At 69.3% G+C, this 54481-nt stretch carries 62 protein-coding genes (2 of these 62 cut by a window edge); 38 read left to right on the top strand and 24 right to left on the bottom strand.

What is annotated here, in order from left to right; all coding sequences use genetic code 11:
- The 4 genes in view from BOSE46_RS09950 to BOSE46_RS09965 are tightly spaced (at most 41 nt apart) and all read left to right on the top strand, a layout consistent with a single transcriptional unit that may run on beyond the window.
- Positions 1 to 390: the final stretch of an aldo/keto reductase gene (locus tag BOSE46_RS09950; protein ID WP_159540088.1), read on the top strand. Its footprint begins 591 nt before the window's first position; only the last 390 of its 981 coding nucleotides appear in the window; the start codon falls outside the window, past its left edge; the stop codon is at positions 388 to 390.
- A 41-nt stretch (positions 391 to 431) separates the two neighbouring features.
- Positions 432 to 1208 carry an SGNH/GDSL hydrolase family protein gene (locus tag BOSE46_RS09955; protein ID WP_159540089.1) on the top strand — a complete coding sequence of 259 codons (777 nt, stop codon included), beginning with the start codon at positions 432 to 434 and terminating at the stop codon, positions 1206 to 1208.
- A 22-nt stretch (positions 1209 to 1230) separates the two neighbouring features.
- Entirely contained in the window at positions 1231 to 1551 is a 321-nt protein-coding gene (locus BOSE46_RS09960) for a hypothetical protein (protein WP_159540090.1), read from the top strand.
- Positions 1548 to 2009, top strand: a complete 462-nt coding sequence (locus tag BOSE46_RS09965; protein ID WP_159540091.1) for a GNAT family N-acetyltransferase — start codon at positions 1548 to 1550, stop codon at positions 2007 to 2009. The genes BOSE46_RS09960 and BOSE46_RS09965 overlap by 4 nt, the downstream gene beginning before the upstream one ends.
- A 4-nt stretch (positions 2010 to 2013) precedes the next feature.
- Here BOSE46_RS09965 and BOSE46_RS09970 read toward each other — a convergent pair whose 3' ends face one another.
- Both BOSE46_RS09970 and trmB read right to left on the bottom strand, forming a co-directional pair.
- Positions 2014 to 2400, bottom strand: a complete 387-nt coding sequence (locus BOSE46_RS09970; protein ID WP_159540092.1) for a hypothetical protein — start codon at positions 2398 to 2400, stop codon at positions 2014 to 2016.
- Between the two features lie 9 nt (positions 2401 to 2409).
- A complete protein-coding gene (gene trmB / locus BOSE46_RS09975; RefSeq protein ID WP_236551710.1) occupies positions 2410 to 3120 on the bottom strand; it encodes a tRNA (guanosine(46)-N7)-methyltransferase TrmB in 711 nt (236 codons plus the stop codon).
- Positions 3121 to 3138: 18 nt separating this feature from the next.
- Between trmB and BOSE46_RS09980 the strand changes: the two genes are divergently transcribed.
- The 7 genes from BOSE46_RS09980 to BOSE46_RS10010 all read left to right on the top strand — a co-directional run bounded on the left by BOSE46_RS09980 (position 3139) and on the right by BOSE46_RS10010 (position 7642).
- A complete protein-coding gene (locus BOSE46_RS09980) occupies positions 3139 to 3657 on the top strand; it encodes a DinB family protein (protein WP_159540094.1) in 519 nt (172 codons plus the stop codon).
- Between the two features lies 1 nt (position 3658).
- Positions 3659 to 4234 (top strand): molybdenum cofactor guanylyltransferase, encoded by a 576-nt coding sequence (locus tag BOSE46_RS09985; protein ID WP_159540095.1) that lies wholly within the window; start codon positions 3659 to 3661, stop codon positions 4232 to 4234.
- Positions 4224 to 4481 (top strand): DUF6457 domain-containing protein, encoded by a 258-nt coding sequence (locus BOSE46_RS09990; protein WP_201299596.1) that lies wholly within the window; start codon positions 4224 to 4226, stop codon positions 4479 to 4481. The genes BOSE46_RS09985 and BOSE46_RS09990 overlap by 11 nt, the downstream gene beginning before the upstream one ends.
- A complete protein-coding gene (gene fdhD / locus BOSE46_RS09995) occupies positions 4482 to 5321 on the top strand; it encodes a formate dehydrogenase accessory sulfurtransferase FdhD (RefSeq protein ID WP_159540096.1) in 840 nt (279 codons plus the stop codon).
- Between the two features lie 72 nt (positions 5322 to 5393).
- Positions 5394 to 5735: a PadR family transcriptional regulator gene (locus tag BOSE46_RS10000; RefSeq protein ID WP_159540097.1), complete on the top strand. Its 342-nt coding sequence runs from the start codon at positions 5394 to 5396 to the stop codon at positions 5733 to 5735.
- Complete coding sequence (locus tag BOSE46_RS10005; protein ID WP_159540098.1) at positions 5732 to 6733, top strand: hypothetical protein; 1002 nt, start codon at positions 5732 to 5734, stop codon at positions 6731 to 6733. The genes BOSE46_RS10000 and BOSE46_RS10005 overlap by 4 nt, the downstream gene beginning before the upstream one ends.
- 84 nt (positions 6734 to 6817) lie before the next feature.
- Entirely contained in the window at positions 6818 to 7642 is an 825-nt protein-coding gene (locus tag BOSE46_RS10010; protein WP_159540099.1) for a Bax inhibitor-1/YccA family protein, read from the top strand.
- 173 nt (positions 7643 to 7815) lie between these two features.
- On the opposite strand, the gene BOSE46_RS10015 is transcribed toward BOSE46_RS10010, so the two are convergent.
- Entirely contained in the window at positions 7816 to 8742 is a 927-nt protein-coding gene (locus tag BOSE46_RS10015) for an SGNH/GDSL hydrolase family protein (RefSeq protein ID WP_159540100.1), read from the bottom strand.
- Positions 8743 to 8828: 86 nt separating this feature from the next.
- Here BOSE46_RS10015 and BOSE46_RS10020 point away from each other — a divergent pair, with 86 nt between their 5' ends.
- The 4 genes from BOSE46_RS10020 to BOSE46_RS10035 all read left to right on the top strand — a co-directional run bounded on the left by BOSE46_RS10020 (position 8829) and on the right by BOSE46_RS10035 (position 13279).
- On the top strand, positions 8829 to 9515 hold the full coding sequence (locus BOSE46_RS10020) for a tyrosine-protein phosphatase (protein ID WP_159540101.1): 687 nt from the start codon (positions 8829 to 8831) through the stop codon (positions 9513 to 9515).
- Positions 9512 to 10414 (top strand): pirin family protein, encoded by a 903-nt coding sequence (locus BOSE46_RS10025; protein ID WP_159540102.1) that lies wholly within the window; start codon positions 9512 to 9514, stop codon positions 10412 to 10414. The genes BOSE46_RS10020 and BOSE46_RS10025 overlap by 4 nt, the downstream gene beginning before the upstream one ends.
- 99 nt (positions 10415 to 10513) lie before the next feature.
- Positions 10514 to 12400, top strand: coding sequence for an ABC transporter ATP-binding protein (locus BOSE46_RS10030; RefSeq protein ID WP_159540103.1), 1887 nt, complete (start codon positions 10514 to 10516; stop codon positions 12398 to 12400).
- A 60-nt stretch (positions 12401 to 12460) separates the two neighbouring features.
- On the top strand, positions 12461 to 13279 hold the full coding sequence (locus BOSE46_RS10035; RefSeq protein WP_159540104.1) for an SDR family oxidoreductase: 819 nt from the start codon (positions 12461 to 12463) through the stop codon (positions 13277 to 13279).
- Positions 13280 to 13286: 7 nt separating this feature from the next.
- Here the strand turns inward: BOSE46_RS10035 and BOSE46_RS10040 are convergent, their stop codons facing one another.
- Both BOSE46_RS10040 and BOSE46_RS10045 read right to left on the bottom strand, forming a co-directional pair.
- Positions 13287 to 13745: a hypothetical protein gene (locus BOSE46_RS10040; RefSeq protein ID WP_159540105.1), complete on the bottom strand. Its 459-nt coding sequence runs from the start codon at positions 13743 to 13745 to the stop codon at positions 13287 to 13289.
- 89 nt (positions 13746 to 13834) lie between these two features.
- Positions 13835 to 14452 carry a TetR/AcrR family transcriptional regulator gene (locus tag BOSE46_RS10045; protein ID WP_159540106.1) on the bottom strand — a complete coding sequence of 206 codons (618 nt, stop codon included), beginning with the start codon at positions 14450 to 14452 and terminating at the stop codon, positions 13835 to 13837.
- Positions 14453 to 14529: 77 nt separating this feature from the next.
- Here BOSE46_RS10045 and BOSE46_RS10050 point away from each other — a divergent pair, with 77 nt between their 5' ends.
- On the top strand, positions 14530 to 16047 hold the full coding sequence (locus BOSE46_RS10050) for a cytochrome P450 (protein WP_159540107.1): 1518 nt from the start codon (positions 14530 to 14532) through the stop codon (positions 16045 to 16047).
- On the opposite strand, the gene BOSE46_RS10055 is transcribed toward BOSE46_RS10050, so the two are convergent.
- Both BOSE46_RS10055 and BOSE46_RS10060 read right to left on the bottom strand, forming a co-directional pair.
- Positions 15951 to 16379, bottom strand: coding sequence for a VOC family protein (locus BOSE46_RS10055; RefSeq protein ID WP_159540108.1), 429 nt, complete (start codon positions 16377 to 16379; stop codon positions 15951 to 15953). The genes BOSE46_RS10050 and BOSE46_RS10055 overlap by 97 nt on opposite strands.
- A gap of 49 nt (positions 16380 to 16428) precedes the next feature.
- Positions 16429 to 17280 (bottom strand): SDR family oxidoreductase, encoded by an 852-nt coding sequence (locus BOSE46_RS10060; RefSeq protein ID WP_159540109.1) that lies wholly within the window; start codon positions 17278 to 17280, stop codon positions 16429 to 16431.
- A 113-nt stretch (positions 17281 to 17393) separates the two neighbouring features.
- Between BOSE46_RS10060 and BOSE46_RS10065 the strand changes: the two genes are divergently transcribed.
- Entirely contained in the window at positions 17394 to 17759 is a 366-nt protein-coding gene (locus tag BOSE46_RS10065) for a helix-turn-helix domain-containing protein (RefSeq protein WP_159540110.1), read from the top strand.
- A 7-nt stretch (positions 17760 to 17766) separates the two neighbouring features.
- Here BOSE46_RS10065 and BOSE46_RS10070 read toward each other — a convergent pair whose 3' ends face one another.
- Both BOSE46_RS10070 and BOSE46_RS10075 read right to left on the bottom strand, forming a co-directional pair.
- Entirely contained in the window at positions 17767 to 18330 is a 564-nt protein-coding gene (locus BOSE46_RS10070; RefSeq protein WP_159540111.1) for a mismatch-specific DNA-glycosylase, read from the bottom strand.
- 436 nt (positions 18331 to 18766) lie between these two features.
- Entirely contained in the window at positions 18767 to 19627 is an 861-nt protein-coding gene (locus BOSE46_RS10075) for a LysR family transcriptional regulator (RefSeq protein ID WP_159540112.1), read from the bottom strand.
- A 74-nt stretch (positions 19628 to 19701) separates the two neighbouring features.
- On the opposite strand from BOSE46_RS10075, the gene BOSE46_RS10080 reads away from it, so the two are divergent.
- The 4 genes from BOSE46_RS10080 to BOSE46_RS10095 all read left to right on the top strand — a co-directional run bounded on the left by BOSE46_RS10080 (position 19702) and on the right by BOSE46_RS10095 (position 24180).
- On the top strand, positions 19702 to 20325 hold the full coding sequence (locus tag BOSE46_RS10080) for a cysteine dioxygenase family protein (protein WP_159540113.1): 624 nt from the start codon (positions 19702 to 19704) through the stop codon (positions 20323 to 20325).
- Positions 20322 to 21011: a response regulator transcription factor gene (locus BOSE46_RS10085; RefSeq protein ID WP_159540114.1), complete on the top strand. Its 690-nt coding sequence runs from the start codon at positions 20322 to 20324 to the stop codon at positions 21009 to 21011. The genes BOSE46_RS10080 and BOSE46_RS10085 overlap by 4 nt, the downstream gene beginning before the upstream one ends.
- Positions 21008 to 23557, top strand: a complete 2550-nt coding sequence (locus BOSE46_RS10090) for a DUF4153 domain-containing protein (RefSeq protein ID WP_159540115.1) — start codon at positions 21008 to 21010, stop codon at positions 23555 to 23557. The genes BOSE46_RS10085 and BOSE46_RS10090 overlap by 4 nt, the downstream gene beginning before the upstream one ends.
- Before the next feature lie 143 nt (positions 23558 to 23700).
- Entirely contained in the window at positions 23701 to 24180 is a 480-nt protein-coding gene (locus tag BOSE46_RS10095) for a hypothetical protein (protein ID WP_159540116.1), read from the top strand.
- Positions 24181 to 24229: 49 nt separating this feature from the next.
- Here BOSE46_RS10095 and BOSE46_RS10100 read toward each other — a convergent pair whose 3' ends face one another.
- The 3 genes from BOSE46_RS10100 to BOSE46_RS10110 form a co-directional block, all read right to left on the bottom strand.
- A complete protein-coding gene (locus tag BOSE46_RS10100) occupies positions 24230 to 24415 on the bottom strand; it encodes a hypothetical protein (RefSeq protein ID WP_159540117.1) in 186 nt (61 codons plus the stop codon).
- A 121-nt stretch (positions 24416 to 24536) separates the two neighbouring features.
- Complete coding sequence (gene msrA, locus BOSE46_RS10105) at positions 24537 to 25172, bottom strand: peptide-methionine (S)-S-oxide reductase MsrA (RefSeq protein WP_159540118.1); 636 nt, start codon at positions 25170 to 25172, stop codon at positions 24537 to 24539.
- Between the two features lie 32 nt (positions 25173 to 25204).
- On the bottom strand, positions 25205 to 25957 hold the full coding sequence (locus BOSE46_RS10110) for an ankyrin repeat domain-containing protein (protein WP_201299597.1): 753 nt from the start codon (positions 25955 to 25957) through the stop codon (positions 25205 to 25207).
- Between the two features lie 78 nt (positions 25958 to 26035).
- On the opposite strand from BOSE46_RS10110, the gene BOSE46_RS10115 reads away from it, so the two are divergent.
- Entirely contained in the window at positions 26036 to 27139 is a 1104-nt protein-coding gene (locus tag BOSE46_RS10115) for an AI-2E family transporter (protein WP_159540119.1), read from the top strand.
- Positions 27136 to 27468, top strand: coding sequence for an MmcQ/YjbR family DNA-binding protein (locus tag BOSE46_RS10120; RefSeq protein ID WP_159540120.1), 333 nt, complete (start codon positions 27136 to 27138; stop codon positions 27466 to 27468). The genes BOSE46_RS10115 and BOSE46_RS10120 overlap by 4 nt, the downstream gene beginning before the upstream one ends.
- 126 nt (positions 27469 to 27594) lie before the next feature.
- On the opposite strand, the gene BOSE46_RS10125 is transcribed toward BOSE46_RS10120, so the two are convergent.
- From BOSE46_RS10125 to BOSE46_RS10135, 3 genes are read right to left on the bottom strand one after another with little or no spacing between them, the layout of a single operon-like run.
- Positions 27595 to 29127, bottom strand: a complete 1533-nt coding sequence (locus BOSE46_RS10125) for an MDR family MFS transporter (RefSeq protein WP_159540121.1) — start codon at positions 29125 to 29127, stop codon at positions 27595 to 27597.
- Positions 29124 to 29567, bottom strand: a complete 444-nt coding sequence (locus tag BOSE46_RS10130) for a MarR family winged helix-turn-helix transcriptional regulator (RefSeq protein ID WP_159540122.1) — start codon at positions 29565 to 29567, stop codon at positions 29124 to 29126. The genes BOSE46_RS10125 and BOSE46_RS10130 overlap by 4 nt, the downstream gene beginning before the upstream one ends.
- A gap of 44 nt (positions 29568 to 29611) precedes the next feature.
- Positions 29612 to 30094 (bottom strand): nucleoside deaminase, encoded by a 483-nt coding sequence (locus tag BOSE46_RS10135; protein ID WP_159540123.1) that lies wholly within the window; start codon positions 30092 to 30094, stop codon positions 29612 to 29614.
- 46 nt (positions 30095 to 30140) lie between these two features.
- On the opposite strand from BOSE46_RS10135, the gene ilvA reads away from it, so the two are divergent.
- A complete protein-coding gene (gene ilvA, locus BOSE46_RS10140; protein ID WP_236551712.1) occupies positions 30141 to 31331 on the top strand; it encodes a threonine ammonia-lyase in 1191 nt (396 codons plus the stop codon).
- Between the two features lie 43 nt (positions 31332 to 31374).
- Positions 31375 to 31989 carry an HD domain-containing protein gene (locus BOSE46_RS10145; RefSeq protein WP_159540125.1) on the top strand — a complete coding sequence of 205 codons (615 nt, stop codon included), beginning with the start codon at positions 31375 to 31377 and terminating at the stop codon, positions 31987 to 31989.
- A gap of 118 nt (positions 31990 to 32107) precedes the next feature.
- Here the strand turns inward: BOSE46_RS10145 and greA are convergent, their stop codons facing one another.
- The 3 genes from greA to BOSE46_RS10160 all read right to left on the bottom strand — a co-directional run bounded on the left by greA (position 32108) and on the right by BOSE46_RS10160 (position 33912).
- Positions 32108 to 32611, bottom strand: a complete 504-nt coding sequence (greA, locus tag BOSE46_RS10150) for a transcription elongation factor GreA (protein WP_159540126.1) — start codon at positions 32609 to 32611, stop codon at positions 32108 to 32110.
- A 64-nt stretch (positions 32612 to 32675) separates the two neighbouring features.
- Entirely contained in the window at positions 32676 to 33053 is a 378-nt protein-coding gene (locus BOSE46_RS10155) for a DUF4307 domain-containing protein (protein ID WP_159540127.1), read from the bottom strand.
- 13 nt (positions 33054 to 33066) lie between these two features.
- Positions 33067 to 33912: an SDR family NAD(P)-dependent oxidoreductase gene (locus BOSE46_RS10160; RefSeq protein ID WP_159540128.1), complete on the bottom strand. Its 846-nt coding sequence runs from the start codon at positions 33910 to 33912 to the stop codon at positions 33067 to 33069.
- Between the two features lie 88 nt (positions 33913 to 34000).
- On the opposite strand from BOSE46_RS10160, the gene mca reads away from it, so the two are divergent.
- Both mca and BOSE46_RS10170 read left to right on the top strand, forming a co-directional pair.
- The gene (gene mca / locus BOSE46_RS10165; RefSeq protein ID WP_159540129.1) at positions 34001 to 34894 is read left to right on the top strand and encodes a mycothiol conjugate amidase Mca; all 894 of its coding nucleotides are present in this window, start codon (positions 34001 to 34003) and stop codon (positions 34892 to 34894) included.
- Positions 34895 to 34898: 4 nt separating this feature from the next.
- Positions 34899 to 35825 carry a cation diffusion facilitator family transporter gene (locus BOSE46_RS10170; RefSeq protein ID WP_159540130.1) on the top strand — a complete coding sequence of 309 codons (927 nt, stop codon included), beginning with the start codon at positions 34899 to 34901 and terminating at the stop codon, positions 35823 to 35825.
- Here the strand turns inward: BOSE46_RS10170 and BOSE46_RS10175 are convergent.
- The gene (locus BOSE46_RS10175) at positions 35822 to 36259 is read right to left on the bottom strand and encodes a DUF3224 domain-containing protein (protein WP_159540131.1); all 438 of its coding nucleotides are present in this window, start codon (positions 36257 to 36259) and stop codon (positions 35822 to 35824) included. The two genes, BOSE46_RS10170 and BOSE46_RS10175, sit on opposite strands and share 4 nt — an antisense overlap.
- Positions 36260 to 36296: 37 nt before the next feature.
- The gene (locus BOSE46_RS10180; RefSeq protein ID WP_159540132.1) at positions 36297 to 36734 is read right to left on the bottom strand and encodes a DUF3224 domain-containing protein; all 438 of its coding nucleotides are present in this window, start codon (positions 36732 to 36734) and stop codon (positions 36297 to 36299) included.
- Positions 36735 to 36792: 58 nt separating this feature from the next.
- On the opposite strand from BOSE46_RS10180, the gene BOSE46_RS10185 reads away from it, so the two are divergent.
- A complete protein-coding gene (locus BOSE46_RS10185) occupies positions 36793 to 37605 on the top strand; it encodes a helix-turn-helix domain-containing protein (protein WP_159540133.1) in 813 nt (270 codons plus the stop codon).
- A gap of 34 nt (positions 37606 to 37639) precedes the next feature.
- Positions 37640 to 37825, top strand: a complete 186-nt coding sequence (locus tag BOSE46_RS10190; protein ID WP_159540134.1) for a hypothetical protein — start codon at positions 37640 to 37642, stop codon at positions 37823 to 37825.
- An 8-nt stretch (positions 37826 to 37833) separates the two neighbouring features.
- Here the strand turns inward: BOSE46_RS10190 and BOSE46_RS10195 are convergent, their stop codons facing one another.
- Positions 37834 to 40329: a polynucleotide kinase-phosphatase gene (locus BOSE46_RS10195; RefSeq protein ID WP_159540135.1), complete on the bottom strand. Its 2496-nt coding sequence runs from the start codon at positions 40327 to 40329 to the stop codon at positions 37834 to 37836.
- Complete coding sequence (locus tag BOSE46_RS10200) at positions 40326 to 41720, bottom strand: 3' terminal RNA ribose 2'-O-methyltransferase Hen1 (protein WP_159540136.1); 1395 nt, start codon at positions 41718 to 41720, stop codon at positions 40326 to 40328. Before BOSE46_RS10200 ends, BOSE46_RS10195 begins: the two co-directional genes overlap by 4 nt.
- Positions 41721 to 41795: 75 nt before the next feature.
- On the opposite strand from BOSE46_RS10200, the gene BOSE46_RS10205 reads away from it, so the two are divergent.
- Positions 41796 to 43790, top strand: coding sequence for a thioredoxin domain-containing protein (locus BOSE46_RS10205; RefSeq protein ID WP_159540137.1), 1995 nt, complete (start codon positions 41796 to 41798; stop codon positions 43788 to 43790).
- Here the strand turns inward: BOSE46_RS10205 and BOSE46_RS10210 are convergent.
- On the bottom strand, positions 43762 to 44463 hold the full coding sequence (locus BOSE46_RS10210; protein WP_159540138.1) for a hemolysin III family protein: 702 nt from the start codon (positions 44461 to 44463) through the stop codon (positions 43762 to 43764). The genes BOSE46_RS10205 and BOSE46_RS10210 overlap by 29 nt on opposite strands.
- A 41-nt stretch (positions 44464 to 44504) precedes the next feature.
- Here BOSE46_RS10210 and BOSE46_RS10215 point away from each other — a divergent pair, with 41 nt between their 5' ends.
- Positions 44505 to 45266 carry an isoprenyl transferase gene (locus tag BOSE46_RS10215; protein WP_159540139.1) on the top strand — a complete coding sequence of 254 codons (762 nt, stop codon included), beginning with the start codon at positions 44505 to 44507 and terminating at the stop codon, positions 45264 to 45266.
- A gap of 27 nt (positions 45267 to 45293) precedes the next feature.
- Here the strand turns inward: BOSE46_RS10215 and BOSE46_RS10220 are convergent, their stop codons facing one another.
- A complete protein-coding gene (locus BOSE46_RS10220; RefSeq protein ID WP_159540140.1) occupies positions 45294 to 46550 on the bottom strand; it encodes an HNH endonuclease in 1257 nt (418 codons plus the stop codon).
- A 348-nt stretch (positions 46551 to 46898) separates the two neighbouring features.
- Between BOSE46_RS10220 and BOSE46_RS10225 the strand changes: the two genes are divergently transcribed.
- The 7 genes from BOSE46_RS10225 to BOSE46_RS10255 form a co-directional block, all read left to right on the top strand.
- Complete coding sequence (locus BOSE46_RS10225; RefSeq protein ID WP_159540141.1) at positions 46899 to 48227, top strand: PhoH family protein; 1329 nt, start codon at positions 46899 to 46901, stop codon at positions 48225 to 48227.
- Between the two features lie 125 nt (positions 48228 to 48352).
- Positions 48353 to 49630 (top strand): MFS transporter, encoded by a 1278-nt coding sequence (locus tag BOSE46_RS10230; RefSeq protein WP_201299598.1) that lies wholly within the window; start codon positions 48353 to 48355, stop codon positions 49628 to 49630.
- 122 nt (positions 49631 to 49752) lie between these two features.
- Entirely contained in the window at positions 49753 to 50949 is a 1197-nt protein-coding gene (locus BOSE46_RS10235; RefSeq protein WP_159540142.1) for an extracellular solute-binding protein, read from the top strand.
- Entirely contained in the window at positions 50946 to 51767 is an 822-nt protein-coding gene (locus tag BOSE46_RS10240; protein ID WP_159540143.1) for a carbohydrate ABC transporter permease, read from the top strand. Before BOSE46_RS10235 ends, BOSE46_RS10240 begins: the two co-directional genes overlap by 4 nt.
- On the top strand, positions 51764 to 52744 hold the full coding sequence (locus BOSE46_RS10245; RefSeq protein ID WP_159540144.1) for a carbohydrate ABC transporter permease: 981 nt from the start codon (positions 51764 to 51766) through the stop codon (positions 52742 to 52744). Before BOSE46_RS10240 ends, BOSE46_RS10245 begins: the two co-directional genes overlap by 4 nt.
- A complete protein-coding gene (locus BOSE46_RS10250) occupies positions 52741 to 53907 on the top strand; it encodes an ABC transporter ATP-binding protein (protein ID WP_159540145.1) in 1167 nt (388 codons plus the stop codon). The genes BOSE46_RS10245 and BOSE46_RS10250 overlap by 4 nt, the downstream gene beginning before the upstream one ends.
- Positions 53904 to 54481 carry the 5' end (the start) of a DUF2079 domain-containing protein gene (locus BOSE46_RS10255; RefSeq protein ID WP_159540146.1) on the top strand. Its footprint extends 754 nt past the window's final position, so only the first 578 of its 1332 coding nucleotides appear in the window; its start codon is at positions 53904 to 53906; the stop codon falls past the right edge of the window. Before BOSE46_RS10250 ends, BOSE46_RS10255 begins: the two co-directional genes overlap by 4 nt.

The following is a 54481-nucleotide window of genomic DNA, read 5'->3' on the forward strand; positions in this document are numbered from 1 at the left end:
ATCGCGCGGGTCCCGCTCGCGTCCGGGCTGCTGTCGGGTCGCTACACGACCAGCACGACGTTCGCGCCCGACGACCACCGGACGTACAACCGCTCGGGCGAGGCCTTCGACGTCGGCGAGACGTTTTCTGGGGTCGATTTCGAGACCGGCGTGCGGGCGGCTCAGGAGTTCTCGGCCGCGGTCCCCGAAGGAGTGCACCCGGCCCAGGCGGCAATCGCCTGGATCCTGGCGCAGGACGGCGTCACGGCGGCGATCCCCGGCGCCCGCAACGTCAACCAGTCGCGCTCCAACGCAGCGGCCGCAGACGTGACACTGCCCGCCGGCTTCGACGAGACCGTGCACGACATCTACGACCGCAACCTGCGCGACGCGATCCACCCCCGCTGGTAACCACCAGTCCACGGCAACCGAGATCCCAAGGAGTCCGGCACGTGTTCAGCAGGTACGTCGCGATCGGCGACAGTCTCACCGAAGGCCTCGGCGACACACCGTGGCCCGGAGACGTGCCGCGCGGGTGGGCCGACCGTCTCGCACAGCACCTCTCGGTGGAGGCCGGTCAGCCGGTCCACTACGCGAATCTTGCGGTGCGGGGGCAGAAGGCTGCGCAGGTGCGGGCGTCCCAGCTGCCCGCGGCACTCGCCGCTGGTCCTGATCTCGTCACCGTCACGGCGGGGATGAACGACCTGATGCGGCCCAAGGTCGACCTCGATGCGGTACGCGGCGAGCTCGACCACATGGCTGAGCGCCTGGTCGGCGACGGCATCGTGACGGTCATGGTTCCGCTGCCCGACATGACCGGCCTGCTGCCGATCGGCGCCAGGATCAAGGGTCGGGTCGATGCCTTCAACGGCATGCTGACGGACGTCGCGCGTGATCGCGGAGCCCTGCTCGCGCCACTCCCTCCGCGGTCGGTGTTCGGCCTTCCCGAGGCGTGGAGTGACGACCGCCTTCACCTCTCGCCGCTGGGTCACCAGCGGTTCGCGCTGGGGATCATGCACACCCTCGGGCTGCCGACCCCGTCGGTCTGGGACGAGCCGTTGGTCCCGGGCCCGACCCCCGGCTCAGCCCGGCGCATGGTCGGCGAGCTGCGCTGGTGGGCCGGGTTCGCCGGTCCGTGGATCGGGCGACGCCTGACGGGCCGTTCGTCCGGCGACGGCCGGACCGGCAAACGCCTGGAGCTCGAACCATGGACCGGTGCGACGGACTAGGCTGACGCGCAGCGAGGTGAGGATGGACGCGGAGGCTCGGTTCGACGAGATCGTCGATGATCTGGCGCCTCGCGGCGTCCTGCCCGGAGCACTGTTCGGAGCCCGCTCCCTGACCCTCGACGGCACCGCATTCGCGTGCCTCAAGGGCGGACAGCTGGCGGTCAAGCTCGGCGCTGGGAGCGATGCCCACGCGGCGGCACTCGGCCTCGACGGCGCCTCGCTGTTCGATCCGTCCGGCAAGGGCCGACCGTTCAAGGACTGGGTCGCCGTACCGGCTGCCGACTCGGCCGAGTGGGAGCGGCTCGCCGAGGCCGGGCTCCAAGCGCTGGGCGGACCCGCATGATCTTCTCGTCGCCCGATCCGGCCTGCGACCCCTACTTCGCGGTGGCGCTGCTGCGACTGCAGAAGACCTCGTACGCCTTGGAGGCCGACCTGATCGGCGACGACCGCATCCCACCGCTGCAGGAGGACGAGGTCGACCTGACGGCCTGGCGTGGTCGGTGGCTGATGGCGTGGGACGGCGTCGACCTGGCCGGCGCGATCGCGTGGTGGGAGGCCGGTGACCGTGTCGAGATCGAGAAGGTGATGGTCAACCCCGGACTGCTGCGTCGAGGCATCGCCAGTGCCCTGCTCGGTGAGGTGCTCGACCGGGCCTCGGGCCGCGAGGTCGTGGTGGCCACGGGGCGCGCCAACGCCCCGGCGGTCTCGCTGTATGCCAAGCACGGGTTCAGCGTCGATCGCGACGAAGAGGTCCCACCCGGCATCTGGATCACCAGGCTGCGTTACCCGTCCGGCGGGTGAGCGCTCAGCTCTGGAGGATGCGCATGGCGGCCCAGGTCTCGTCGAGCGCGATGCTCTCGACAGCGCTCCAGCCGTAGTCGCCGACGAGGTCCTGCAGCGTGCCTTCGTCGAGGTCGGAGTGACCGTTGCCCGGGTAGGTGATCCACACGATCGGGATCGAGCCGAGCTGCGGCAGCACCTCGTCGAAGTCGTCCGCGAGGGCCGTGCGGTTGTCGGTCACCAGGATCGCCGCGTCGACGTTCTCGGGCTCGTCCTCGTCGCGCTCCTCGATCGTCTCGGCCCCCTCGGGCATGGGGTCGAGCAAGGAGGTCTCCTCGACGCTGGCGCCGATGATCCAGACGACGAACCCGTCGCCGATGCGCAGCTTCTCGGCGTTGGTCGTCTCCGTCATGACCTCATCCTATGGGTGGCGTCGTACGGCCGTGACGTCGCGGATCGTGCGGCCGACCCCGAGACCCTTGCCCTCGAACCTCGTCTGCGGGCGCCCCTCGAACCGGTCGCCCCACTCGCCGCCGTCGAAGTCCGGCGAGTCGGTGATGACGGCGCGGATCTGCTCGGCGTAGTCCTCCCAGTCGGTCGCGAGGCGCCACACGCCGCCGGGCTCGAGCACGCGGGCCGCGAGCTGGGCGAACTCCGGCGTGACGAGCCGGCGCTTGTGGTGCCGCTTCTTGTGCCACGGATCGGGGAACCACACGCGGAGCTCATGGACCGACGCAGGGGCCAGCATCGTGGTCAGTGCCTCGGCGGCGTTGACGACCATCAGGCGTACGTTCGTGACGCCGACATGGCGCACCGTCACGAGGGTCTGCGCGACTCCGGGGACGTAGACCTCCAGACCGAGGAAGTCGAGCTCCGGATGGTCCGCTGCGGCTTGCACGATCGCCTCGCCTCGCCCGCTGCCGATCTCGACAACCAGGGGAGCGGACCGCCCGAAGGCTGCACGGGGATCGAGCACGTACGACGGGTCTACCGAGGTGCTCGGACCGTGCCGCGGGACCTCCAGCACGTACGTCTCGGAGAGCTCGTCCCAGGCGCTCTGCTGGCGCTCGGTCAGGCGTCCGCCGCGTCGGGTGAACGAGACCGGCTCGGTTCGGTACGGCGTGGGCTCCACTCGCGCTAGCGTAGACGCGTGGACATCGAACCTGACACCAAGGACTGGACCTGGGTGCTCGACAAGGCGTGCCCCGAGTGCGGTCTGGTCGCCGGAGACGTGGCGCCGACCGAGGTCGCGCATCGTGTGCAGGCCGACCTGCCGCGTTGGTCCGCCATCCTGGAGCGCCCCGATGCCCGCGAGCGCCCGGCTCCGTCGACGTGGTCGCCGACCGAGTACGCCTGCCACGTGCGCGATGTGCACGTCCTGTTCGCCGAGCGCATCCGGTTGATGCTCGACCAGGACGCGCCGCGATTCGCCAACTGGAACCAGGACGAGACCGCGCTCGCCGACGACTACGCGTCGCAGGACCCGGCGATCGTCGCGCCGCAGCTCGTCGACGCCGGCGAGGGGATGGTCGAGCTCCTCGAGTCGATCCTCGACGACGCCTGGGACCGCACCGGCTATCGCAGCGACGGCTCGGAGTTCACGGTCGCCACGCTCACGCAGTACTACCTGCACGACATCGTCCACCACCTCCACGACGTACGAGGCTGAGATGCCGCCGACCGCCGACTGGGACGCGATCGTGCTGGCCGGTGGCCGAGGTTCACGGCTGGGTGGTGTCGACAAGGCGGCACTCGAGTTCGACGGTGAGACGCTGCTCGCCCGTACGCTCCGCGCTGTCGACGAGGCGGAGCGGATCATCGTCGTCGGCGAGCCAGGGTCGGTGCCCGACGGCACGATCGTCGTGCAGGAGCAACCCCGGTTCGCGGGTCCCGCGGCAGCGATCGGGGCAGCGATGGCGGAGGTCCGTGAGGCGTACGTGTTCCTCGCAAGCTGCGACCACCCGTTCCTGGCCGACGCGGTCGACCTGCTCCTCGACTCGGCATCCGGTGACGGGGTCATCGCGGTCGACGGTGACGGTCGCCGGCAATACCTCATGAGCGTCCTCGACGCGGCGGCGCTGAGGGCCTCGATCGCCACCCAGCCGACGCTGGTCGACCTCTCCGTACGCGCATTGCTGGCTCCGCTGGAGCTGATGGAGATCGAGATCCCTCCGCGAGCGGCGCTCGACATCGACACGTGGCACGATCAGGAGATAGCGCTGTCAGAAGGGAGCCATGATGGCTGACATCACGCTCGACGACTGGGTGGTCACGGTTGCCGCCGAGCTCGGCATCAAGGAGCTGGACCTCGACACCGAGTCGGTGCTCGACCTGGCTGCAGTCGCGGCGCACGCCGTCGTACGTCCGGCCGCTCCGCTCACGACGTTCCTCGCCGGCCTCGCCGCCGGGATGGCGGGCGGGTCCGAGACCAACCTGCGTGACGCGATCGAGACGGCGACGGCGCTCTGCGAACGGGTCGAGGAAGAGGGATAGATGGCCGGCCGGCTGACACGACGCACCAAGGTCACCCGGTTCGCGCCGGACGGCTCGTCGACGGTCCGTGAGGATGCCCTGGCGGTCGAGGAACCGCTCGAGATCCGCGTCGGCGGCACGTCGTTCTCGGTCACGATGCGGTCGCCGGGCGACGACTTCGACCTCGTCGCCGGCTTCCTGGTGTCCGAAGGGGTCATCTGGTCGGCCGACCAGCTCGTGTCGATGCGGTTCTGCGCCGGCACCGACGAGAACGGTCTGCAGACATTCAACGTCATCGACGCTGAGCTGAGCGCCGACACTCCGCCGCTCGATCTCTCGCTGGAGCGCCACGTCTACACGTCGAGCTCGTGCGGCATCTGCGGCACGGCATCGATCGACGCGGTGCACAAGGCAGCGCACTTCGGCCGGCTCGACGACGCGACGTCGTGGTCGCACGAGCTGCTCGGGGCGCTGCCCGACCGGCTGCGGGAGGGACAGAAGGTGTTCGACCGCACCGGGGGAGTGCACGCCGCCGGACTGTTCGACGCAGACGGCGAGCTGCTGTGCCTGCGCGAGGATGTCGGCCGGCACAACGCGGTCGACAAGGTGGTCGGCTGGGCCTTGCGCGAGGGCCGCCTGCCGCTGAGCGGCACGGTGCTCCAGGTCTCGGGCCGGGCCTCCTTCGAGCTGGTGCAGAAGGCGCACATGGCCGGCATCCCGGTGCTCGCCGCTGTGTCGGCGCCCTCGTCGCTGGCCGTCGAGCATGCCGAGTCGGCCGGGCTGACGCTGCTGGGCTTCAGTCGCGACGGCGGCTTCAACGCGTACGCCGGTGCGCACCGCGTCTCCGCCTCCACTTCCTGAGCTTTGTCGGGACACGCCGGGCCCGTCGTGCATCACGCGCGGTAGTGCGTATTGCGTGGTACTGTCCCATCCATGGATGCCACCCAGCTGCTCAAGGGCGTGCTCGACGTCGCGGTCCTCGCGGTCGTCGAGGACGAGGACGGATACGGCTACGACGTCGTGCGCAGGCTGCGCGCCGCCGGCCTCGAGGAAGTCGGAGATGCCTCCGTCTACGGAACGCTGCGCCGGCTCTACACCGCGGGCGCCCTCACGTCGTACGTCGTGCCGTCCGAGGAGGGCCCGCACCGCAAGTACTACGGCATCAACGCCCAGGGGAGGGCCATGCTCGATCTCCAGCGCAAGGTCTGGACCGAGTTCTCCACCACCATGAACAACCTGCTCACGAGTTCGACCCAGCCAGGGGAGGCAGCATGACCACGTCCACCGTCACGCCCGAGATCGTCGCGTTCGCCCAAGGCGTCCGCGCCGCGCTGGCCGACCTGCCGGCCGAGGAGGTCGACGACCTGACCGAGGGGCTCGAGGCCGATCTCGCCGAGGCGTACGCCGAGGACCTGCAGCGCGAGCTGCCCGACCCTGCGGCATACGCGACCGAGCTGCGGGCCGCGGCCGGACTGCCTGTGCGTACGAAGCCCAAGAGTGGAGTGCTCTCGAGCCTGACGCAGGGCTGGCACGACACGCGCGCCGACCTCAAGGTCGCGATCCGTCGCAACCCGGCTCTCGCGAGCGTCGTCGACTTCCTCGGCGAGCTCCGCCCGGCGTGGTGGATCGTCCGAGCCTGGCTGGCGGCGTGGCTCGTGGCGTCGTTCTTCGGCAATGAGCGCGGCTACGGCATGGCCGGCACGTGGTGGTTCGTGTTCGTCGCGTTCGCGGTCATCAGCGTGCAGTGGGGGCGCGGCCGTTGGCACGGTCCGGCCGTCCCGGCGCTCATCGCGGTCGGCAACGTCATCGCGGTGGTGGCGTTCCTCCCGGTCATGGCGGCAGCGGACGATCCTCGTAGCAGTGCTGGTGACTTCGACCGTGGCTTTGCCTCAGGCGTCGACGCGACGGTGAGTGACACCCCGGCGGAAGGTCTGTCCTTCAACGGGCACCTGGTCGAGAACATCTACGCATACGACGCGCAGGGCAAGCCGCTCAAGAACGTCCAGCTGTTCGACGTGAACGGCAAGCCGCTGGTCACGAATCGCGGCGGAGACGCCTCACCGCTGACCCCCTCGGCGGCCAGGCTCGAGACCGGATCCGATGCCTACAACGTCTATCCGCTCAAGGTCACGGAGATGATGTGGGACGAGAACGGCAACTACGTGCCTGATCCCTCGCCAGATCCGCGCAAGACCAGGGCGTTGGAGAACGGTCCGTTTCTCAAGGTTCCAGCCGTCGACGTCCCCAAGAAGGTTGCCAAGTCCAACGAGTGACTCGGGATCAAACGGGGTGTCTGCGACGTTGGATAGGGTGAAGGACAACGACTCCACTTTCGGAGCCATCCCACGGAGGGAATCATGAAGAGCAGCAACCCCGTCTTCGCCCGCAGCGCCGAGTTCAACGGCCGCGGCGGCGCAGTCGCCACCGACCCGTCCCAGTGGCAGGTCGACCTCAACGGATCGCCCACGCACACCGAGCGTGGCGCCGGTCGCATGACGATCGACACGACTGTCGAGAAGACCGCGATCACGCTGGGCGTGCTCATCGCGGCCGCAGCTGTCACCTGGATCGCATCCGGTGACCTCGGAGCCGACGGCTCAGCCGCCAGCAAGGCCTACGGCCTGGCGATGGGCGGAGCGATCATCGGTCTGGTCCTGTCGCTGGTCAACTCGTTCAAGAAGATCGTCAGCCCTCCGCTCGTCATCGCGTACGCGGTGTTCGAGGGCGTGTTCGTCGGTGCCTTCTCCAAGATCATCGCCGCGTGGGTGGGCGACCCCAGCATCGTGTTCCAGGCTGTGGTCGGCACCATGGTGGCCTTCGGTGGCACGCTGGCTGCCTACAAGTTCTTCAACATCCAGGTCACCGCCAAGTTCCGCAAGATCGTCACGATCTCGATCTTCGCGTTCGTCGGAGCGACCCTCATCAACCTGGTGCTCAGCATGACCGGCGTCGTCGACGACGGTGGCATCCGTGGCTACAACACGCTCGGCCTGGTGGTTTCGGCTGCTGCGGTCGTGCTCGCGGTGTTCATGCTGATCATGGACTTCGACTACATCGAGCAGGGGGTCGCGGCCGGTCTCCCCGAGCGGGAGTCCTGGCGGGCAGCGTTCGGTCTCACGGTCACCCTCGTGTGGCTCTACATCGAGATCCTGCGCATCCTCGCGATCCTGCGTGGCGACTGACCTCCAGCGCTAGACACACGAACGGCCGGCTCCCTCTCGGAGCCGGCCGTTCGTCGTTGGTGGGACCGTCCTTCGCTCGCTCGTTCCTCGCTCGCTCCCGGTCGGCCGCGGGCGGCCGCCCCCTACTCGCAGAGCTCGTGGGGGGACCCCCACCTAGGAACCGGCGGTGAGCGTTACGAGGCGCGGCGGCGACGCAGGACTGAGGCGAACCGGCCGCCGGGTCCGGCATCGGGCGCGACCTGGGTGCCGGGGTGGTCGACCGACACGGCCGCAGCGTCGGCGACCGAGACGAGGTCGTGGGTCCGGCCCGCGTAGGCGTACGAGGTCTGCTTCTGTCGCAGCGACGCCGTGATGGCCGGGATCAGCACCGACACCATGTTGGCGTAGCCGGTCTCGGACGGATGGAAGTGATCGGCCCCGAACATGACGTCGCGCTTCTCGGTGAACAGCGTGCCGAGCAGGTCGCCGAGTGACACGGCCCGGCCGCCGGACTCGACGACCGCGATGGTCTGCTTGCGGGCAAGGGCCCGGCTCAGGCGCCGGGCGACGGCGCGCAACGGCTGCAGGATCGGCTGCACCGTGCCGAGGTCGGGGCACGTGCCGACGACGACGTCGCAGTCCTCCGCGACGAGCCGCTTGACGACCTTGCTGATCAGTCGCGCGGAGGTGCGAGGGGTGACGCTGTGCGTCACGTCGTTGGTGCCGACGACGATCACCGCGACGTCCGGATGCCAATCGGGGTCGAGGTCGATCTGGCCCATGAGGTCGGCCGTCTGGGCGCCGACCACGGCGCGGCACTGCACCTCGACCGGTGCGTCCATGACGTGGGCGAGGCCGACGCCGATCATCGCCGACGGGGTGGCGTCGGCGCGGGTCACGCCGTAGCCGACGGCTGCCGAGTCGCCGAGCACGAGGACGCGAATCGTGTGGCCCGGCAGGTCGTCACCGTAAAGACCGTCGGGGGAGGGCGGCCGCTCGTCGGTCGTGCCGATCGCGCGGCGCGCGAGCATGGCCTCGCCGACCAGGAACCCGTAGAAGCTCGAGAGTGTGGCACCGCCGCCGATCAGGGTGGCGGCGGCAATACGACGGGGACGAGGCACTGTGTCATTTTACGTCGCGAGAATGACGGAAACACCCGAAAACAGCCGGTCAGGCATGTGTCCTTCGTTGCGCCTAGGGTGGCCACGTGCGCGAATTCGTCCCCAACCTCCGAGATGTGGGCGGCGTCGAGGCGGCGGACGGTCGCATGGTCCAGCAGGATCGCATCCTGCGCAGCGCGATGCCGTCGCGCAAGGACCGCGCACCTGATGACATCGCGTGGCCGCCCGCGCTGGTGATCGACCTGCGATCGGCCAACGAGTCCGAGGGCATCCACCCGCTGGCCACGTCCGGCGCCCGCATCGTCAACCTCCCGCTCCTGAGTGCCCTGCAGCCCGGCACGGCACCGGCCGAGAGCCTTGCCGGCCTCTACCTGCTGCTGCTCGACCATGCGTCGATGTACCTCGTGGAGCTCGTACGCGAGGTGGGCACGGCTCGCGGGGCGACGCTGATCCATTGCGCGGCGGGCAAGGATCGCACCGGAGTGTCGGTCGCGCTCCTGCTGCGACTCGTCGGCGTCTCGCGCGAAGGCGTCATCGCCGACTTCCTCGAGAGCAGGCATGCCGAGCAGGCCATCTCGTCCCGCCTCCGCAAGATCCCCGGCCGCCATCACCGGGCGACGTTGCCGCCGGAGTTCCTTGCGGTCCCGGTCGAGGCGATCGAGGGCGTGCTCGACCAGTGGGACGCGCACGAGGGCGGCGTGGTGGGCTGGTTCCTCGAGATCGGCGGCACCGCAGACATGGTCGAGCAGCTCCGACGTACGCTTCTGGCATGACCTCGCTCGACCTGTCGCTGGATGCCCGGGAGGTCCCGCTCGGTGGGGTCCGTGGCATCACCGTCCACCGCACGCTTCCCCATCGAGGGCTGCCGACCGTCGGGCCCTGGTGCTTCGTCGACCATTTCGGGCCGACCACCGAGCACATGAACGTGCTGCCGCACCCGCACACCGGACTGCAGACCGTGACCTGGCCGATGGCCGGCGAGATCCGGCACCGCGACAACCTCGGCAGCGACGTGGTCCTCAAGCCCGGCGAGCTCAACCTCATGACGTCAGGCGACGGCGTTGCCCACTCGGAGTTCTCGGTCGGCGACCCGGACGCTCCCATGCACGGCCTCCAGCTCTGGGTCGCCCTGCCCAACCTGCGACGCACGGGTGTCGCAGGCTTTGAGCACCACCCCGACCTGCCGGTTGCCGAGGGCAGGGGGTGGACGGCCAAGGTCTTGATGGGCGAGCTCGCCGACGCAGCGTCTCCGGCCACGACGTACTCACCGATGGTGGGGGCCGAGCTCACGATCCGTCCCGGTGGTGCGGTGATCCCGTTGCGAGCCGAGTTCGAGCACGCGGTCCTCGCGGTCGACGGCGAGGCCCTGGTGGCGGGCACCGAGATCGTGCACCGCCAGATGCGCTACCTCGCGCCCGGTCGTGACGAGCTCGCGTTGTTCGTGCCGGCCGAGACGACGCTCCTGCTGATCGGCGGCATGCCGTTCCAGGAAGAGCTCGTGATGTGGTGGAACTTCATCGGCCGTTCGCACGAGGACATCGTGCAGGCGCGCACCGAGTGGGAAGAGGCATCGGAGCGGTTCGGCGAGGTCGCCGGGCACAACGGCCAGCGCATCCCGGCGCCGCCGATGCCCGAGCTGCGTCTCAAGCCGCGCCGCCGCACGATCGCCTGATCCACCTCGGCGGTTTGACCTCAACTCGGATTGAGGTCCTAGGTTTGTCGTGCCTTGGGTGGACACTGAGCAGGGCGTACGCCGATCCAGGAGGACGACATGAGCATGGACGCCGCGGCATGGAACTCGCTGCACCGTGTGATGAACACGCAGGACGGTCCTCAACGACTGACCAAGGAGACCCTCAAGCGCATCGGAGGCTTCGCCGCGCCGCACAAGCGCCGGCTGATCCACTTCCTGCTGCTGAGCGTCGTCTCGGCGTGCCTCGCGGTCGCCACGCCGGTCCTCGCCGGCAAGGTCGTCAACGCGATCGTCGACGGCGACTCGCGCAGCAAGGTCTTCGGCATCGCCGGCCTGATCGCCCTGATCGCGATTGCGGATGCCGCCCTGGCCATCTGGACGCGCTGGCTCTCCGCGACGATCGGCGAGGGCCTGATCCTCGACCTCCGCACGACAGTGTTCGACCACGTCCAGCGCATGCCGATCGCGTTCTTCACCCGCACCCGCACCGGTGCACTCGTGAGCCGGCTCAACAGTGATGTGCTCGGCGCCCAGCGGGCCTTCAGCGGCACGCTGTCGGGCGTCGTCAGCAACCTCGTGACCCTGACCCTGACGCTGGTCGTGATGCTCAGCATCTCGTGGCAGATCACCGTCGTGGCCCTCGTCCTGCTGCCGGTCTTCGTCGTGCCGGCCCGCCGGATGGGCAGCCGACTGGCCGCGTTGTCCCGCGAGGCGGCCAACCACAACGCGGTCATGAGCACCCGGATGACCGAACGCTTCTCGGCGCCGGGCGCGACCCTCGTCAAGCTCTACGGGCGGCCCGACGAGGAGTCCGTCGAGTTCGCGGCCAGGGCAAGCCGGGTGCGCGACATCGGGGTGAAGTCGGCGATGTTGCAGTCGGTCTTCGTCACGGCGCTGACGACGGTGTCGGCCCTGGCGCTGGCTGTCGTCTACGGCCTGGGGGGCTTCTACGCGCTCAAGGGCTCCCTCGACCCGGGTGCGGTCGTGGCCCTCGCTCTGCTGCTGACCAGGCTGTACGCGCCGTTGACCGCGCTGGCGAGTGCCCGCGTCGAGATCATGAGCGCGGTCGTCAGCTTCGAGCGGGTCTTCGAGGTGCTCGACCTGCAGCCGTTGATCCGCGAGAAGGCCGATGCGGTGGCCGTTCCCGATGGCCCCGTCTCGGTGGAGTTCTCACACGTGACGTTCGCCTACCCGTCGGCCGACAAGGTCTCGCTCGCGTCGCTCGAGGAGGTCGCGATGCTCGACAACCGCGGCGGCGTCGACGTGCTGCACGACGTGTCGTTCCGCGTCGAGCCGGGGCAGATGGTCGCGCTCGTCGGCACGTCGGGTGCCGGCAAGTCGACGATCGCCAGCCTCATCCCGCGCCTCTACGACGTCGACCGTGGTGCCGTACGCCTGGGTGGTGTCGACGTCAAGGATCTCTCGATGGCGTCACTGCGCGAGACCTTGGGCATGGCGACGCAGGACGGCCACCTGTTCCACGAGTCCGTGCGCGACAACCTCAAGCTGGCGCGGCCCGAGGCGACCGATGCCGAGCTGTGGTCGGCACTGCACGACGCCAGACTGGACGACCTCGTCGCCTCGCTGTCCGACGGACTCGACACGATCGTGGGGGAGCGCGGCTACCGGCTCTCCGGCGGCGAGCGGCAACGGCTCACGATCGCCCGGCTGCTGCTCGCGCACCCGCGGGTCGTCATCCTCGACGAGGCGACGGCGCATCTCGACTCGACGTCCGAGTCGGCCGTGCAGGAGGCCTTGGCGGTCGCGCTGGCCGGGCGTACGTCCGTCGTCATCGCGCACCGGTTGTCGACCGTACGAGCGGCGGACCGCATCCTCGTGATCGAGGACGGCCGGGTCGTGGAGCAGGGCACCCACCACGAGCTGCTGGCTCAGGGCGGGCGCTACGAGGAGCTGCACCGCACCCAGTTCGACGCCGGTCCGCTCGACCAGAGCCTACCGGGCTAACGTCATTATCTGATAGCCTCGGTTCCAGATACCGCCAGTATCTGGAATCGAGAGGCTCTCATGTCCCACTTCACCGACAAGGTCGCCGTCGTGACCGGCGCCGGATCCGGCATCGGCCGCGCCCTGTCCGTCGAGCTCGCCCGCCGAGGAGCACGGCTCGCGATCAGTGATGTTGATCCGCACGGTCTCGCCGAGACGGAGGCGCTGGTCAAGCAGGCCGGTGCCGAGGTCAAGGCCGATCACCTCGATGTCGCGCAGCGTGAGCTGGTCCTCGCGTACGCCGATGAGGTCGTCGCGCACTTCGGCACGGTCAATCTCGTGTTCAACAACGCCGGCATCGCCTTCACCGGTTCGGTCGAGGAGATGTCGTTCAAGGACATCGACCGGGTCATGGACGTCGACTTCTGGGGTGTCGTCAACGGCACCAAGGCGTTCCTGCCGCACCTCGTCGAGTCCGGCGACGGTCACGTCATCAACATCTCGAGCATCTTCGGGCTCTTCTCCGTGCCGTCCCAGAGCGCCTACAACGCGGCGAAGTTCGCCGTGCGTGGGTTCACCGAGTCGCTGCGCCAGGAGATGGCCCTCGGCGACCGGCCGGTCAAGGTGACGTGCGTGCACCCCGGTGGCATCAAGACCAACATCGCCCGTAACAGCGAACAGGTCGAAAGCCGTGACCACGACAAGCTCGCGAGCTCGTTCGACAAGATGGCCCGGACGTCGCCCGAGAAGGCCGCCGAAGTGATCCTCAAGGGCGTCGAGAAGGACAAGGCGCGGGTGCTGATCGGTGCCGACGCGTGGGTGCTCGACAAGTTCGTACGTCTGACCGGTGCCGGCTACCAGCGGGCGATCTCGGCCGTCAGCAGGCGAAGCGGACTCTGAAGCGAGGTCAGCTCGACGTGGGCTGGACGCCCAGCCGGTCGAGCAGCTCCTTGGCCTTCTTGACGTAGAGCTTGGGCAGGCCGAACTCCCATGACGTACCGTCCGACAGCTGGAGCGAGAACGGCGACTGCAGCCCGCCCTCGTCGAGGGTGTACCCCGTCACCGCGGACCGGGGGATGCGGGCGATCTCGCCGTCGAGCTTGGGCCGGATGAGTCCCTGCTTGACGCGGACGAGGACGAGGACCTCTGGAGTGAGTGCGAGATAGGCCGCGAGCCACGAGCCGGAGGCCTCCGGCAGTGCGTCAGCAGACTTGCGGGCGACGTCGCCGTCGGCGGCGACGCCGATCATGCCGGAGCCGAGGTTGCGAGCGGCGGCACCACGGGCGATCGAGCCCGCGCTGCCTGGCGGATTGACGACGCAGCCGGCCTCGATCGGCGCGCCGACGAGCTCCTCGACGCCCTTCATCGAGCAGTTCCGGACGTCGCCTCAGGATTCGTCATGCACGGAGGTTATCGGCGTTTGGGCGACGTGTCGGCGAAACGGCTGAAGTTGCTTCAGTCGGTCACGCCCGCCAGCGCCGGGGGTCGCGAGCCCTCCGGCAGGGCGAGCAGGGTGCTGAGCAATGCCTGGGCACACAGGTCGCGTACCTCGTCGCGGGTCGTGTCAGTGGAGTCGAGCCACTGGTGGCAGGCGTTGCGCATGAAGTGCAGCCAGCTGCGGACCGCGATCTGCATCAGCTCGGACGGCTGGCCGGCCGGTTCGACCCCCGCCGTGATGCGCTCCTGCTGGCGTTGCATGTCGTCCTCGATGATCGCCTGGATCTCGGGATCGGCGGACGCGGCGCCGTGGAAGATCGCCTTGACGCCCATCTTGTGGTCCTGGCAGTAGTCGAGATAGGCCTCGATGCCCTGACGCAGTCGGTCGAGGATCGGCAGCGACTCGTCCGGGGCGGTGATCTCCATCATCTGGCTCGACTCGCGCCTCACCATCGCCGCGAAGAACGCTCGCTTGGTGGGGAAGTAGTGATACAGCAGGCCGCGGGAGACGCCGGCGACCTCGGAGAGCTCCTCGATGTGGACGTCCTCGTAGGACCGGTCGGCGAACAGCTCTGCCCCGAGCTGGAGCAGCTGGTCCTGACGGGCCTCTCGGCTCATGCGGGTGCGGGTGGCCATGCGGCACAGACTACTTGACACCGGTTCAACAGGGGCTAGAGTAGCACTACTGAATTGTTGTCCAATAAGGAGTCGCCGTGCGCAACGACTGGTCGGGTCAGACCTTCCCTCATCCGTCGGGTCGCAAGCCGGTCGTCGGTGATGCACTCGGCACCGACGTCCGGGCGCCGCTGCAGAGCACGATGCGCCGGGCCGAGGGGCTCGGGCCGATCTTCGAGATGCAGGTGTTCGACCAGAAGTTCGTGTTCGTGACCGGGGCCGAGCTTGCGGCCGAGCTCGCCGACGAGTCGCGATTCGAGAAGGCTCTCTCGCCCGCGCTGGTCGCGCTGCGCGAGTTCGCGGGGCAGGGGCTCTTCACGGCGTACAACGACGAGACCAACTGGACGCTGGCGCACGACCTGCTGCGGCCGGCCTTCACCAAGGCGGCGATGCAGCGCTACCACCCGGTGATGCTCGCGGCAGCGCAGGAGCTGTTCGACAGCTGGGACAGCCGGGAGGGTCCCGTCGACGTCTCGGCGGACATGACGAAGCTGACGATGGAGACCATCAGCCGTACGGCGTTCAGCACCGACTTCGGCTCGTTCAGCCGGGCCGAGCCGCACCCGTTCATCCCGGCGATGATCGCGGCTCTGCAGGCGGGGCAGCGCAAGGGCTCGCTCAACGCGATGCCGGGCGCCGGGCTGATGGCCAGGCGGATCGACCGCAAGAACGCCCACCACCAGGCGTACGTCGACTCGCTGCTCGACGGCATCATCGCCGAGCGGCGGACAGGTGAGGCCGACGACTGTGACCTGCTCGGCATCATGCTGCACACCCCGCACCCGGAGACCGGCGAACGGCTCGACGACCTCAACATCCGGCACCAGATCCTGACGTTCCTGGTCGCCGGTCACGAGACGACCTCGGGTGCGCTGTCCTTCGCGCTCTACTACCTCTCCCGTGATCCCGCCGTACTGGCCAAGGCGCAGGCCGAGGTCGACGAGGTCCTGGGTCCCAATCGTGACACCGAGCCCACGTTCGAGCAGGTGGCGAAGTTCCGCTACCTGCGACGGGTGCTCGACGAGGGCCTACGCCTGTGGCCGACGGCGCCGGCGTTCACCCGCAGTCCGCGCGAGACGACGGTGCTGAGCACGGGGCACACGATGCGGCCCGAGGACTGGGCCATCGTGGTGCTGCCGATGATGCACCGCGATCCTGAGGTCTGGGGCGAGGATGCTGGGGAGTTCGACCCCGACCGGTTCCTGCCGGAGAACGCGCGGGGCCGGCTGCCCCACTCGTACAAGCCGTTCGGCACGGGCGAGCGGTCGTGCATCGGCCGGCAGTTCGCCCTGCACGAGGCGATCCTGGTGCTGGCGCGCCTGCTGCACCGCTACGACATCGCGGGCGATCCGGACTACGAGCTGGAGATCGCGGAGCGGCTCACCCTGATGCCGCGGGGCTTCGAGCTGACGATCACCCCGCGTACGCCTGCACGCGTCGCGGCCGCGGCGGAGGCCGGTCAGGCCGAGCCGAGCGAGGTGTGCCCGGTCTCGTCGATCGACCAGCCGGGGTTCCAGGCGACTTCCCACGGGTGCCCGTCGGGATCGGCGAAGTAGCCGGAGTAGCCACCCCACGGCTGCTCCTCGCCGGGCTTGAGGATCCTGCCGCCGGCGGCCTCGGCCTGCGCGAGGATCTCGTCGACCTCGTCGTGTGACCGCGTGTTGAAGGCGATGCTGATGCCGCTGAACGAGGCGCCGGTGTCGGTGACGCGGGCGTCCTGGGCCAGGTCGGGGCGCGTCCAGAGGGCGAGGACCAGGCCGTTGAGCTGGTAGAACGCGACCTCGTCCTCGGGGTTGCCCTTGGTCCAGCCGAGCCCGTCCTCGTAGAAGCGGCGGGCCCGGTCGAGATCTTCGACGCCGAGCGTGATCAGGCTGAGTCGTTGCTCCATGCCTCGACGTTAACGCCGGGCCCGGACTGTTCCGGACCCGGCGTACGCGTCAGGCGAGGCTGCGGAGCGTCTCGACGATCGGGGTCGTGGGACGGCCGATCAGCGAGCTCAGCTCGCCGGTGGCGAGCTCGAGGTCGCCCTGCTTGATCCCGGCGTCGACTCCCGTGATGAAGCCGATGAGGCCGGCATCGAGGCCTACCGAGGTGAGGATCGCGGACTGCTCGTCGGCGGACACGTTGGCGACCGAGACCGGCTTGCCGACGACCTCGGAGAGCGCAGCGGCGAGATCGTCGTGCGTCCAGGCGACGTCGCCGGCCAGCTCATAGACACGCTTGACCGGTCCGTCGGTGGTCAGGATGACGGCAGCGGCCTCGGCGAAGTCCTGGCGTGCAGCGCTGGCCACGCGACCGTCGCCGGCGCTGGTCAGGACCGAGCCGGTGGCGGCAGCGGTCTCGACGGCCGATGCGTAGTTCTCGTGGTACCAGTTGTTGCGCAGCACGACGTGATCCACGGCGGTCGAGGCGAGGTACTGCTCGGTCTCGAGGTGTTCGGGTGCGACAGGAAGCGTCGACGTGTCGACCTGGGGCGCGCTGGTGTAGACCACGCGTGAGACGTCGTTGGCGATCACAGCGTCGATCACGTTGCGGTGCTGCTGCGTGCGCTTGCCGAACTCGTTGCCCGAGATCAGCAGCACCCGGTCGATGCCGGCGAGAGCGGCTTCGAGGGCGGCGGTGTCGTCGTAGCCCGCGATGCGTACGTCGACGCCCTTGGCGGCGAGCGGCTCGGCCTTGGCGGCGTCGCGCACGATCGCGACGATCTGGTCGGGAGTCGTACGTGCGAGCAGCGCGTCGACGACGAGCGTGCCCAGCTGTCCAGTGGCAGCGGTGACGGCGATGGTCATGGGTGGTTCCTCTCGGTGGGTGTCGCTCTCGAACGTACACTAACGATCAGAAAGCACAAACTTTGAGTAAGCACTAACGAAGTGCTAGTCTGCGGTCAACAGGAGGACGCATCATGGCTGAGGATCCGAGACGACCGTTCGACGTGTTCAACGGCGCATGCCCGTCGCGTGAGGTGCTCGAGCACGTCACGAGCCGATGGGGTTCCCTCACGCTCGCGGCACTCAGTCCCGAGCCGGCGCGCTTCGGCGAGCTGCGGCGCTGCGTCGACGGCGTCAGCGACAAGATGCTGTCGCAGACGCTCAAGTCCCTGGAGGCCGACGGTCTGGTCGAGCGTCACGTGCAGTCGACGATGCCGCCCAACGTCGACTATCGCCTCACGCCTGACGGCGAGACGGTCGCCGAGGCGGTCAAGGCGCTGATCCTCGCGCTCTACGGCGTGATGCCTCACGTCATGAAGGCCAAGGCGAAGTCGGCCTGACCACCGCTCAGTCGGCGGGCTGGACCACGCCGGCCGCGACGGCCGCCTCGCGATAGGCGGCAGCCAGCGAGTCGACCGTCTCGTGGGCGTTCAGCCCGCTGGGATTGGGCACGACCCACAGCTGCGCGTCGCCGATCGGCTCCTCCTGGCGGCCCGCGTGTGCGGCCTTGCGACCGAAGGCCGTGCGGTACGACGTGATGCCGGCGATCGCGACGATGCGGGGCCGATGCTCCTCGACGAATGCCTCGAGGCGAGCGCGGCCCTCCACCAGCTCGCTCGCGCTCAGCTCGTCGGCGCGAGCAGAGGCACGGGCGACGATGTTGGTGATGCCGACGCCGCGGCTCAGCAGAGCAGGCCTGGCGTCCTCCGGCGTCATGACGTCCGCGGGCAGGATGCCGGCAAGGCGCAGTGCGGGATAGAACCGGTTGCCCGCTCGGGCGAAGTGCAGTCCCGTCGCGGCGCTCACGAGGCCGGGGTTGATGCCGACGAACAGCAGCCGCAGGTCGTCACCGACCAGGTCGGGGATCGTGTGCCCGGCGTACGACAGCAGCTCGGCGCGGGTGAAGCCCATCGGCCGAAACTAGCAGCGTCGGTCGGGGCCGGCCGTCATCCCTCGTCGAGGTCGGGCACGACGCGGTCCCCGTCGGGTACGAGGTCCTGGGCGTCATCGTCCGGCCACGCGCTCTCCGACTGTGCTGCCAGGTCGCCTTCGGCCACGTCGTCAGGGACCTAAGGCACGTCGTCTGGTTCGGGAGTGGGTGGCACGGTCATGGCTTCCTCCTCAGTCGCTGATGTCAGGTCACGTACCCGCCGACGCGTGCAGGTAACGCCCGCCCGCGATTGCCCGCCGGTCGTCAGGGGTAGTCGCGCAACGTACGCGACGAGAGACGCTCGTCCGGAGTGGAGGACAACATGTCGGGCACACGCTGGCTGGCCCTCGCGTTCTTTCTCGCGTTCCTCACGATCGGGACGATCATCGTCGTGATCGCCGCGGAGACGTCGTAGCGTCAGGCGAGCGACACCAGGACGTCCAGCAGTGCGGCCGTCGGTGGCGGGTCGGGCGGTTCCCCGTACGTCGCCGCGTAGACGTGCCTCGGCGCCCCGGGGATCTCGTACGCTTTGATGTCGGGGTTGCGGTGTCCACGCAGAGCCAGGCCGGGGATCGTCGCCACCCCCATGCCGGCGGCGACCAGGGCCTGGATGCCGACCATGTCGTCGGTGGTGAAGGCGACCTCGGGCTCAAACCCCTCGCGACCGCACAGCTCGACGAGGTGTGCCCGGCAGCGGACGCATCCGGCGACCCAGCGGCTGTCGCGGTGCTGGGCGATCGTGCTGCGGTCGTCGGGCGTCAGGAGATAGGTCGGGTCGTCCTGCACGTGCGTCAACCGGATGCCGGGGGGATCTGGCTCGGTCTCGTCGTAGCGGAACACGACGGCCAGGTCGACCTCGCCGGCGCGCAGCATCGAGATGGCCTCGGGGGGATGTGTGTCGACGAGGTCCAGCTGCAGGCCGGGGTGCCGGTCCGCGAGCTGGGCCGAGACCTCGGGCATGAGGGCGACCAGCGCGGAGCCGAACACGGCGACCCGGACCCGGCCGGCGCTGAGCCCGACATGCGCGTCGAGCTCGGCCGAGGCCGACTCGACCCGGCCGAGGATCTCCGTCGCCCGCTCCGCCAGGACCAGCCCGGCCTCGGTGAGCCGGATGCCGCGGCCGACCCGTTGGAACAGCTGCGCACCCGTCTCGGCCTCGAGCCGGGCGAGGTGGTGACTGACCGACGGCTGGGAGTAGTGGAGCTCCTGCGCGGCGGCGGTCACCGATCCATGGCGGGCGACAGCGGCGAGGACGCGAAGGCGGTTGAGATCGAGCATTCATCAACTCTATCGATGATTTGCTTCCCGAATTGGCATTGGACGTGATGAATCGGCGGATCCATCCTGAAGTCATGAACTCCACGACATACCCGACACAGCCGGCCCGGGTGGGCCTGCCCGAGCTCCTGGACGGCATCCGGGACCAGACCGCGCGGGGTCTCGATCACCGCCGTACGGCGTTGGCGGTGGCCGACGTCCTGCGGGAACAGACGCCCGGCGTCGACCTGCTGACCGAGCAGGAACGCCTCGGCGACCCGGACGAGCTGATCAGCCACGTGCTGCACACCGAGGCGGCATTCTCGGTCAAGGCCGTCGTGTGGCAGCCGGGGCAGCTCACCGCGATCCACGACCACATCGCCTGGTGTGCGTTCGTCGTGCTGCAGGGCGTCGAGTACGAGACGCTCTACCGCGACCACGTCGACCACCTCACGGAGATCGGGAGGGCGGAGAACCGGGTCGGCGAGGCCAGTGGCTTCGCCCCTCCCGGCGACATCCACCGCGTGCACAACACCGGCGACGTCACCGCGATCTCGCTCCACGTCTACGGCGCCGACCTGGGCGCCGACGGAGCGAGCGTCCGGCGGGAGTACGACCTGCCGGTCCGCTGGCCGCGTCCTAGTCGCGACAACCTGCACAGGATCTTCACGAGTCGACCCCGATTCCCGACCAGCGACGCTCATACGCTGATGGCATGACCGCACCCCGCCGCATCCTCGTCGTCGAGGACGAGCCCATCATCAACGGCGCGGTCACCGACCGGCTGGTCGCGGAGGGCTATGACGTGGTCCGCGCATGGGATGGACCCGGTGCCGTCGAGGCGTTCACGACGCACGAGCCCGACCTGGTGCTGCTGGACGTGATGCTGCCGGGCTTCGACGGCCACGAGGTGTGCCGCCGTATCCAGGCCGTGCGTCCGGTGCCGGTGCTGATGCTCACCGCGCGCGATGACGAGGCCGACATCCTCGTGGGCCTGGCGGTCGGCGCGGACGACTACCTCACCAAGCCGTTCCGCATGCGCGAGCTGGTCGCGCGGGTCGCAGCCCTACTGCGCCGGGTCGACCGCGCAGCCGAGCTCGCCGGTCAGGGCATGGCCGACCTCGGCGACCTGAGGGTCGACCCCGGTGCCAGGCGGGTCTGGACCGGCGACGACGAGGTGCACCTGACGCCGACCGAGTTCGACCTGCTGCTGTGCCTCGCGGCAAGTCCCGGCGTCGTGCTCACCCGCGAGCACCTGCTCGCCGAGGTCTGGGGCTGGCCCGACGCGTCCGGCACTCGTACGGTCGACAGCCACGTCAAGGCGTTGCGCGCCAAGATCGGTGCCGATCGCGTACGGACCGTGCACGGCGTCGGGTACGCCCTCGAGAGCGGGACTTCCCGATGACGGCCCGCCCCCTCGACCAGGTCCGCTCGGTCAAGGTCAAGCTGGGACTGCTGGTCGCCGCCAGCGTCACGGTCGCCACGGTGGTCGGCACGATCGGATCCGCCGGTGGCGTGCCGATCTGGCTCAGCATCCCTGTCACGATCGCCCTCGCCCTCGCGGTGACGCAGCTCCTCGCGGTGGGCATGACCTCGCCACTGCGGGAGATGACCGCGGCCGCCAGGCGCATGGCGACGGGGGACCACTCCGTACGCGTCGCCGAGACGTCCCGCGACGAGATCGGCGAGCTGGCCCGGGCGTTCAACCGCATGGCCGAGGAGCTGGCCGGGGTCGACCGGCAACGCCGCGAGCTGGTCGCCAACGTCAGCCACGAGCTCCGTACGCCCCTCGCCGCCCTGTGCGCGGTGCTGGAGAATCTCGCCGACGGCGTCGCCGAACCGGACCCCGAGACGCTCCGCGCCGCGTTGGAGCAGGGGGAGCGGATGACCGCCCTGGTCACCGACCTGCTTGACCTGTCGCGCGTCGATGCCGGCAAGGCGCCGCTCGATCTGCAGGACATCGAGGTCGGACCGTTGCTGGAGGCTGCCGTCGCCGAGCTCCGGATCAGCGGCCGCGAGGTCGCGTACGCCGTGCAGGTCAATCCGCCCGACCTCGTCGCCAAGGGCGACCCGGCGCGGCTGCGCCAGCTCGTGGCCAACCTGCTCGACAACGCGTCGCGGCACAGCCCGCCCGGCGGGACGGTGAACGTACGCGCTGACGTCTTCGGCGACCACTGGCATCTCGTCGTCGCCGACCAAGGCCCCGGTGTGGCGCCCGCCAACCGGGAGCACGCGTTCGAGCGGTTCGGCACGCTCACCGACATCGACGGCGGCGGCGGGACCGGTCTCGGTCTGGCGATCGCCCGATGGGTGACCGACCTGCACCAGGGGTCGATCGGCTTCGCGAACCCCGAACCCGGCGAGTCCGGTGCCCGCGTCCTGGCAGACCTGCCGCTCAACCCGACCCTCACTCGTACCCAGGAGCTCCCCATGCCCCAGTCCGCCGCCACACACGCTGCCGCACCGCTCCCGCCGTACCGCGACGAGCCCATGCCCTTCCTGACCGACAGCGCGTTCGGCGACTTCTGGCCCGAGGTGCGCGTGCCCGGCAACGTGCGAGTGCTGCTCGGCGCGCTGGGCGTTGGAGTGCTCGCCGGTGCGATCCTCCCGTTCCGCGATCACGGGCTCGCGGTGTTCCTCGTGCTGGTCGCCGCCGGTGGTGTCGTGCTCAGCGCGAGCCGCCATCGCCGCGACCCGTTCACCCGCACCTGCGCCGGCCTGTGCCTGGCGTTGTCCGTCACGGCCCTGCTGAGGGACGCCGAGTGGATCGTGTTCCTCTGCCTGGTCGTCGGCGCCGGACTGTGCCTCATCGGCCTGGTGCGGGGCCGGACCATGGTGTCCTTCGTGCTCGCCGGCATCGCCTGGCCGTTGGCCGGGGTTCGCGGCATGCCCTGGCTGGGCCGCACGCTGCGGCGGGTCACCGGCATCGGCGGCGGTGCGGCGCTCGTGCGTACGGCCGTGGTGTCGGTGCTGGCGGTGACGGTGTTCGCCCTGCTGTTCGCGTCGGCGGATGCCCTGTTCGCCGAGTGGGTCGGGGCGATCGTGCCCGACGTCGGATCGGCCGCGTTCGCCCTGCGGGTGTTCATCGCCTTCTTCGTCGGCGGGGTCGTGCTGGCCGCCGCCTACCTCGCCCTCAACCCGCCCGAGGTCAACCGTGGCGAGCGGGCCGTCCGCCCGGTCTCGCACCGGTTCGAGTGGCTCGCGCCGGTGCTGGTCGTCGACGCGGTGTTCGCGGTGTTCCTGGTCGCGCAGGCCGCCGTCATCTTCGGCGGGCACGACTACCTCAGGCGTACGACCGGCCTCACGTATGCGGAGTACGTCCACCAGGGCTTCGGGCAGCTGACAGTCGCCACCGCGCTCACGCTGCTGGTCGTGTGGGCGGCCTCGCGCAAGGCGCCGCGGGAGACCTCGTCGGACCGCACCTGGATCCGCGGCTCGCTCGGCCTGCTGTGCGTGCTGACGCTGGTCGTCGTCGCATCGGCGCTCTATCGGATGCACGTCTACCAGGACGCGTACGGGTTCACCCGCCTGCGGCTGCTGGTCGACGTGTTCGAGGGCTGGCTCGGCGTGCTGGTGCTGGCGATGATCGCCGGCGGGTTCGCGCTGCGAGCCGTGTGGCTGCCACGGTTCGCCCTGTTCAGCGGTGTCGTGCTGCTGCTCGGGCTCGCTGCGATCAACCCCGACGCGTGGATCGCGAGGCACAACATCGACCGCTACGAGTCCAGCGGCAAGGTCGACTGGACCTACCTTCAAGGGCTGTCCGACGACGCGCTCCCCGTGCTGTCGACGCTGCCGCCGAACCTCGTGGAGTGCGCGGTGTCGCTCGACGGCCGTACGCACGACGACTGGCTGGAGTGGAACCTCGGCCGCTCACGCGCCCGCTCGACGATCGCCGACCACCGGGGTGATTGGATCGCCGACCCGGAGTGTCCCGGTCAGACCGTCCGTTGAGCGTCGTCGACGGCGATCAACCGTTGCACGCGTCCCCGTGGAGGCGAGGCCGGCGATGGGCTGCGGTGTTCGGGTCGACGGCGTTGGTCACAGCCGGAGCCGCGTACGTTCTCGGCGAGCTCGCACCCGACTACGACACGGTCATGATGCTCGGCCCGTTCCAGTCAGGGAAGGTGCAGGTGGTGCTGGGGATGGTGGCCGTCCTGGCCATGGGGCTCGCCGTGGCCGTGCCGCTGACGATCGTCATGTTGCGGCCACGGAGATGGTGGGCCGACCTGTTGGCGGTGGCGCTGTGGTTCGCCGCGCTGCCGTGCGCCGGCCTCACGTTCCTGTTAGGCGGCCTCCTCTATGACACCGAGGCCGAGACCCACACGTTCACGGTGGACGACAGCGAGTACCTCATTGCTTCGCAGGTGGGCTTCCTTGGCCCCGGCAATGAGCTCTATCTACGCCTGTACCGAAAGGATGGCCGTCTCTATCGCCTCGTCGGACCAAGGCTGATTGCCACGGCGGACACCGACACGTTCAACCGCGAGGGATTCGAGCTCCGTCGACGCGGTGGCGACGTGTGGATCGTCTACCTCGGCTCCGATCGCGAGACCGAGCGCGTCCGGCTTCCCTAGCCGCTTGGGTGGACCAAGGCCCAGATCCACGTTGTGGCTGGGCCCTAAGTCACCGCTCGACCCTCGCAGCGGTTCTCTGCGCGACCCAACGGCTGTACTGGACGTAAATCAGTGTCGGGATCGCCACCACCATGCCTCCCACGTACGCCTTCTCTGCCATGAAGAAGGACGCCACCAACGTCGTGATGATGATGGTGGAGACGACGTTGGGGAGTACTCGGTCAGGTTGTGACATGCCGCCATTGTCCACGACGCAGTGTCTTCACCGAGAGTCGATCAGACCCGTTCAGGGCATGGGCCGTAGCGTCATAGGAATCGAGGCCCATGAACCACGATTCCTATGACGCAAGCGACCGTCAGGCGTACGAGACGCCCGTGGCGTGCAGCGGGCAGTAGCCGAAGGGGTTCTTGACGAGGTACTGCTGGTGGTAGTCCTCGGCGTAGTAGTACTTGTCGAGCGGCAGGATCGACGTCGTGATCTCGCCGTAGCCCGCCTCGGTCATGCGCACCTGGTACGCCTCGCGCGACGCCTCGGCCTGCGCCTGCTGCTCGGGCGTCGTCGTGAGAATGACCGAGCGGTACTGCGTGCCGCGGTCGTTGCCCTGGCGCATGCCCTGCGTCGGGTCGTGGTTCTCCCAGAACACCTTGAGCAGGTCGTCGTACGTCACCTTGGCCGGGTCGAAGATGACCCGTACGACCTCGGCGTGCCCGGTGCGACCGGTGCAGACCTCTTCGTAGGTCGGGTTCGGCGTGACGCCGCCGGCATAGCCGACCGATGTCGACCAGACGCCCGGAACCTCCCAGAACGTCTTCTCCTCGCCCCAGAAGCATCCGAGGCCGAAGACCGCGACACCGAAGCCGTCGGGCGCCTGGGTCTCGACGGGATTGCCGAGGGTCAGGTGCGTGCCACCCACCTGGTACTGCCGGCCCTCGCGGCCGGGGAGCGCGCTGTCGGCGCCGGGAAGCTCGGACTTGCTGCGGCTGAAGATCATGGGGTCTCACCTCTCATGTCGAGTTTACGGATTCACGCACGCTCGAGGATCCGAGCGACAGCGACAAAGCCTCGGTGCCGTGCGTGCTCCAGGGGAGTCACGCCGTCGCGGTCGGCGATCGACACGTCCGCACCGTGGTCGACCAGTGATTCAACAATGCGCTGCCATGGTCTTGTTCCCTTGCCGAGGATCACTGCCTCGAGCAGCGCCGTCCAGCCGAGGTCGTTGACGTGGTCGACGCGGATGTCGGTGTGCTCGAGCACGTACGCCACGTAGTCGGCGTGACCGCGCTCGCTCGCCGGTATGTGCGCGAGCCCACCGAACCGGTTGCGGATCGTGAGGTCCGGGTCGGCCCTCAGGACGACCTTCGCCATCGCGACGCTGCCGGTCACGCCGGTGACCAGCCACGGGGTGTCGTGCCGGTCGTCGAGGGTGTCCGGGTCGGCACCGGCCGCGACCAGGGCACGCGCGACCGGCACCCGGTCACGTGTCACGGCCAGCAGCAAGGGCGTACGGCGATGGGAGTCGCGTACCTCCGTGTCGGCGCCGGCGTCGAGGAGCTGCCGGACCTCGGTGCTGCGTCCCATGGCCGCCGCCGACAGGAGTCGCGCGCCCAGCTCCGCGGCGGAGAGCGAGGCGTACGGGTTGGGCGCTGGCGTCGTGGTCGGGCGCGACGATGCTGGGTTGGTGGGCTCCGGCGACGGCCCCGCGGACGAGTCCGGCGATGAGCATGCTGATGCCGTCAGCGCGACCAGCACCGGCACGACCGCCACGACCTTCTTCACGTGGGGTTGAACTCCCCGGAGCGCCGGGAGGTTCCGACGACGAGACACCACTAGGCTCCTCCGCATGAGGTGTGGGTCGTGAGGGAGCGCTATCAGGTGCCGATCGGCATGGAGATCGCGACGCAGTGGGCCTGGCGCATCCTGGTGATCGCGTCCGCGGTGCTGCTCGGTGTGTTCTTCCTGCGCTACTTCTCCGAGATCACGGTGCCGATCGCCGTGGCCGTGCTCGTCACCGCGCTGACGGTCAATGCGGTCGACTGGCTCGAGGCGCACAAGATCCCACGGATCGGCGCCACGTTCATCGTGGTCATCACGGGACTGGTCCTGTTCTTCGGCATGCTGACGCTGGTCGGCCAGCAGCTCGCGACCCAGGCGGATGACCTGCGCACGAGCGTCGTCGACGGCATCTCCAAGATCCAGGACTGGGCCAAGACCGGCCCGCTCAAGCTCAGCGACGACCAGATCCAGACCTGGATCGACAACGCGAAGGCGTCGATCCAGTCGAGCGACACGTCGGTGATCTCGCGTGTCAGCGAGGTGGGCACGACGCTGACCCACCTGTTCGCCGGGTTCTTCATCGCCTTGTTCTCGACGTTCTTCTTCCTCTACGAGGGCAGCCGCATCTGGAGCTGGGTCGTCGCCCTGTTCCCCCGTGGCGCGCGTGAGCGGGTCAACTCATCGGGTCACACCGCGTGGGCGTCGCTGACGGCGTTCGTACGCGCGACCGTGATCGTCGCACTCACCGACGCGATGGGCATCGCGTTCGGGGCGTGGGTGCTCGGGGTGCCACTGACGTTCGCGATCGGCGTGCTGGTGTTCCTCGGCGCGTTCATCCCGATCATCGGCGCGCTGCTGTCGGGCATGGTCGCGGTGCTCGTGGCACTCGTCGCGCAGGGGCCATGGACGGCGCTGTTCATGCTGATCGTCGTGATCATCATCCAGCAGATCGAGTCGCACGTCCTGCAGCCGTTCCTCATGGGCCGGCTCGTGGCGGTGCACCCGCTCGCGATCATCTTCGCCATCACGGCCGGCGTGGTCGTTGCAGGCGTCGTCGGGGCCCTCATCGCGGTGCCTCTCGCGGCCTGCCTCAACGGCGTCGTACGACATCTGGCCACGGTTGCCGAGCAGTTCGACGACGACCCGCCCGATGACGAGGGCGAACCCCTGCCCGGGCTCGCGTGACCGACATCCACGCGGTGTGCCTCGCGCTGCCCGGAGCAGCGCTGACGTTCCCGTTCGGCGAGGAGACCGCGGTGTTCAAGGTCGGTGGCAAGGTCTTCGCGATCACCGCCGCCGAGTCACCGACACACGTCACGCTCAAGGCCGAGCCCGACGAGGTGACGGGTCTCGTCGAGACGTACGAGTCGATCACCCGCGGCTATCACATGAACAAGAAGCACTGGATCACCGTGCAGATCGACGGCACGCTGCCGCCCGGGCTGGTCGAGGAGCTCGTCGAGGACTCGTACGACCTGGTCGTCGACAACCTCCCCGCCCGCGACCGGCCGTAGGACCCGGCCCCTAGCCCGAGGAACGAGGGCGGGAGCGAAGCGAAGGGGCGTCACGTGAGCCCCCTTCGCTTCGCTCCCAGTCGGCCGCGGGCGGCCTCCTTAAGGGACGGATGGTCGCCTAGGTCGCTACTCGGCCGGCACCGGGGTGTCGCGCGTACGCAGCGGGATCTCCTTGATGAACAGCGAGATCACGAACGCGATGACGACGATCGGCAGCGCCGCGATGAACACGTCGTGCAGCGAGTTGGCGAACGCCTCGATCACCTTGCCCTGCAAGGGCTCCGGCAGTCGATGGATGGCCGAGGCGTCGTTCGTGTTGATCTTGGGTGTGTTGCCCCCACCGCCGACCGTCTCTGCGAGGTGGTGCGTCAGGCGGGTGTTGAGCACGGCACCGAAGATCGCGGCACCGAACGCACCGCCGAGCGTACGGAAGAACGTGATCGTCGAGGTCGCGATGCCCATGTGACGGGGATCGACCGAGTTCTGCACGATGACGGTCAGCAGCTGCATCGTCAGGCCGAGACCGGCGCCGAGGATGAACATGCCGAGCCCGATGCGCCAGTAGGGGCTGTTCGCGTCGGCGGTCGAGAGCACGACGAGAGCCGTGAACACGACGACCGTGCTGGCGATCGGCAGCGGACGGTAGCGCCCGGTCCGGGTGACCCAGTTGCCTGAGGGGATCGAGGTGCAGAACAGGCCGGTGACCATCGGCAGCATGCCCAGGCCGGACTTGGTCGGCGACATCCCCATGACGATCTGCAGGTAGAGCGGCACGAAGATGATCGCGCCGAACATCGACATGCCCATGACGACCGACATCGCGTTGGTCGTGCGGAAGATCGATCCCTTGAACAGCTCCATCGGGATGATCGGCTCCTTGGCCCGGAGCTCGATGAGGATGAACAGCGCGGTCAGCACGAGCGCACCGGCGAGGAGGCCGAGGCCGAGGCGCGAGCCCCAGCCGTGATCGGGGCCGGCCCACGAGACGTACAGGAGCATCGAGGAGACACCGGAGACCAGGACCCCGGCACCGAGCCAGTCGATGACGTGCTCACGACGCGTGTGCGGCAGCTTGAGGGCGTACGAGGTGACGACCAGCGCGACGATGCCGATCGGGACGTTGAGCCAGAAGATCCAGCGCCAGCCCGGACCATCAGCGAGCCAGCCACCGAGCAGCGGGCCGGCGACGCTGGAGGTGCCGAAGACGGCGCCCATGTAGCCCATGTAGCGGCCGCGCTCACGCGGCGGGATGACATCGCCGATCGTGGCGAACGCCAGCGCCATCAGGCCACCGCCGCCGACGCCCTGCAGCGCGCGGAACGCGATGAGCTCCTCGATGTTGCGGGCGAAGCCGCACAGCAACGAGCCGACGACGAACGTGACGATCGCGATCTGGAAGATCAGCCGGCGACCGTACAGGTCGGAGATCTTGCCCCACAGCGGTGTCGAGGAGGTCGATGCGAGCAGGTATGCCGTGACGACCCAGCTCAGCTTGTCCAGGCCGTTGAGGTCGGACGTGATGCGGGGGAGGGCGGTGCCGACGATGCTCTGGTCGAGCGCGGCGAGGAACATGCCCGTCATCAGGCCGCCGAGGATCACCAGGATCTGGCGGTGCGAGAGGTACGTGGGGGTGGCGGTCGCCGAGGTGGTGTCTGTCATGAGGAAGCTCCGAGTGAGGCGGTGAGTCGAGTCAGGTCGTGGCGCAGGCGTTCGCGGTCGGCGGCGTCCCAGTCCGCGAGGGCCTGGGTGAGGAAGGCGCGGCGCTGGTCGAACGACTTCTTGAGCGTCGCGGCGCCGGTGCGCGACAGCGCGATGATGCGGGCCCGGCCGTCGACCGGATCGGGTTCGCGATCGATGAATCCGCGATCACCCAGCTGCTGGACGTGCCGGCTGACGGTGGAGGCGTCGAGCTGCATGGCCTCGGCGATGTCGCCGAGCCGCATCGCGCCCCGGCACTTCAACGTGTAGAGCAGCGTGGCCTGCGACGGGTCGACCGTGTCGCCGTCGGTACGCGCTCGGAACCGCCGGCCGGCAGCCATCATCAGCTGCATGACGGCGTCCTCGGCGGTCGCCGCGACCTGCGGGGTCTGTGTTTGCATGCTGCAACCATATAACAGGTTGTGTGGTGCAACCAAATGGTGGGTCAGCGGGTGAGACGGTAGCGCCGGTGCAGCTCGTGGACCTCGTCGTCCAGACCCGGCACGGGCCCCTCGACGGCGACGCCGGGGGCGACCTCCTGGATCGGGATGGCGCGCACGGGGGAGGGCCCGACGCCGAGATCGCTGAGCCACGCGCTGGTCTGGGCGGAGGAGCTGGCGAAGACGATGCGCCCCAGCCCGACCCAGCCGTGCGCCGCGGCACACATCGGGCAGTGCTCGCCGGAGGTGTAGACGGTCGCCGCTGCGCGCGCATCGGCGTCGAGATGGGTCGCGGCCCAGCGGGCGAGGGCGAACTCGGGGTGCTGGGTCTGGTCGCGTGCGGACGTCTCGCGGTTGCGGTCCTCGGCCAGCACGGTGCCATCGGCACCCACGAGGACCGACCCGAACGGCTCGTCCCCGGCGTCGATAGCCTCCGCCGCCAGCTCCAGGCAGCGGCGCAGGTGCTGCAGGTCGTTGTCGGTCACCATGAGGTCGAACGTACTCGCGCCCCCACCGAACCACTACCTTGGTGAGGTGGATCTGAATGACGTGAGGGAAGCCCGCAAGCTGCTCGAGGGAGTCACCGAGGTGACGCCGATGGCGCACTCGCGCTGGCTGAGCTCCCGGACCTCCACGCAGGTCTACCTCAAGGCCGAGAACCTCCAGCGCACCGGCTCGTTCAAGATCCGCGGAGCGTACGTCCGCATCTCGCGGCTCAGCGAGGACGAGCGTTCGAGGGGCGTCGTCGCGGCGAGCGCCGGCAACCACGCGCAAGGCGTCGCGCTGGCGGCGTCGCTGCTCGGCATCAAGGCGACGATCTTCATGCCCGTGGGGGCCGCTCTTCCCAAGGTCGCGGCGACCGAGGGATACGGCGCCGACATCCACTTCCACGGGACCGGCGTGACCGAGGCGCTGGTGGCCGCGCGCGAGTTCGCCGAGCGTACGGGTGCCGTGCTGATCCACCCGTTCGACCACGAGGACATCATCGCGGGGCAGGGCACTGTCGGGCTGGAGATCCTCGAGCAGCGGCCTGACGTCAAGACGATCCTGGTGCCGCTCGGTGGAGGCGGTCTCGCCGCGGGCATCGCGCTGCTGCGCACCGAGCGCCCTGACCTGCGGATCGTCGGCGTGCAGGCCAAGGACGCCGCGGCCTATCCGCCCTCGCTCGCGGCCGGCAAGCCGCTCACCGCCCCGATGGGCATCACGATGGCCGACGGCATCTCGGTCGCACTGCCCGGCGACATCCCCTACGAGATCCTCGAGTCGCTGTGCGACGAGGTGCTCACGGTCAGCGAGGAGTCGATGAGCAGCGCGTTGATCTCGTTGCTCGAGCGCGCCAAGCTGCTGGTCGAGCCCGCCGGTGCGGCAGCCGTCGCCGCGATCCTCGAGCAGCCCGAGGCGTTCGAGGGACCCGTCGTCGCGGTGCTGTCGGGCGGCAACATCGACGCGCTGGTGCTGCTCGACGTGATCCGCCACGGCCTCGCCGCGGCGGGCCGGTTCCTGCTGTTCCGGGCGCGCATCTCCGATCGCCCCGGTGAGCTCATGCGGCTGCTGACGGACCTCGCCGAGATGCAGGTCAACGTCCTCAACGTCAATCACGACCGAGCCTCGGAGACGCTCGGCGTCGGCCAGGTCGACGTCGACGTACAGGTCGCGACGCGCGGGCCGCAGCACCGCGCCGAGATCCGGGACCGCCTGGTCGAGCTCGGCTACGAGCTGGTCTGACGCGTCCCTGCTGGCTTCGAGTCCTCCCGAAAGGCGGCACCCCGTGCCCACGTTCGACCTCCCGTCATCCGACATCGCCGCCACGATTCTCGCCAAGGCGCGCGACAGCCAGGATGTGGCGCTGTTCAACCACAGCGTGCGCAGCTACTGGCACGCTCGCTCGTACGCCGAGTCTGCGGGCCTGCTGGGTGAGGTGCCGGAGCTCCTGATCTTCGCGGCGACCGTGCTGCACGAGCTCGGCGCCAGCCCGCCGGCCCCGGGGCGGGAGCGGTTCGAGATCGAGGGTGCCGACATCGCCGCAGAGACGCTGCTCGGCCTCGGGGTGAGCGAGAGCGACACCGCGCAGGTGTGGGACGCGATCGCGCTGCACACCTCGGCCGGGCTGGCCGAACGCCGGGGGCTGCTGCCACGCGTCGTACGTATGGGAATCGTCGCCGACTTCGGCCGGGCGGAGGGCCCGTCGAGGGACTACCAGGACGCCGTGCACGAGAAGTGGCCGCGGCTGAACCTCGAGACCGTCCTCGTCGACAACGTGATCGGACGCGTCCAGGACCCGGCGGCCGCGCCGCGCTTCGGGATGACCGGGGTCGTCATCCACGAGCGCACCGTGCACGGCATCAGCGGCATGGAGGTCGCTGCCCGCGATCTCGGCTGGTGAGCTCGCGGAGGTCGCGAGTGGCGGTGACCTAGCGCCCACGTCGGCAGTCGGCCTGGGCCTTAAGTCACCGCTCCCGCGAGGGGCTGGGCCCTAAGTCACCGCTCCCGCAACGGCGGGGTCAGAAGGGCTTGGCGTCGACGACCTCGACCGTGAGGTTCTTGCCGTTGGGCGCCTCGTAGGTCGCCTCGTCGCCCTTCTTCTTGCCGAGGATCGCCGCACCGAGCGGTGAGGTCGGCGAGTAGACGTCGATGTCGACGCTGGAGTCCATGCTGAGCAGCTCGCGCGAGCCGAGCAGGAACTCCTCGGTGTCGGTGTCGCCCTTGAAGCGGATCGTGACGATCATGCCGGCCTCGACCATGCCGTCGTCAGCAGGCTTGTCGCCGACCTCGGCACGCCGCAGCATGTCCTCGAGCTGGCGGATGCGGGCCTCGGTCTTGCCCTGCTCCTCGCGCGCGGCGTGGTAGCCGCCGTTCTCCTTGAGGTCGCCCTCGTCGCGGGCGGCGGCGATCTTGGCCGTGATGTCGGCGCGCACATCGCCCTTGAGGTGTTCCAGCTCCTGCTGCAGACGCGCGTATGCCTCCTGGGTCACCCAGATGGTGTCGGTCTCTGTGGGCTGAGTCATATGAGCGCTCCTTTACGTGGTTCACCCCAGGCGTACGCCCGGGGTGAACTTCCAACGTTAGCACTCACGTGCGTGGTTCACACGTCCTCAGCACTCCGGTGACGGCCTTTCGCTCGGTCTGCACGTCGATCGAGATGCGGGTCTTTTCGGCCTTGGATGCCGGTACTTCCACGGTCTTCTCGCCGACGATCGAGTGATCCGCGGCCTGCGCGTAGACCGTGCAGCGCACGGCGAGGGGATCGGGCCTGATGACGTCGACCGACAGCGTGATGAGGTGATCGCTCTTGACGTCGTAGCCCCACAGCCGGCCCTTGACGGGCTCGTCCTGGAAGCCGACCCAGGCGGCGAACGAGATGCCGATCGCGATGCCGACCGCAGCGACGGCCGGCCAGAACCAGCGCGGTCGCGTGCGGGTCCCGTAGCGGGAGCTGAGGTCGGTCACGCCAGCCATTGTCTCAGGAGCCGAAGATCTGCTTCCGTACGGCCTTGTCGAACGTCCGGTACGGCAGCAGGTTCGCCGCGGTGGCGATCATCCTGGCCTCGGTGCCGACGAGGTACTCGGCCTTGGCGCGTCGCGCGAACACCGCGTGGTGCGCTGCTTCGGCGACCTTCGACGCCGGGATGCCACCGTGCCGCGCGTCCTTGGAGATCGTGCGCATCGCGTCGAACCCGGAGCCGTAGAAGCCGATCGCCTCGGCCGGGAGCTTGGCGACGATCTCGTCGATGTCGTCCCCGGCCTTGTCCCAGATCGGGGTCGACACGGTCGCCGGCGCCAGCACCGAGACGCCGATGCCCCACGGCTTCAGCTCACGGCGCAGCGACTCGGCCATGCCGTTGAGCGCGTGCTTGGAGGCGGCGTACGGGCCGATGAACGGGGCGGCCGTGCGCCCGGCGATCGAGCTGGTGAACACGATGCGGCCCTTGCCGTGCTGCCGCAGGAGCGGGAGGAACGCCTGGCTCACGGCGAGCTGACCCACGACGTTGACCTCGAGCTGGCGGCGCAGGTCGTCGAGGTCGAGGAACTCCAGCGGTCCGCCGACGGCGATGCCGGCATTGTTGACGATGCCGCGCAGTCGGGTCTCGGGCCCGAGCGCCTCGCCGACCAGGTCCGCCGCGTCGAGCGCTTCCTTGGCCGACGTCACGTCGAGGCGTACGGCCGTCACGAGGGGGTGCTCGTCGACCGTGGACAGGTCGCGGACGGCGGCGAAGACGCGGATCCCGTTGGCGGCGAAGTTGTCGACCATGGCCTTGCCGATCCCGGTCGAGGCGCCGGTCACGATCACGGCATCAGGAGTTGTCATGCCGAGAGTATGGCGGACGGAACAACCCGGGCTGCACACGATGTTGGAGACAGTGCGAGGATTTTGCTCGAGCCATCGAAGGAGAACCGTGGTCGATCAGCTGCGACTCATGCACGTACACGCCCATCCCGACGACGAGTCGAGCAAGGGGGCCGCGTCGACGGCGAAGTATGTCGCCGAGGGCGTCGACGTCCACGTCGCCACGTGCACGGGCGGCGAGCGGGGCTCGATCCTCAACCCCGGCTTCGAGCATCCCGGCATCGTCGACAACCCGGCGCTGATCACCGAGATCCGTCGCGAGGAGATGGACCGCGCCCGCGAGATCCTCGGCGTCAAGCAGGACTGGCTCGGCTTCGTCGACTCCGGCTGGCCCGAGGGCGACCCCAAGCCGCCGCTGCCGGAGGGCTGCTTCGCGCTCGTGCCGATCGAGGAGGCTGCCGAGCCCCTCGTGCGCCTGATCCGCTCGTTCAGGCCGCACGTCCTCACGACGTACGACGAGAACGGCGGCTACCCGCACCCCGACCACATCAAGTGCCACGAGATCAGCGTCTACGCGTACGAGGCGGCGGCCGATCCGGAGCGCTACCCCGACGCGGGCGAGGCGTGGCAGGTGTCCAAGCTCTACTACCACCTGGGCTGGAGCTGGAAGCGCATGGAGGCGATCGCCGACGCGATGGTGGCGCACGGGCTGGAGAACCCCTACGAGGAGCGCTTCAAGGACTGGGAGCGCAAGCCCGAGGACGAGGCGCGGCTGACGACCCGGGTCGAGTGCGCGGACTACTTCGGCGTACGCGACCAGGCCCTGCTGGCGCACGCGACCCAGATCGACCCGAACGGCTTCTGGTTCGCGATCCCGCACGAGATCCAGGCCGAGGCGTGGCCGACCGAGGACTACCAGCTCGTCGACTCCAAGGTCGAGACCAGCATCCCCGAGACGGACCTCTTCGCGGGGCTGCGCGAGACGGGCGCCTCGCTGCCCTAGCCGCATGAACCTCACGGTGATCATCGCCCTCCTCGCCAACGCGCTCGTCGCGCTGGCGAAGTCGGCAGCCGCGATGTTCACCGGTTCCGCATCGATGGTCGCCGAGACGGCGCACTCGTGGGCGGACACCGGCAACGAGGTGTTCCTGCTGATCGCCGACCGGCGGTCGAAGCGTTGTCCCGATCACTCGCATCCGCTCGGCTACGGCCGCGAGGCGTACGTGTGGTCGATGTTCGCGGCGCTCGGCCTGTTCGTCGCCGGAGCCGCGGTGTCGATCACGCACGGGATCCAGGAGCTGATCGACCCGGGGGAGGCGTCGGACTTCGTCGTCGCGTACGTCGTGCTGGCCGTCGCGTTCGTGCTCGAGGGGGTCTCGTTCGCGCAGGCGTTCCGGCAGGTCGGCCGTGAGGCGCAGGCGATCGACCGTGACCTGCTCGAGCACGCCCTGCACACCTCCGACCCGACGCTGCGGGCGGTGTTCGCCGAGGACGCGGCGGCGTTGCTCGGCATCCTGATCGCCGGGGGAGGCGTCGCGCTGCACCAGGTCACCGGCTCGCCGGCGCCCGACGCGATCGGCTCGATCCTGGTCGGCGTGCTGCTCGGCGTCGTCGCCGTCGTGCTGATCGATCGCAACCGGCGGTTCCTCGTCGGCATGGAGGCGTCGCCGATGCTGCTCGACGCCGCACGGACCCGGCTGGCCGGGATGGCCGGGGTGTCGAGCGTCGGCTACCTGCACATGGAGTTCGTCGGCCCTCGGAAGGTCTACCTGGTCGCGAGCGTCGATCTCATCGGCGACGACGTCGAGTCCAGCGTCGCCGACCACCTGCGGATGCTGGAGAGTCAGCTCGAGGAGGATGAGTCGGTGGTCGAGGCGGTGCTGACCGTGTCGCGACCCGGCCAGCCACCCAACCCCGACCTTGACGCGATCTAGCTCGTCAGCGTGAACTCGTAGCCGCCTTCGGGCGGTGCGCCGGCCATGGAGATGTCGGCCGATCCGGTCAGGTCGGCGAGGTCACCCGTGCCGAGGCCCGGCAGCACCTCGACGTGATCGCTGACGGCGCCGTCCTCGTACGAGCCGGTGTGCCGGAACACGCAAGAGCCCTCGTTGCCGCCGATCGTGCCGGTGAAGCGCTCGTAGCCGACGATGTCGGCGTGTCCGGCCTTGCTGTCGCGATAGGCGAAGAGGTACGTCGTCACCCCGGTGCCCTGGATGTCGCCGGTGTACTCGAACGTGACCTTCGCGGTCGTGACGCCGCGGCTGGGGTAGTAGGTGCCGTTCTTGGTCTCACCCTCGCCGTCGATGTCCTCGATGACCGACTCGTCCCAGCCGGCCGGCATGAATCGTCCTGTCGTCTCGGTGCTCATGTGCTCACTGTCCTCCCGTTCGTGGTGGTCGGCACGTTCACAGGTCGTAGCTCAGCGTGAACTCGTAGCCGTCGTCGCTGTGCCCGGCCAGCTCGACCGTCGCCTCGCCCGTCATGGCCTCGAGGCCTCCGGTGCCCATGCCTTCGACAATCGTCAGCGTCGCGCGTACGGCCTGCTCGTCGTGGTCGCCGAGGTGCTGGAAGACCAGCGACCCGTCGTGACCGTCGATCGAGCCCTCGAAGCGCTCGAACCCTGATGTCGGCGCGAACCCAGGGGCGTACGAGATCAGGTAGGCGACGGTGCCGGTGCCCTCGATGCCGCCCGAATAGGCGTACGTCGTGTCGGCCCGCGAGAAGCCACGCTTGGGATACGTGACGCCGTTGATCTCGGTGCCCTCGCCGTCGATGTCGACGATAACCTTCTCGTCCCACGACTTCACGGTGAACCTGCCTGTTGTGGTGTGTGCTCTGCTCATGTCTCGACGCTAGGGGCCTCGCGCCGGAAGTGTCTTGGACAAACGCGACACTGGGATCATGACGTCAGAGCCGGTCGGCAGGGGAGAGTCCGCGATCGTGCGACCGACCGCCGCCGCGCAGCACATCGACATCAGCCGGGTCGTGCCCTCGGAGCGGTGGCAGCCGTTCATCCAGTACCACTGGATCGTGCGCTGGGAGTGCCCCGAGCCGTTCGAGCAGCAGGTCATCCCGCAGCCCTGCGTGCACGTGTCGGCCGAGCCGTTCGACGGCCGACCCCGGTTGCTGGTCAACGGGATCACCCGCGAACCGTTCGTCCGTACGCTCGCCGGCACCGGGCACGTGCTGGGCGCGGCATTCAAGCCCGCGAGCTTCCGTGCCGTGCTCGGCGCCGATCTGGGCGCGGTGTCGGGCCGAGTCGTGCCGATGGGTGACGTCGTGGACGCTGCCGATGCGGCCGCCGCCGCTGACATCCTGCGACCCGATGCCACCGACGACGAGATGGTCTCGGCGATGGAGGACCACCTCGACGGCCTCGACGTGACACCCGATCCGTACGCCGACGAGCTCAACGCGCTGGTCGACGCGGCCGAGAGCGACCGCTCGCTGATCCGCGCGGAGCAGCTCGCGGAGCTCGCCGGGGTCAGCCTGCGGACGCTGCAGCGGCAGTTCACGGCATACCTGGGGATCGGTCCCAAGTGGGTGGTGCAACGGTTCCGCCTGCTCGATGCGGCGGCCGCCGCCCATTCCGGGCCCGACATCGACTGGGCGGCGCTGGCGGCCGACCTCGGCTTCAGCGACCAGGCGCACCTGACGCGGGCGTTCACCTCGGTCGTCGGCACGCCCCCGGCGACGTACGCCAAGGACGCCTGACCCGAGCGGAATCCCGGGGAACTACTCTGGAGGCATGAACGTGTACGCGATCGCTTCCTTCGTCACGGCCGAGCCGGCCTTCTCCAAGGAGGACGTCAAGCCGGGCTGGGTCGCGCTCGGCATCGTCGCGGCGTTGTGCGTCGCGACCTACTTCCTGGCCCGCTCGTTCCTCAAGCACTCCAAGAAGGCGCAGCAGCCCTGGGAGGGCGAGGAGCGCTAGAGGGCCGGTCAGAGCCGAGGGTCGACCGGCTCCGACTCCATCGCGAGGATCGCGAACACGCACTCGTGGATCTGCCACACGGGCGCGCCGGTCGTGAGTCGGCGTAGCGCTTCCAACCCCAGCGCGTACTCGCGCAGCGCCATCGACCGCTTGTGGCCGAGGTTGCGGTTGCGGAGCCGCGAGAGGTTGGCCGGGGTCGTGTAGTCGGGACCGTAGATCAGCCGGAGGTACTCGCGCCCACGGACCTTGACGCCCGGCTGCACGAGTCCCTTGGGGCCGCGCACCAGGTTGGCGAGCGGCTTGACGACCATGCCCTCGCCTCCGTCGGCGGTCAGCTCGTTCCACCAGTCCACCCCCGCCGCGACGGACGCCGGATCTGCGGTGTCGACGACCAGGCGACGGGTCGCCGTGAAGAGCGCGGGGTCGGCTTCGACGAGCCGGTCGGCGAGGCCGAGGTGCCACGCGTGATCCCGGGTCTCGTACGTCGTGCCCTCGCTCGCCAGCACCTGGAACGGCGCGATGCGCAGCCCCTCGGCGCCATCTACCGGCCACGAGTAGCGGCGGTAGACCGCCGTGAAGGCTTCGGCGTCCTCAGCCCGCTGCGCCGTACGAGCTGACAGTCCGTCGACGTCGATGCCGCGGGCAGCGGCGAGGTGCAACGCATCGAGAGCCGCCGGCAGGGCGGACCGGGCGGCTGCGCCGACGGCGGCGTACTGGCTGCGGATCAGCTCGATCGCCTTGGCCGACCACGGCATGATCTCGGTGTCGAGCAGGACCCAGTCGGAGCCGAGCTCGTCCCACAGGCCGGCGGAGTCGGCAGCTCGGGCGCACGCCGCGAGCAGGTTCGCCTCTATTTCGGCATCGAAGAACGAACGGCCCGTACGCGTGTGGATGACCCCGGTCGCGTCGCGGCGCACCAGCACCACGGCACGAGAGCCCATGTGCTTCTCCTCGCAGATGACCTGGTCGATGCCGGTCCTGGCGAAGTGGGTGAAGGCTTCCGCCGGGTGCTCGAGATGGTCCTCGAGCGCAGAGGTGTCGCACGGCGCCATCGTCGGCGGCAGGTAGGCGAGTCGGGACGGGTCGACGGCGAACCGGCTCATGACCTCGAGCGCACCTGCAGCGTTCTCCTCGCGCAAGGAGATGCGGCCCATGTGCGCGGTCTCGATGACTCGCGGTCCGAGCACGTCGTCGAGCCGCAGGATGTCGGGATCGCGGGGCGGGGGAGCCAGCGGTCGTACGGGCTCGTAGTAGACCTCGCGCGCCTCGACCGAGACGACCTCGCGCTCGGGATAGCGCAGCGCAGTGAGTGCGCCGCCGAACACGCAGCCGGTGTCGAGGCACAGCGTGTTGTTGATCCACTCGGTCTCCGGCACCGGCGTGTGGCCGTAGAGCACCATTGCCGTGCCGCGGTAGTCCTCGGCCCAGGGGTAGCGGACCGGCAGGCCGTACTCGTCGGTCTCGCCGCTGGTGTCGCCGTACAGCGCGAAGGACCGCACCCGTCCGGAGGCGCGGCCGTGATAGCTCTCCTTGAGGCCGGCGTGCGCGACGACGAGCTTGCCGTCGTCGAGGACGTAGTGCGCGATCAGTCCGTCGACGAACCGGCGGACGTCCTCGACGAACTCGGCCGGTTGGGCGTCGAGCTGCTCCATGGTGCGCTCGAGCCCATGGGTGAGGGTGACGCTCCTCCGGCCGAGGGCGCGGTTGAGCTTGGCCTCGTGGTTGCCGGAGACGCAGAGTGCGTGTCCGGCGGCGACCATGCCCATGACGAGCCGCAGCACGCCGGGGGAGTCGGGACCGCGATCGACCAGATCGCCGACGAACACCGCACGTCGGCCGTCAGGGTGGCTGGCGTCGACGGGGCGCCCGGCGTCATCGCGTACGAGGTCGTAGCCCAGCTCGGCGAGCAGCTCCTCGAGCTCGAGCCGGCAGCCGTGCACGTCGCCGATGACGTCGAACGGACCGTGCTGGTCGCGGAGGTCGTTCATCAGCTTCTCGCGCACGAACGTCGCGGACTCGACCTCCTCGACGGATTCGAGGACGTGGACGGAGCGGAACCCCTCCCGTTTGAGGCCCTTGAGCGAGCGCCTGAGCTGGTCGTGCTGCCGCTTGACGACGTGGGCGCCGAAGTCCCGGTCGGCGCGTGCGGCGTTGCGCTCGACGCTGACGCCGGTCGGCAGGTCCAGCACCACGGCGACCGGCAGGACGTCGTGCGCCTTGGCGAGGGCGACGAGGCTCTTGCGGGCGCCGGGCTGCACGTTCGTCGCGTCGACCACTGTCAAGCGGCCCAGCTCGAGCCGCTTGCCGACGATGAACTCCAGGACCTCGAACGCGTCCTTGGTCGCGGCCTGGTCGTTCTCGTCGTCGGCGACCAGCCCACGGCAGAAGTCGCTCGAGACGACCTCGGTCGGCTTGAAGTGCTTGGCGGCGAACGTTGACTTGCCCGAGCCGCTCACACCGACCAGGACGACGAGCGAGGTCTCCGGAATGCCCAGTGTCGTCATGAGGCCTCCTCCGTCCGCGTGAAGAGGGCGAGCTGCGTCGCGGGGCCGACCTCGTCGTCGACCGGGCCGACGGGCCGGTGCTCGACGGCGTAGCCGTACGTCGCGCCGGCGGCCGCGGCCCACGAGGCGAACTCCGCCCGCGTCCACTCGAAGCGGTGATCCGGGTGGCGCATCCCACCGTGTGCCAGCGCCTCGTAGCGCACGTTGAACTCGGCGTTCGGCGTCGTGACGACGACGGTGCGCGGACGCAGGAACCCGAACAGGTTGGCGGTGACAGCGGGTACGCGTTCGGGGTCGATGTGCTCGATGACCTCCATCAGGACCGCCGCGTCGAGTCCCGTGAGCCGCGCGTCCTGGTACTGCAACGACGACAACCACAGCGACAGTCGGTCCGCCTGCCGCTCGGTCATCGTGTCGACGTGCAGCCGGCGAGCGGCCTGCCGGAGGGCGGTGTCGCTGACCTCGGTGCCGACGACCCGGTCGATGCCCTGGACGTCGAGCAGCTTGCCGATCAGCGCTCCCGAGCCGCAGCCCAGGTCCACCACGGAGGCCGGCCGGGCAGCGGTGAGCGCAGCGATCACGGCGTCGTGCCTGAGCGCGACCAGCGGGCGCGGTCGCACGGCGTCCTCGACGGCAGGCGCTGTCTCGCCGTCCAGCTCGGCCAGCCGGGTGCGGGCCTCGTCGGCCATCGACCGCTGGTGCGCCAGGTAGCGACGCGAGATCAGCTCGCGCTGAGGGTGATCGGCGAGCCAGCCCTCGCCGGCTCGCAGCAGCTTGTCGACCTCGTCGTCGGACACCCAGTAGTGCTTGGCGTCGTCGAGGACCGGCAGCAACACGTAAAGGTGGTTGAGCGCCGTCGCGAGGCGCACGGTGCCCGTCAACGTCAGGCGTACGTATGACGAGTCGCCCCACGCGGGAACGTCAGGGTCCAGCACCAGCGTCTCGGCCCGGACGTCCCAGCCCAGCGGAGTGAACAGCTGCTCGACGAGCTCGGCACCGCCCGGCACGGCCGGGATGGCGATCGTCAGCGGCAGGTCGGCGTCGGCCAGCTCCTGCTTGCTCTGGCAGCGGCCGCTCAGTGCCGTGCGGAACACCTTGCCCATCGCGACGGACAGCAACGACGAGGCGGCGTACGGCCGGTCGTTGACGTACTGGGCGAGCGAGAAGCCGTCGAAGTGCCGGCCCTTGCCGCGCACGAGGGCGATCGGGTCGACCTCGAGCAGCAGCGCAGCGGTGCACCGGTCCGGCCCCGACTCGGGGTAGAACACGTGCGCCTGACCGCCGTGCACGTCGAACTTCTGCAGCCGGTCGGGGTGCTTGTGCAGCAGGTAGCCCAGGTCGGAGGCGTCGTCGAGGACGTCCGAGCGCGAGGCGGTGATGGTCAGGAGCACCGGGACAGTGTGTCAGGCGCGGAGCCGGGAGCATCGCGAAAGGCGTGGTCCGGGCCGCGCACCTAGGGTGGCGGTATGCCCAATCGCCTCGCGCAGGCCACGAGTCCGTACCTGCAGCAGCACGCCGACAATCCCGTCGACTGGTGGGAGTGGAGCGACGAGGCGTTGGCCGTCGCGCAGGAGCTGGACCGGCCGATCCTGCTGAGCGTCGGCTATGCCGCGTGCCACTGGTGCCACGTCATGGCGCACGAGTCGTTCGAGGACGCGGCGACGGCGGCTTACATGAACGACCACTTCATCAACATCAAGGTCGACCGCGAGGAACGGCCCGACATCGACGCGGTCTACATGAAGGCGACCACCGCGATGACGGGTCAGGGTGGCTGGCCCATGACCTGCGTGCTGACGCCGACGGGTGAGCCGTTCTTCGCCGGTACGTACTTCCCGCCGGAGCCGCGGCAGGGCACGCCGGCGTTCACCCAGGTCCTGCAGGCGCTAGCGGAGGCGTGGCGTGACCGGCGTGACGAGGTGCTCAAGGTCAGCATCGACGTGCTGGCGCACCTGCAGCAGAACGTCGACGCCGTGGGCGGGGCTCTGGGGACCGACGAGCTCGACGCGGCGGTCGACGAGCTGCGGAAGCAGTACGACGTCGAGGCCGGTGGGTTCGGCGCGAGCCCGAAGTTCCCGCCGTCGATGGTGCTGGAGTTCCTGCTGCGCAACGCCGCCCGTACGGGATCGGAGCAGGCGCTCGGCATGGTCGCCGGGTCATGCGAGGCGATGGCGCGGGGCGGGATGTACGACCAGCTGTCGGGTGGGTTCGCGCGCTACAGCGTCGACCGGTTCTGGCGGGTGCCGCACTTCGAGAAGATGCTCTACGACAACGCGCTGCTGCTGCGGGTCTACCTGCACTGGTGGCGGCAGTCCGGCTCGCCGCTCGCAGAGCGCATCGCCCGCGAGACCGCGCGATTCATGCTCGCCGAGCTGCGCACGCCCGAGGGTGGGTTCGCCTCGGCGCTCGACGCCGACAGCGACGGTCACGAGGGCACGTTCTACGTCTGGAACCCCAACCAGCTGATGCGCGTGCTCGGCGCGGACGACGGCGCCTGGGCTGCTCAGCTGCTGGGTGTCACCGGACCGGGGACGTTCGAACGTGGCTTCTCGACGCTGCAGCTGCGGATCGACCCCGACGACCTGGCGCGCTGGGAGAGCGTACGCACGAAGCTGCTCGAGGCTCGGGCCGCTCGCACGCGGCCGGCTCGTGACGACAAGGTGGTGGCGTCGTGGAACGGACTGGCGATCACGGCTCTGGCCGAGGCCGCGGTGCTGCTCGACGAGCCGGACTTCGGCGATGCGGCCGTGTCTGCGGCTCAGCTGCTGGTCGACGTGCACCTGGGTGACGGGTTCGCGCGTACGTCGCGCGACGGCACCGCTGGCGCCAACGCAGCGGTGCTGGAGGATCACGGTGCGGTGGCCGAGGCGTTCATCGCCGTGCTCGGCATCACCGGCGACGCGGTGTGGCTCGACCGGGCGCGGCTGTTGCTGGACCGGGTGGTCGATCACTTCGCCGACCCCGACGGCGGGTTCTTCGACACCGCCGACGACGCCGAGACCCTCGTCGTACGCCCGAAGGACGCCTCCGACAACGCGTACCCGTCCGGCACGTCTGCTGCGGTCGCCGCGCTGCTGTCGTTCGCGGCGATCACCGGCGAGCACCGCTATCGCGCGGCCGCGGAGTCAGGCATCGCCTCGGCGGCGAACATCGCGACCCAGGTGCCGCGCTTCGCCGGCTGGACGCTCGCCGCAGCCGAGGCCGTGGTCGCCGGCCCGCTCGAGGTCGCCGTGGTCGGTACGCCCGAGGAGCGCGCCGGCCTGCACCGGTCTGCCCTCGGCCTGACGTCACCGGGAGCCGTGGTGATCGCGGGTGACGTCGGGCTCGACATCCCGCTGTTCGAGCAGCGGGGCCTCGTCGATGGCCACTCCGCGGCGTACGTCTGCGAGGGGTTCGTCTGCCGCCGTCCGGTGACCGATGCCCGCGAGCTGGCTAGTGCTTCTGGTACGCCAGCAGGCTGACGCCGATGTAGTGCACGATGAACGCCGCGATCGTGAAGGCGTGGAAGATCTCGTGGAAGCCGAAGTACTTGGGCGACGGGTCGGGCCACTTGAAGCCGTAGACGACCGCACCGAGCGAGTAGAGCGCGCCGCCGGTGATGAGCAGCACCAGCACGGCAGTCGAGGCGTTGTCGACGAACTCCGGGAAGTAGAGGACCGCGGCCCAGCCCAGCAGCAGGTAGAGCGGCACGTAGAGCCACCGCGGCGCACCGATCCAGAAGATCTTGAACGCCACACCGAGCAGTGCTCCGCCCCACACGAGGGACAGCATGATCGTCGCGTGCTCCTTGGTCAGCAGGAGCAGCGAGAACGGCGTGTAGGACCCGGCGATCAGCAGGAAGATGTTGGCGTGGTCGAAGCGTTTCCAGAAACCCTTGACGCGGTCGTTCCACGTGCCGCGGTGATAGACCGCGCTGACGCCGAACAACAACATCGAGCTGACCATGAACACCGCGACGCCCACCCTCACGAGGATGTCGTCGGAGATCACCAGCATCACGATGAACGCGAAGAACGCCAGGGGCAGCGTGATGGCGTGCAGCCACCCGCGCAGCTTGGGCTTGATGTCGTCGACAGTCTCGCGGATGCGGTCCGTGGCCTCGTGGACGATGCCCTCGGGCTCACGGTCGGTCATGCGCTCAGCGTAGTGCGTGGCCTGGTACTACTCTGGCCCGCATGGGAGTCAGCGACCTCGCGTACGGCGTGTATGAACGGCGGCTCGTCAAGCGCCTCGATCCCGCCCGGCTCCCGCACCATGTCGGCGCGATCGTGGACGGCAATCGGCGCTGGGCCAAGGGCGCCGGGACGCGGTTCGAGAACGGCTACCAGGCCGGCGCGGACAAGATCTCGGAGTTCGCCCAGTGGTGTGACGAGCTGGGTGTCGAGATCGTCACGTTGTGGCTGCTGTCGACCGACAACCTCCAGCGTTCGCCTGAGGAGGTCGGCAGCATCCTCGCGGCGGTGGAGGGCCTGATGGAGAAGCTCGCCGCCGAGCGTCGCTGGTCGCTGGCGGTCATCGGCAACCTCGACATGCTGCCCGCGGAGTCGGCCGGGCGGATGAAGCGGCTCGCCGACTCGACCGCCGACGTCACAGGCATGCGCGTCAACATCTGTGTCGGCTACGGCGGACGCCAGGAGCTGACCGACGCGATGCGATCGCTGCTGCTCGACCAGGCCGCGAAGGGCCGCGACCTGGCCGACGTCGCCACGACGCTCGAGGTCGACGACATCGCCGAGCATCTCTACACCAAGGGCCAGCCGGACCCGGACCTCGTGATCCGTACGTCGGGGGAGCAGCGGCTCTCTGGCTTCTTGCTGTGGCAGAGCGTGCACTCGGAGTTCTACTTCAGCGATGCGCTGTGGCCCGCCTTCCGGCACGTCGACTTCCTCCGCGCGATGCGCTCGTACGCCGCGCGGGAGCGCCGCTTCGGGCAGTAAGCGTGCCGGTGGGCCGCCGGACTTGCGTCAGGCGGCTTGGCGGTAGGGGCTTCGTCGTCGCTTGCGCAGGGTGCGGCCGTGGTGGTTGGTGAAGCGGAAGCCGTCGACGGCGTTGCCGGTGATGGCCAGCCTGCCGCGGTGCAGGAGGGTGTGGCATCGGACGCAGAGTCCGATGAGGAGGTCGAGGTCGGTGGGTCCGCCGTGGGACCAGAAGATCGTGTGATGGATCTGCAGATGCGTGTGGTTGCAGCCGGGTGTCGCGCAGACACCCTTCTGCCGGGCGAGAACTGCACGGCGTTGCAACATGTTGGGTTGGTACTTCGCCGTGCCGGCGTTGAGGATCTGCGCCTGCCGGTGCCCCTCGCCTTCTTTCACGAGGAAGGCGGTGAAGTCAGACGCGCACGCGAAGTACATGAGCAGGTTGGGTCCGATGGCCCCGTGGCCGGCGAGTGTGGCCGGTTCGGTCGTAGGTGCGGGTTCGGGGACGGAGAAGGGCTTCTTGGCAGCGTTCTTTGCCTGTTGGGCGGCAGCTTCGAGGGTGTCGGCGTCGACGAACACCGACAGGTGCGGCCGTACGCCCTTGTCTGAGGGGAGGCCGTTCGCCAGGATCGAGTCACACAGGTCATCGACACCCTGCACCCGGCGATCGGACCCTGAACGGTCATCGTCCTTGTCACGCGGTGCGGCCACGGAGTCCAGGACGGCCTTGAGCTTGGCCCCGGTCACCGTGTTGAGGAATCCGTTGACGTGCCAGCCATCAGGGACCGCGTTGACCTGGAAGTCTTCGCGGTCCATGCCGCGTTCCCACGCATCGTCCAGGTCTTCGGGATGGACCTTGTCCTTGAGGTGCTTGACCGCTTCGAACAGCTCACCGGGTTCGCAGTCCTTGGCGACCTGGACGAGCACGTCTTCGAACTGGCGCATCGGTTCCAGGCCGACGTGCTTGAGTCCGTAGACGAACACCTGCACATGAGCCGAGCTGATCTGACCGGCAAACGCCGCCTCGGCCACCAACGGCAGGTCACGCAGCGCGGTCACGTTCTTGACCAACGCCCTGGCCGGGCCGGCGTTCATCCGCAGCTGGTTGCGCACCCACGCGTTCAACGTCGAAGCGCCGTCGAGCTCGAACTCCTTGGACGCGTCCAGGTCGGCCAACAGCGCCGACTTGGCAGCATCGAGCGCGTCCTGTGCCACCTGAACAGCGAGCAGCTTGGCCCGCACGTCACCTGTCCGAAGCGTATGCGCAGCAGTGCGCATCGCGTCGATCGTGGCCCCCGGGTTCATACCGTCAATTCTAGTCGAACACATGTTCGATGGCAAGAGGGAATGTGCTGATATCGCAGAACAAATCGAGTGTCCGACCCGTGTGCAAGGATGCGCGCCGAGCCGTGTCTCTCGCGCTGGAACCTTCGCCTCGGGCTCCGCCCTCACACTCGGCCGCGGGCGACCTCCTTGGCGAACGAGAGAACCGACTGTTCATCTGGTTGTGACACGCAGTCGGGCGTGTCATACCGAAATAGCCGACTCGCGGTCGTACGTTCGAGATGTGTTGACGCTCGCCCCTGAGCCCCGATTTCCCGCCCACGAGTAGGGCCGGCGCAGGGTGCGCGCGGGCTCGTTGAGGAGACAGTTGTGGCCGCAACGCGCACCAAGAAGCCGAGCACGAGCCCTGTCCGCCGCACGTACGTCCTGGACACCAGCGTCCTGCTCGCGGACCCCAACGCGGTCAACCGCTTCCACGAGCACGAGGTGGTCATCCCTGTCGTGGTGATCACCGAGCTCGAGGGCAAGCGGCACGACCCCGAGCTCGGCTACTTCGCCCGCAGCGCGCTGCGCTTCCTCGACGACCTGCGGGTGCTGCACGGCACCCTCGACAAACCCCTGCCGATCGGCGACGAGGGCGGCACGATCCGCGTCGAGCTCAACCACACCGACTCCTCGTCGCTGCCGTCGGGCTTCCGCCTCGGCGACAACGACACCCGCATCCTCTCGGTCGCCCGCAACCTCGCCAACGAGGGCAATGACGTCACGATCGTCTCCAAGGACCTGCCGATGCGGGTCAAGGCATCGGCCGTCGGACTGGTCGCCGAGGAGTACCGCGCCGAGCTGGCCCTCGAGTCGGGCTGGACCGGCATGCGCGAGCTCGAGGTCGAGAGCATCGACCTGGACTCGCTCTACGAGAGCGGCACCCTCGACCTGCCCGAGGCCCGCGAGCTGCCGTGCCACACCGGGCTCGTCCTGGTGTCCGACAAGGGCAGCGGGCTGGGCCGGGTCACCGCCGACAAGGAGGTGCAGCTCGTACGCGGCGACCGTGACGCGTTCGGCATCCACGGCCGGTCGGCTGAGCAGCGGGTCGCGCTCGACCTCCTGCTCGACCCCGACATCGGCATCGTCTCGCTCGGCGGCCGCGCCGGCACCGGCAAGTCGGCGCTCGCGCTGTGCGCGGGCCTCGAGGCGACGATGGAGCGCGGCCAGCACAAGAAGGTCGTGATCTTCCGTCCGCTGTACGCCGTCGGTGGCCAGGAGCTCGGCTACCTGCCGGGCAGCGAGTCCGAGAAGATGGGTCCCTGGGGCCAGGCGGTGTTCGACACCCTCGGCGCCGTGGCCTCGCCGGCCGTCATCGAGGAGATCCTCGATCGCGGGATGCTCGAAGTCCTGCCGCTGACCCACATCCGCGGCCGCTCGCTGCACGACTCGTACGTCATCGTCGACGAGGCGCAGTCGCTGGAGCGCAACGTGCTGCTGACGGTGCTGTCGCGCATCGGCGCCAACTCCAAGGTCGTCCTGACGCACGACGTCGCGCAGCGCGACAACCTGCGAGTCGGTCGCCACGACGGTGTCGTCGCGGTGGTCGAGAAGCTCAAGGGCCACCCGCTGTTCGCCCACGTCACGCTGACCCGCTCCGAGCGCTCGCCGGTGGCGGCACTGGTGACGGAAATGCTTGAGGATGTGACGCTCTAGCCACGGTGAAGGCCACGGTCGAAGGCCGCGGGAGAAATCCCGCGGCCTTCGACGTGTCCGGATGTCGTGGAGATGTGGCGGCAAACCGACTGGGACAGTCGCGACAGCCTGACCAGACTTGAGGGGTGCCCACGAGGTTGTCGCGCCGGCGCGCGGATCCTGCCGAGTCGCCGTGGCGGTTCGCCGACTTCACCGCGCTGTTCCAGTCCGCCAGCCTGAGCCAGTTCGCCAGCAACACCGGCTATGTCGCGCTGCCACTCATCGCCGTCGCGTCCCTCGGTGCCGGCCCGGGCGAGGTCGGCGCCCTCGTCGCACTGAGCACCGCGGCGTTCCTGGTCATCGGGCTCCCGGTCGGCGCCTGGGTCGACCGGCTGCGACACCGGGAGGTCCTGATCCTCGCCGATCTCGCGCGGGGCATCCTGTTCGCGACGATCCCGTTCGCGTGGTGGCTCGATCACCTCACGATGCAGCAGCTGTACGTCGTGGCGTTCGCGAGCGGCGCCGCGACGGTGTTCTTCGACGTCGGCTCGCAGAGCGTGCTTCCCCGCATCGTCGGGCCGGCGGCGCTCGTGAGGGCCAACGCCGCCATCGTCACGCTGATAGCCCTGGCGAACGTGCTCGGACGGGGAGTGGGCGGAGCTCTGGTGCAGCTCCTCACGGCGCCCGTGGCTGCGTTGTGCTCGGCGTTCGCGTACCTGCTCTCCGCGGCCTTCCTCATGCGGATCACCCGCTCGCCACGAGCCACACCCGACCTCGCGTCGCCCACGCCGACCCTTCGGTCGCAGATCGCCGAGGGCCTCCGGCACGTCCTCGGCCAGGTGGAGCTGCGGGCACTGGCGCTGACCGCGACGCTCAACAACCTCGGCAGCACGATCATCAACACGATGCTGCCGATCGTCTTCGTCCGGAACCTCGACCTGCCCGCAGGTGCGCTGGGCGCCTTCTGGGCCGTGGGTGGCGCGGGCCTGCTGCTCGGTGCTCGCTGCGCGCTGCCGGCCGCTCGCGTCCTGGGATACGGCCGCAACCTCGGACTCGTCGGTCTCTGGCTGGCGCCCGCAGCGCTGTTGGTCCCGTTGATCGACCGCGGCCCCATGATGTGGCTCGCCGCGCTCGGCTGGGCCCTCGCCCTGTTCAAGACCGGCATGGACAACGTCGTCGGTGTGAGCCTGCGGCAACGCATGACCCCTCCGGGACTGATCGGCCGGATGAACGCCACGTTCCGGTTCCTGCTCACCGGCGCCATCGCCGTCGGCGCGGTCCTGGGTGGCGTGCTGGGCGAGCTCCTGGGCGTACGGCCGACACTGTGGGTGGGGGCCGCAATCCTCGCGCTGGCGTTCGTCCCGGTCTTCCTGTCGCCCGTCCGCCGACGCCGCGACCTGCCCGCAGCGCTCGCTGTGACGTGAGTCAACTCATGTGACGGAGGGGCCTTTCCCGGTATGCCCGGGAGGGGGCCCTCCTCTGTGGCAAAGTTGCGCACGTGAGGGCACGAGGGAGGGTTGGGGCAAGCGCGGCCGCTGCCGTCCTGATGTGTCTGCTCGCCGCCTGCGGATCCTCCGGGGCGAAGGCCGACAAGACGCCCACCCTGACCTGGTACGTCGGCCCCGATCGCGCCGACACCACCGCCCTGGCGCGTTCGTGCAGCGACTCGTCCAACGGGGCGTACGAGATCCGGGTCAAGCAGCTGCCCACCGACGTCAACGCGCGCCACGCGATGCTGGTGCGCAGGCTGGCGGCCAAGGACACGTCGATCGACATCATGAGCCTCGACTCGGCGTTCACGGCCGAGTTCTCCGCTGCCCGCTACCTCGCGCCGTTGCCCGAGGAGCTCAAGGCCGCGTTCGGCCAGGACATCGCGCCCGCCGCACTCGCTGCCGCGACGTACGACGGCCAGCTCGCGGTCGCGCCGTGGTGGTTCGACCCCCAGCTGCTCTGGTACCGCGGCAACGTCGCCGAACGGGCCGGCCTCGACACGACCAAGCCGATCAGCTGGGACGACCTCGTCGCCGGTGCCGAACGGCTCGGCGTGACGATCCAGATCGCCGACGACGACGGCAGCGGACTGGCGCAGTGGATCAACGCGCTCGTCGCGGGCGCCGGTGGCAAGCTCGTCGACGGCACGGGACGCCACGCCAAGGTGGGCCTCGACTCCGCGGCAGGACGGGCGGCCGCATCGGTCGTGGAGTTCTACCTCGACGCGGATCGCGGGCCCGGACCGTCGAAGGACGCCCTCAAGAAGTTCGCCGCCCCTGATGGGGGCTTCCTGCTCGCGCCGAGCTCGGTCATCTCCGACCCCGACGTCGCCGCGGTGGCGTCCGACATGGCCTGGACGGCGTACCCGACCGTCGGCGACACCAGCGTCGCGCCGCTGTCCGGCGTCGGCCTCGCCGTGCCGCTGTATGCGCCGCACTCGGAGCTCTCGTACGCCGCGATCACCTGCCTGACGTCGCCGACGATCCTCACCTCGATCATGGCGAGCGCGGGCCACAGCGCGAGCCGCCTCACGACGTACGACGACCCGGCGGTCAAGAAGTCCTACCCGATGGCCGCCGTCACCAAGCCCGCCGTCCAGTCGGGCGCGACGCTGCCCGTGACGCCTTACTGGCAGGTCGCCCAGAGCGCGCTCGACGACACGTTGCTGCCGTTGAGTGACTTCTCGCAGGACTCGACCCTCGAGCGGTCGCAGAAGGCCGTGCAGGCAGCCATCGCGGGGGAGCTGCCGTGAAGGGCTGGCGCTGGCTGGCACCTGCCTTCGTGTTGCTGCTCGTGGTGACGGGCTGGCCGATCGGCCGCGGCATCTGGCTGTCGCTGCACTCGGCCCCGCTCACCAACCCCGACGACCGTACGTTCGTCGGCGCCGACAACTACACCGACATTCTGACCAACCGCAGCTGGTGGCTCGCGGTGGCCACGACACTCGTCATCGTGCTGGTCGTCGTGGTGCTGCAGCTGCTGATCGGCCTCGCGTTCGCGGTGGCTCTGCGGCGGGTGACCCTGCTGTGGCCGGTCACCCGCGTGCTCGTGCTGATCCCGTTCGCGCTGCTCGCCGTCGTGTCGGCCGTGGTGTGGCGCGACGCCGTCACGACCGGGTTCGCCGACGAGTGGTTCAAGCTGGGTGAGGTCGGGCACTTCGGTGAGCTCGTGGGCGTCACGGTCGGCGAGCTGTGGCGCGGCACCGGCATCACCGCCTTGATCCTGCTCGCCGGGCTCCTGCGCGTACGCAGCTCGCTGATGGCGTCCGCGATCGCTGACGGGGCGACGGCGTGGCAGCGGTCGCGGCGGGTCGTCCTGCCTGCGATGGGCCCGGCGATCGCCGTCGCGACGACCTACCGGGCGCTCGACACGTTCCGCATCCTCGAGGGTCCGCTGCTGGTCGACGAGCCCGGAGCCAAGCTCCGCACGGCACCCCTGCTGGCCTGGGACACCACGTTCTCGTCGCTGGAGCTCGGGCTCGGCGCGGCGATGTCGATGGTCCTGCTGGCCATCATGCTGCTGATGGCGGCGATCATGGTGCCGCTGTTCAGGGTCAGGAGGGTCGTGTGACGCCCTCCGTGCGCTCGCGCCTCTGGGCCTCGGGCATCGCGTTCGTCCTCGGGTTCGCCGTGGCCAACTACGGCATCATCCGCGTCTCGCGGCCCGACCTCTGGATCTGGATCGGGCTGGCGGTCGTGCTCATGGGCACCAGCGCAGCGGGCATCCTGTTCGCGGACACCCGCAGTGGGCTGTCGATCTGGTCGATCATCGGCGTCGAGCTGTTCGCGGTGTTCACCCTCGTGCCGCTGCTGTGGACGTTCACGGTCGCGACGGCGCCGAGCGGCACGAAGCCACGCACGGTGTGGCCGCAGGACGTCAGCTGGGACGCGTTCGACGGCGCGCTGCACTCCCAGATCCTCCAGGACGCCGCCGTCACCTCGGTCTTCGTCGCCGGCGTCGCCACGCTCGTCGCGATGGCGCTGGCGATCCCCGCGGCGTACGCGCTGGTGCGGCTGCCGGTCCGCGGTCGGCGCCAGGTGTACGCCGTGGTGACCGCGACCCTGTTCCTGCCGCTGCTGGCGCTGGCCGGCCCGATCACCGACCAGGTGCTCGCGCTCGACAAGTTCGGCAGCAGGGTCTCGCTGCTGCCGCCCGCGCTGCTGATCACGTTGCCGCTGGCGATCTGGCTGAGCATCACGGTCTTCCGCGACGTCCCTTGGTCACTGCGCGACTCCGTACGTGCCGACGGTGCCACGTGGATGCAGTCGTTCGTACGCTTTGCGCTACCGAACGTGTTGCCGGGCGTCTTCGTCGCGGGGCTGCTGGTGTTCGTGGCCGGCTGCAACGACTTCGTGCTCGGTGCCGCGCTCTCGGCCGACGACGACTCGCGGCCGTTGCCGGCGACGCTGATGCTCGCCACGGGCCAGATCGAGACCTCGAGCTCAGCCGTCGCCGCGGCCGGTCTCCTGTGGCTCGCGCCGGTCATCCTGCTGCTTCTCGTGTTCCCGCGCCGGATCACTCAACTCCTGGGAAGGTCCTATCGATGACCTCGATCGAAGTCCGCAACCTGACGAGGGCCGGCAAGGGCAGCCGTCCGCTGCTCGACGACGTGAGCCTGACGGTCCCGTCGGGCGAGACCCTTGCCATCACGGGTCCGCCGGGGGCGGGCAAGAGCTTGCTGCTCAAGACGCTGATCGGGCTCGAGGACCACACGTCCGGCGACATCCTGATCGACGACGTCGTGGTCAACGCTGCCGGCCCGCGTCGCCGCGACCTGGCGATGGTGTTCCAGGACTACGCCCTGCACCCGCACCTCGACGTGTTCGACAACCTCGCGTTCGCCGCGACCCTGCGGCGCGGCTATGACCGCAGGGAGCTGTCGGAGCGCATCAACGACGTCGCCGAGTTCCTGGCCCTCGGCGAGCTGCTCGACCTCAAGCCCGACGACCTCGACGACGCGCAGCGCCAGCGGGTCGCGCTCGGGCGCTCGCTCGTGCGCGACGCCAAGGCATACCTGCTGGACGCCCCGTTCTCGCAGCAGTCCGAGCGCGTACGTACGCAGGTCCGCTCCGTCACGAGCCAGTGGCAGCAGGAGAACCAGCGCACCTCGATCTTCACGACCAACGACGTCGCGGAGGCGCTCAGCACGGCCGACCGGGTCGCGGTGATGCACCAGGGATTCATCCACCAGGTCGGCACGCCGCGTGACCTCTACGAGCGGCCGGCCGACATGTTCGTCGCCGGCTACCTCGGCTCGCCGCCGATGAACCTCGTGCCGGCCTTCCCGATGGGCCGCCAGCTCGTCATGCCGCTGGCGACGATGCTGCTCGACGACAACCTGCTCGAGCGCATCGGCGAGCGCGGTGTCGTCGTCGCCGGCATCCGGCCCGAGCACTGCTACGACGCGACCGGTCAGGGCGGCCAGGCGGTGACCGACCGGGTCGAGTTCACGACCCGCATCGACGACGTGGAGTGGCGCGGCAGCAGCCAGTTCGCCTATCTCGGCTATGACATCGCGCCGCAGGTCGAGGACCTGCTCAACGAGGTCGAGGACCTGCTGGAGTTCGACCTGTTCCAGAACTTCCTGGTCGCCGAGCTGGCCCCTGAGAGCAGCCTGCGCCCCGGCATGTCGATCCGCGTCGTCATCCCGCGGCAGAGGGTGCACGTGTTCGACCCCGAGACGGGTGAGAACCTCACGCTCGCCCGATGACCTCCTCCACCCGCGGCCAGCGGCTCCTCGCTGCGCTGATCGCCGTGGCGGTCGGTGCGGCATACGGCGTGCTGACGCTGATGCGCTATCGGCGCTTCACGATCTCGTCGTGGGACCACGCGATCTTCGAGCAGGCGGTCAAGGGGTATGCCCGGCCGGGTGCGCCGATCGTCGACGTCAAGGGGCCAGGCTTCAACATCCTCGGCGACCACTTCTCGCCGATCGACGCGCTGATCGCGCCGTTCTACCGGCTGTTCCCGTCGGCGCAGACGATCGTGCTGGCGCAGGTCGTGCTGATCGCGGTGTCGGTCGCGGTGATCGCGCTCGTCGCGATGCGGCACCTGGGCACGGTGACCGGCGTGGCGATCGGGCTGGCGTACGGGCTGTCGTTCGGGCTGCAGTCGGCTGTCGAGGCGGAGTTCCACGAGGTCGCCTTCGGTGCGCCGCTGCTGGCGCTGGCCGGTGCGGCGTACGTCGACCGGCGCTTCGGTGCCGTGGTGCTGTGGTCCCTGCCGTTGCTGCTGGTCAAGGAGGACCTCGGCCTCACCGTCGCGGTGATCGGCGGGGTGCTGTG

This window comes from Aeromicrobium sp. 9AM (assembly GCF_902506105.1).
Taxonomy (GTDB): Bacteria; Actinomycetota; Actinomycetes; order Propionibacteriales; family Nocardioidaceae; genus Aeromicrobium.

Excerpts from the sequence above, each read along its gene's own strand:
- BOSE46_RS10055 (WP_159540108.1), bottom strand. The coding sequence starts at position 16,379 with ATGGAGCAACGACTCAGCCTGATCACGCTCGGCGTCGAAGATCTCGAC.
- BOSE46_RS10090 (WP_159540115.1), top strand. The coding sequence starts at position 21,008 with ATGACGGCCCGCCCCCTCGACCAGGTCCGCTCGGTCAAGGTCAAGCTG.
- BOSE46_RS10100 (WP_159540117.1), bottom strand. The coding sequence starts at position 24,415 with ATGTCACAACCTGACCGAGTACTCCCCAACGTCGTCTCCACCATCATC.
- BOSE46_RS10175 (WP_159540131.1), bottom strand. The coding sequence starts at position 36,259 with ATGAGCACCGAGACGACAGGACGATTCATGCCGGCCGGCTGGGACGAG.
- BOSE46_RS10060 (WP_159540109.1), bottom strand. The coding sequence starts at position 17,280 with ATGACCATCGCCGTCACCGCTGCCACTGGACAGCTGGGCACGCTCGTC.
- BOSE46_RS10205 (WP_159540137.1), top strand. The coding sequence starts at position 41,796 with ATGCCCAATCGCCTCGCGCAGGCCACGAGTCCGTACCTGCAGCAGCAC.
- BOSE46_RS10010 (WP_159540099.1), top strand. The coding sequence starts at position 6,818 with ATGAAGAGCAGCAACCCCGTCTTCGCCCGCAGCGCCGAGTTCAACGGC.
- BOSE46_RS10170 (WP_159540130.1), top strand. The coding sequence starts at position 34,899 with ATGAACCTCACGGTGATCATCGCCCTCCTCGCCAACGCGCTCGTCGCG.
- BOSE46_RS10135 (WP_159540123.1), bottom strand. The coding sequence starts at position 30,094 with ATGGTGACCGACAACGACCTGCAGCACCTGCGCCGCTGCCTGGAGCTG.
- BOSE46_RS10030 (WP_159540103.1), top strand. The coding sequence starts at position 10,514 with ATGAGCATGGACGCCGCGGCATGGAACTCGCTGCACCGTGTGATGAAC.
- BOSE46_RS09985 (WP_159540095.1), top strand. The coding sequence starts at position 3,659 with ATGCCGCCGACCGCCGACTGGGACGCGATCGTGCTGGCCGGTGGCCGA.
- BOSE46_RS10025 (WP_159540102.1), top strand. The coding sequence starts at position 9,512 with ATGACCTCGCTCGACCTGTCGCTGGATGCCCGGGAGGTCCCGCTCGGT.
- BOSE46_RS10250 (WP_159540145.1), top strand. The coding sequence starts at position 52,741 with ATGACCTCGATCGAAGTCCGCAACCTGACGAGGGCCGGCAAGGGCAGC.
- BOSE46_RS10195 (WP_159540135.1), bottom strand. The coding sequence starts at position 40,329 with ATGACGACACTGGGCATTCCGGAGACCTCGCTCGTCGTCCTGGTCGGT.
- BOSE46_RS10220 (WP_159540140.1), bottom strand. The coding sequence starts at position 46,550 with ATGAACCCGGGGGCCACGATCGACGCGATGCGCACTGCTGCGCATACG.
- BOSE46_RS10075 (WP_159540112.1), bottom strand. The coding sequence starts at position 19,627 with ATGCTCGATCTCAACCGCCTTCGCGTCCTCGCCGCTGTCGCCCGCCAT.
- BOSE46_RS09970 (WP_159540092.1), bottom strand. The coding sequence starts at position 2,400 with ATGACGGAGACGACCAACGCCGAGAAGCTGCGCATCGGCGACGGGTTC.
- BOSE46_RS10215 (WP_159540139.1), top strand. The coding sequence starts at position 44,505 with ATGGGAGTCAGCGACCTCGCGTACGGCGTGTATGAACGGCGGCTCGTC.
- BOSE46_RS09960 (WP_159540090.1), top strand. The coding sequence starts at position 1,231 with ATGGACGCGGAGGCTCGGTTCGACGAGATCGTCGATGATCTGGCGCCT.
- BOSE46_RS09990 (WP_201299596.1), top strand. The coding sequence starts at position 4,224 with ATGATGGCTGACATCACGCTCGACGACTGGGTGGTCACGGTTGCCGCC.
- BOSE46_RS10190 (WP_159540134.1), top strand. The coding sequence starts at position 37,640 with ATGAACGTGTACGCGATCGCTTCCTTCGTCACGGCCGAGCCGGCCTTC.
- greA (WP_159540126.1), bottom strand. The coding sequence starts at position 32,611 with ATGACTCAGCCCACAGAGACCGACACCATCTGGGTGACCCAGGAGGCA.
- BOSE46_RS10035 (WP_159540104.1), top strand. The coding sequence starts at position 12,461 with ATGTCCCACTTCACCGACAAGGTCGCCGTCGTGACCGGCGCCGGATCC.
- BOSE46_RS10000 (WP_159540097.1), top strand. The coding sequence starts at position 5,394 with ATGGATGCCACCCAGCTGCTCAAGGGCGTGCTCGACGTCGCGGTCCTC.
- BOSE46_RS10160 (WP_159540128.1), bottom strand. The coding sequence starts at position 33,912 with ATGACAACTCCTGATGCCGTGATCGTGACCGGCGCCTCGACCGGGATC.
- BOSE46_RS10210 (WP_159540138.1), bottom strand. The coding sequence starts at position 44,463 with ATGACCGACCGTGAGCCCGAGGGCATCGTCCACGAGGCCACGGACCGC.
- BOSE46_RS10095 (WP_159540116.1), top strand. The coding sequence starts at position 23,701 with ATGATGCTCGGCCCGTTCCAGTCAGGGAAGGTGCAGGTGGTGCTGGGG.
- BOSE46_RS10085 (WP_159540114.1), top strand. The coding sequence starts at position 20,322 with ATGACCGCACCCCGCCGCATCCTCGTCGTCGAGGACGAGCCCATCATC.
- BOSE46_RS10040 (WP_159540105.1), bottom strand. The coding sequence starts at position 13,745 with ATGAAGGGCGTCGAGGAGCTCGTCGGCGCGCCGATCGAGGCCGGCTGC.
- BOSE46_RS09965 (WP_159540091.1), top strand. The coding sequence starts at position 1,548 with ATGATCTTCTCGTCGCCCGATCCGGCCTGCGACCCCTACTTCGCGGTG.
- BOSE46_RS10180 (WP_159540132.1), bottom strand. The coding sequence starts at position 36,734 with ATGAGCAGAGCACACACCACAACAGGCAGGTTCACCGTGAAGTCGTGG.
- BOSE46_RS10185 (WP_159540133.1), top strand. The coding sequence starts at position 36,793 with ATGACGTCAGAGCCGGTCGGCAGGGGAGAGTCCGCGATCGTGCGACCG.
- BOSE46_RS10125 (WP_159540121.1), bottom strand. The coding sequence starts at position 29,127 with ATGACAGACACCACCTCGGCGACCGCCACCCCCACGTACCTCTCGCAC.
- BOSE46_RS10070 (WP_159540111.1), bottom strand. The coding sequence starts at position 18,330 with ATGGGCTTCACCCGCGCCGAGCTGCTGTCGTACGCCGGGCACACGATC.
- msrA (WP_159540118.1), bottom strand. The coding sequence starts at position 25,172 with ATGATCTTCAGCCGCAGCAAGTCCGAGCTTCCCGGCGCCGACAGCGCG.
- BOSE46_RS10235 (WP_159540142.1), top strand. The coding sequence starts at position 49,753 with ATGTGTCTGCTCGCCGCCTGCGGATCCTCCGGGGCGAAGGCCGACAAG.
- BOSE46_RS10045 (WP_159540106.1), bottom strand. The coding sequence starts at position 14,452 with ATGGCCACCCGCACCCGCATGAGCCGAGAGGCCCGTCAGGACCAGCTG.
- BOSE46_RS10080 (WP_159540113.1), top strand. The coding sequence starts at position 19,702 with ATGAACTCCACGACATACCCGACACAGCCGGCCCGGGTGGGCCTGCCC.
- fdhD (WP_159540096.1), top strand. The coding sequence starts at position 4,482 with ATGGCCGGCCGGCTGACACGACGCACCAAGGTCACCCGGTTCGCGCCG.
- BOSE46_RS10130 (WP_159540122.1), bottom strand. The coding sequence starts at position 29,567 with ATGCAAACACAGACCCCGCAGGTCGCGGCGACCGCCGAGGACGCCGTC.
- BOSE46_RS10005 (WP_159540098.1), top strand. The coding sequence starts at position 5,732 with ATGACCACGTCCACCGTCACGCCCGAGATCGTCGCGTTCGCCCAAGGC.
- BOSE46_RS10065 (WP_159540110.1), top strand. The coding sequence starts at position 17,394 with ATGGCTGAGGATCCGAGACGACCGTTCGACGTGTTCAACGGCGCATGC.